A 57444-nucleotide genomic window follows, 5' to 3' on the forward strand; every position below is an offset into this window, starting at 1 on the left:
GACGGTGGGCTCAACGGTTCGGAGAACGGTTCCAAGGACGTTGCTGTGGTGACTATGTGATGACCGTGGCGATGACAAGCCTCGTGCATCCTCGGCGCAGTAATGATTTATGCCTACGAATTTGCAAGAAGCACAATCTCTCTCAATCCCGCTCGACCTTCTGGTTGATATGAAGGTAATCGGGAGTGTATTGAGCCTGCCGCTGAAGGCCCTCCAAGTCGTTGATGATCAGGGTCTTGCCACTTGAGGTGATCAGGTCATCGGCTCGGAGTTCTTGGAGAACCCTATTGACGTGGACGGTACTCATGCCGAAGGCATCGCCCAACTGCTCCTGCGTGATCGGCATGTCGTAACTGTCGTCCCTCATCAGACCCACTGATTGAAGACGGTCGCGTAACTCGCAGAGAAAATGCGCGAGGCGCTCGCGAGCCTCCATTCGCCCGAGAGTGGTCATCCAGACCCGATGCACGGCACCGTCGATGAGGGTGCTCAGCCAGAGCACACGTGTGAGGTACGGATAGTTCTTCGTAATCTCTTTCAAGTCGCTATGGGGAACGTTGGCTACCTTGCAAGTTGTGAGCGCAGCAACCCCGTCGTCCAACGGCTTGAGCAGGAAGCTGTGTAGGTCCGCAAAGTCTCCCGGCACGTGGAAGGCCGTAATCTGGCGCTTACCATCAGGCGAATGGTTGTGGCGGATGGCAAAGCCCGACAGGATCAGGCTGCTGTGGGTCGGGGAACTGCCTTCAGGCACAATTTCCTCGCGCGGCTGGTAAATCACCGTCCGAAAGGTGATCTGCTCAAGCACATGCCTTTCCTCCTCTGAAAGAGGGCCATGCTGTTCCAGCTTGCGGATGAGCGGATTCGCCATTGATTTTCCCTGCCAAGTTCAAGGAACATTATCGGGTGAGGATACCGAAGCCAGAACCCTTCTCAAGCGCAGCGGTAAGGCTTCAGCAAACGGAATGATCGCCAACTCCCGGCCAGCCTCGTCCATGATGACAATGGCATCATCCAGTGGGGCATCCATTCCACGTCTGATTGCGTCGGCCAGAATATCTCGGATGCCCTCAAGAGCCTCACCCCGAGCAGCGTCAAGGTCGGGAAGCTCAATCCCATCAGGGTCTTGGATAAGCTGGTCGCCTTGTCGAATATGGCGGTAATACCGGGGCATTCGGTTTAACTTCCTGAAGGCATTGAGCGTTCCTTCTCTTCCTGAGCCGTGCTCATGCTTTCGATGCTTTGGGTCACAAGCTCTGATGTTGGGCACAAAGGAAAACATATATCAGTGACAGACGTTAACATCCGTGAGATAGTTGTTTCATCATCAGCAACCGAACATAGGCGCTGATGGCTGAGAGATACGAGCGCTCCCGCCTACAACACAGGGGAGCATCATCTTGGCTGCAACTCCAAATCCCCAAGATAATCCTCTGATCCGAAAGCTAGAGAGCATCTTCACGCTCACGGATGACGAGAGGCAGGCCCTCTCAAATCTGCCGATGCAAGTCATGATCCTCAAGGGCGATCAGGACATCGTGCGCGAGGGCGACCGCCCTTCCCGGTCCTGCCTGCTTCTGGAAGGCTTCGCTTGCACCTACAAGATCACCGGACATGGCAAGCGCCAGATCGTCTCCTTCAACATTCCGGGTGATATTCCCGACCTACAAAGTCTGCACCTGAAGGCACTTGACGCCAGCGTGGGGACAATTGAGCCGTGCAAGGTCGGGTTCATCCCGCACGATGCCTTGCGGGACCTCTGCAACCGCAACCCTCGCATTACGGCGGCGTTCTGGCGCGAGACCCTGATTGATGCGGCCATTTTCCGAGAATGGGTGACGAATGTCGGACGCCGCGAAGCTTACAACCGCATGGCCCACGTCCTATGCGAGATGCTGGTGCGCCTGAGAGCGGTTGGCCTTGCGGAGGACCACACCTGTGATTTGCCTATTACCCAAGTCGAGTTGGGTGACGCCCTCGGTATTTCCAATATCCATGTCAATCGGGTTCTTCAGCAGTTGAGGGCTGATGGGCTGATCGAGACAAAGGGGACACGGCTCACCATTAGGGATTGGGAGAAGCTGAAGCAAGTCGGTGACTTCGACCCGACCTACCTTCACCTTGAGCAGGAGCAGGCAGCGGCATGAACCTCACCTAGTCGGTCCTGTCTTGTTGAGGGCGGCTATATCCGGCAATGACCTCTGCGACTCTGCGGGTGATCTCGCATTTCAAGTCGGTCGTTGGATGCCAGTAGTGAAGGTTATTGACTTTCGCTGAGTTTCCTATGACCTTCCCCATGAACTCAGGGCCATAACCAAGGTTCGCCCCCACGCTATTCCAGCTTCGCCGTAGGTCGTGAAGTGTGACCCGCTTCTCCCCCTTGTGGAGATTTGCTTCACGCCTGATCAACCGCCATGCACTGTCCACGCATCTTATATGTCCAGAGCTAGAGTCAGGTGCAGGGAACAGCCATTCACAGCAACGTGGAATGCGCAGTAGCAGTGCTCCTAATGGTGGACTGATATAAACTTCTAGCGGTCCATCTCGACGGTCAGTCTTATGCTGAATGAGACGAATAATTTGGGCCGTGAGGTCAATGTGCTCCCATTTCAGTTGAAACGCTTCAGATTTTCTCATTGGGCATAGAAGCAGGAACTCAATTGCCCAAAGTGAGACGTTCCGTATCGCTCCTCGATAACGATGACGCTCGATAGCCTCCCACAGACAGCGGTACTCGTCGGTTGATAATACTCGGTCCCGCCGTGGTCTTGAGACCCGCATCTCTATCGCAAATGGGTTTCGTCCCTCCCCAACAAGCTCTCGCTTTTCGCCCCACGCCCAAATTGTTCGAGACCATGTGATAATTTTTGCCCTGAAATGGGGAGCTTGCCTCAGCTTGTCGTAAGTCTGCTGAACGCGGCCCCTCGTCAGGTCAGCTACGAGGAACCCGCCGAACTGCGGTCTAATATGAAGACGGCAGAAGCGGCCTACCTCTTGGAACGAACTACTTTTGTGGTGGTCCGACGCCCATGATAGGTATCTGTCGATTACATCATTGAATAGCCGTGCTTCGGTCAGTTGAAGCTTGCGCTCCCAAGCTGGATCACGTCCTTCACTAATCTTGCCGAGAAGTACCCTCGCCTTTCGCCGTGCCTCATCGACCTCAATGACACCAACTTGACCAATACGAAACTCTCGCTGCCTCTTGTCCCGAGAGCGATACCGCAGAATGAACTGCGCCTTACCGCTTGGGTAAACCTTCACACCGAAGCCACCGATCTCTGTATCCCAACTCCGACCTGTGGATAGCCTTTTTACCGAAGCATCGCTGAGCCGCAGTTTGCGCAGAATAGGTGGTGCCATCACGAAAATCCTGCAAAAGTAAACACCAAGTCGTTGAATTTGCTAAACAAATTGGCGACAGGCACCTAATTCTGCGATGGTGGTCAAAAACTATCGCAAAATCATAGGCCTAGAGCGATTTCGAGGATAAATCATTACTGCGCCGAGGATGCACGAGGCTTGTCATCGCCACGGTCATCACATAGTCACCACAGCAACGTCCTTGGAACCGTTCTCCGAACCGTTGAGCCCACCGTCAAAAAGGCGGAAAAGGCAGCGGTTTCCAACGGTTTCGTTGAGCTTCGCGCCTTGTCCGCAGGAGAAGAGTAATGATCCCCCGTTACAGCCGTCCCGAGATGGTGGCCATCTGGTCGCCCGAAACCAAGTTCCGCATCTGGTTCGAGATCGAGGCCCATGCCACCACGGCCCTCGCCAATCTCGGGGTCGTGCCCCGGGAGGCCGCGGAGAAGATCTGGGAGAAGGGCTCCAAGGCCACCTTCGACGTGGAGCGCATCGACGCCATCGAGCGCGAGGTGAAGCACGACGTCATCGCGTTCCTGACGCATCTCGCCGAGATCGTGGGCCCCGAGGCCCGCTTCGTCCACCAGGGCATGACGTCCTCGGACGTGCTGGACACCACCTTCAACGTGCAGCTCGCCCGGGCCACCGACATCCTGCTGCGCGACATGGACGAGCTGCTCGCCGCCATCAAGCGCCGAGCCTTCGAGCACAAGATGACGCCGACCATCGGGCGCTCCCACGGCATCCATGCGGAGCCCACGACCTTCGGCCTCAAGCTCGCCCAGGCCTACGCGGAATTCGAGCGCTGCAAGCTGCGCCTCATCGAGGCCCAGCGGGAGATTTCCACCTGCGCCATCTCCGGCGCGGTCGGCACCTTCGCCAATATCGACCCGAGCGTGGAGGAATACGTGGCGGAGCAGATGGGTCTCCAGGTGGAGCCCGTCTCGACGCAGGTGATCCCGCGCGACCGTCACGCCATGTATTTCGCGACGCTGGGGGTGATCGCCTCCTCCATCGAGCGGCTGGCGACGGAAGTCCGCCACCTGCAGCGCAGCGAGGTTCTCGAGGCGGAAGAGTATTTCTCGGCCGGCCAGAAGGGCTCCTCCGCCATGCCCCACAAGCGCAACCCGGTGCTGACGGAAAACCTCACCGGCCTCGCCCGCATGGTGCGCGCCTTCGCGCTGCCCGCCATGGAGAACGTGGCGCTCTGGCACGAGCGGGACATCTCGCACTCGTCCGTCGAGCGCATGATCGGCCCCGACGCCACCGTGACCCTCGACTTCGCCCTGGCCCGCCTGACCGGGGTGATCGACAAGCTCGTGGTCTATCCGGAGAACATGCAGAAGAACCTGGACCGCCTCGGCGGCCTCGTTCACTCCCAGCGGGTCCTGCTGGCCCTTACCCAGAAGGGCGCTTCCCGCGAGGACGCCTACCGCCTGGTCCAGCGCAACGCCATGCCGGTCTGGCGCGGCGAAGGCGAGTTCCTGACCCTCCTCAAGAACGACGCCGACGTGACCAAGTACCTGGAGCCGAAGGAAATCGAGGCCTGTTTCGACCTGGGCTACCACTTCAAGCACGTGGATACGATCTTCACGCGGGTCTTCGGTTCCGCTGGGGCATAGCTCGGGCTCTGGACATTTTTGCCTAAAGTGCAACAATCCCCGTGCAGGAGATCATCGGCACGGGGATTGTGTCCATGCTGTCAGAGAAGATCCTCGTCGCCGCTTTCACGCGTGCCGTGAAGCGGGGCACTCTGAAGATGACCACCGCCAAGGGACAGGAGTTCACCTTCGGTGACGGCGGCCTCCCGGACGTTGCGATCCGGTTCACGGACAATGCGGCTCAGACGGCTCTTTGCCTTCATCCAGAACTGAAGCTCGGCGAGCTCTACACGGACGGCAGGCTCGTGATCGAGAAAGGCGATATCTTAAGCCTTCTCCAGCTCCTGCTCCAGGATACCCACGGCGCGTTCGACGAGCTTCCGCTCCATCGGCTCCGCAAGATCCGGCACTGGCTGACCCTGCGCGGCGAGAACGACGCGCACCGCTCCAAGCGGAACGTCGCCCACCATTACGATCTCGATGGACGGCTCTACTCCCTGTTTCTCGACAGCGACAAGCAGTATTCCTGCGCTTATTTCGACCGTCCTGATGCGAGCCTCGAGGAGGCCCAGGGCGCCAAGAAGCGGCATATCGCGGCAAAGCTCCTGGTCGAGCCGGGCCATAGCGTGCTCGATATCGGCTCCGGCTGGGGCGGCATGGGTCTTTACCTGGCCCGGGCGGCCGGGGCGGGCTCGGTGAAGGGCGTGACCCTGTCGGAAGAGCAGCTGGAGGTCTCCCGCAAGCGTGCGTCGGCTGCGGGCCTCGGCGAGCGGGTCAGGTTCGAGCTGGAGGATTACCGCGCGACCGCCGGCAGCTTCGACCGGATCGTCTCCGTCGGCATGTTCGAGCATGTGGGCCTGGCGTCCTACGACGAGTATTTCCGGACCTGCCGCAAGCTCCTGAGGGACGACGGCGTGATGCTTCTGCACACCATCGGCCGAACCGGAGCGCCCTACCCGACCAATCCCTGGATCACCCGCTACATCTTCCCCGGCGGGCACCTTCCGACTCTGTCTGAGATGATGCCCGCCATCGAGCGGGCGGGGCTGATGGTCACCGACATCGAGATCCTGCGCCTGCATTACGCGTACACGCTCCAGGCCTGGCGCGAGCGTTTCAGGGCCCATCGGGAGGAGGTTCTGAAGCTCTACGACGAGCGCTTCTGCCGGATGTGGGAATGCTATCTCGCCATGTCCGAATCCGCCTTCCGCTGGCAGGACGCGGTGGTGTTCCAGGTGCAGCTGGCCAAGCGCAACGACGTGGTGCCCATGACCCGCGATTACATCGCCGAACGGGAGGCCGCCTTGAGGGAAGCCGAGAGCAGGTCCAAGCCTGTGGAGTTGAAGCGCAGCGCTTGAACGGGCGGCACAGGGCCTTTATCTGCGGATTATGAAAACCTCCGATTGCGACATCCTCATCGTCCCAGGCTATTCGAATTCGGGCGCCGACCATTGGCAGAGCCGATGGGAGCGGCAGCTCTCGACCGCGTGGCGGGTCGAGCAGGAGAACTGGGACGCCCCCAACAAGGACAAATGGGTCGAGCGGATCGTCCAGGACGTGAAGCGCGCCGAAAAGCCCGTTGTCCTGGTCGGCCACAGCCTCGGCGTCCTGGCAATCGTCCACGCCGCACCGCTTCTCGCCGCCAGCAGGGTGCAGGGCGCCTTTCTGGTGAGCATGCCGGATGTGGAGAGACCCGGTTTCATCCCCGCCATCGATCGCGCCTTCGCGCCGATCCCGCGCGATCCCCTGCCCTTCCCGTCCGTGCTGGTGGCCAGCCGCACGGACCCCCATTGTGATTACGACAAGGCGGAGGACATCGCCTATTCCTGGGGCTCGTCCATCGTCGATGCGGGCGATGCCGGGCACCTGAACACGGAGAGCGGGCACGGCCCCTGGCCGGAAGGCCTCATGCGGTTCGCAGGCTTCCTGAAGCGGCTGGCGTGAAAAAGCCTGGCACCCGGGAGGGTGTCAGGCTGCGTTTCGGAGCGATTTGGCCCGTGCTTACTGAGTGGCGATGATCGGGTCCGGAACCTTGTTCTTCACCGGCGGGATCTGGCGCAGATAGGCGAAGATCGCCTTCAGGTCCTGGTCGGTCATCTTGCCGATCATGGGCCAGGGCATGGGCGGGAGGATCTGGCGGCCCTGGCCCTGGTGCTTGCCGGTCCGCATCGTCTGGATGAACTGCTGCTCCGTGAAGTCACGGAGAACCCCGGTCTCCGGGTCGGGCGTGAGGTTCGCCGTGTAGGACACTCCCCACGGGCCGGCCCATGCGGTCAGAGTGGCCGCCACATGGGCATTCCAAGGCCCGGTCGGACCGGGAGCAGGCGGCAGCTGCATATCCTGGGGATGCCCGGAGAGCATCCGCGACATATCCGGCTCGGGTCCGTTAGCTCCCATCTTCAGGGGCGTGTGGCAGTCATGGCAGCCGCTGACCATCGTCATGTATTCTCCGCGCTTGACCTGGGCGCTCTTGGCGGATGTCTTGCTTTGCGCGAGCGCGATCGCGGGCACCGACATGGCGACGGCGGCTGCGATGAGAAGAATTCGACTTGCTTTCATGGGTCCTCTCCCTTCGTTTGAGCGGTTTTTCCGGTCGCCTCGGTTGATCGAACCGGTGCCTCCAGATCTCGAATCCATTGAGTGACAAGGCGGATCGCCTCGTCGTCGATCATGACGGTGCCCACGGGCGGCATCTGCACGAGCGGATTGCGGGAGCCCATGCGCTGCAGCAGCACGCTGCGCTCGGGCTGCCCAGGCTCGACGCGAAGCTTCGCATCGGGCGCCTGTCCCGGAAAACGCCCCTTGACCGGCTGCCCGACAGCCGTCGCGACGGTTCGCTCGGCGTCCCTTCGAGCGGGGCCCTGCACATGCCGCAGCGAGAAGCCGAGATTCCTCAGGGACCCCGCATCGTTGTGGCAATGGCCGCAATTGCCGTGAAGATATCCCAGCGCCGTCCGCTCCGCGGGCGTGGCGGCATGGATGACAGGCGGGTTCTCGAGAACGGCCCGGGGGAGGCGCTTCAGCAATTTGTTGTCGACGAGGTATTGCAGGTCGACTCCGGGCGCGGGCATCGGCTCGCCGTGGATGGCATTCGGGTCCCGGGCAGACGACAGTTGCAATGCGCCGAAGCCCAGCACCTGCGCGGGATGGCCCTGGTGGCAGGACTTGCAGTCATTGACGCTCGGGATGAAATGCGAGCGTCCTCCGCCGAGATCGAACGCCTTGGGCTTTCCCCTCTCCGACACGAGACGAGCCTCGCTCTGATCCTCGTTCCATTCGTAGGCAGCATAGAGCCAGGTCCCGTCCTCCTGCCGCTCCATGAACCGCGTCTCGATGCGGCGGCCGCCGAAGGAGAACTCCTTCCAGAACCGTGTTCCGGCCGGGAAAGCCCACACATCCGGGTTGGAGCCGTCGATCGCCGCGCGGGCGGGCAGCGAGATCCAGCGCTTCTTGGCGGCGCCGTCGGACCAGAGCGGGTATTGCGGCGCGAATTCCAGATGCCGCGGATCCACCTGATGCCGGCCGAAATCCGCATAGAGGCCCGTCTCCTGCAGCAACTCGGGAGCGCTCCTGGAAAGGGGCCGCCGCGCGGCGGCGGCACTGCCCAGGAGAGCGATCGCCGCCAGCGCAACGCCGATGATCGACGTCCAACGCCCGATGCGCCTTGTGCGCATCTCCGACAGCACTGGCATGACGGCTCCGTCCACGACCCAGCCTCTTGGCTTCCATGCGATTGAGGTCACTGGTTGCGGTGGAGGCTCTAGAGCTCTTCCGGCACCTTGATTCCGCAACATCGATTCCTTCCTTTATAACATTCAAGGTAAGGCAATAACAACTCGAAACAGCGGGGTCTTCGCGTCGCAGCCCGGCTGTCGCATCGATGGCACCGGAAATCTGGCCCTCGCCTCGAAGGCGCGCAGTGCGGGACCACACCTCTTGGAAATCCCGGACGGCGGGACGCTCTGCCAGGAAGATGACGAAAAGTTCATGCGGCAGTCATTCTGACGAGAGCAGGAAGGGAGCATTCTCGCCTCATCGGTGTTCAAGGAGGATAACCGTATGAAAAAGATTGCCACCCTCGCGACGGCTGCCGTGATGCTCGCCGGTGTCGGAACCTATGCCTTCGCACAGGCGCCCACGACGCCTCCGGCGGCGCAGGATCAGGCCCAGCAGGCTCGTCCCCGCCTGTCGCAGGACGATTTCAACCGCCTGGTCGATGCCCGCGTGGCGGCGATCAAGGCCGGGCTGAAGCTCACCGGCGACCAGGAAAAGCTCTGGGGTCCCGTGGAGAGCGCCATCCGCAACGCCGCCAATCAGCGCTACACCCGAATGACGCAGTTCCGCGAGACCCGCGAGCAGCGCCGCTCGGCGGACTTCATGCAGCGCCTCGAGCAGCGGACCACCATGCGGACCGAGCGCGCCCAAGCCTCGACGGCGGTCGCGACGGCTCTGCGCCCACTCTGGGATACCTTCAGCGACGACCAGAAGCGCGTCGCTCCGCGCCTCCTGCGCGAAGCCGTCAATGACGGCATCGGCATGCACGAGCGCCGTGGGCGCGGCGGCCGCGACGGTCATCGGGGCCGCCACGCCGAGATGCGGCACCACGGCCCGCAGCAGTAAAGGACCACGAAAAACAAAAAGGCCGCCCCCAGGGGCGGCCTTTTCAGTTCGGGATCGGCTTCGCGGATTAGCGCGAATAGAACTCGATCACGAGATTCGGTTCCATCTGCACCGGATACGGAACCTCGGAGAGGGTCGGGATGCGGGTGAAGCGAGCCGTCATCTTGGAGTGATCGACTTCGATGTAGTCCGGAACGTCGCGCTCGGCGAGCTGGCTTGCCACGACCACGACTTCGAGCTGCTTGGACTTGTCCTTCACCTCGATCACATCGCCGGCCTTCACGAGATAGCTCGGGATGTTCACGCGACGGCCGTTGACCTTCACGTGACCGTGGTTGACGAACTGACGAGCCGCGAAGGGAGTCGCAACGAACTTGGCGCGATACACGATCGCGTCGAGACGGCGCTCGAGCAGGCCGACCAGGTTCTCACCGGAGTCGCCCTTCTGACGGATGGCTTCCGCATAGTAGCGGCGGAACTGCTTCTCGGTGATGTTGGCGTAGTAGCCCTTCAGCTTCTGCTTGGCGCGCAGCTGAGTGCCGAAATCGGACATCTTGCCCTTGCGGCGCTGGCCGTGCTGGCCGGGGCCGTATTCGCGGCGGTTCACGGGGCTCTTCGGGCGGCCCCAGATATTCTGACCCATGCGGCGGTCAAGCTTGTGCTTGGCCTGAATGCGCTTCGACATCGCTGTTCCTCTTGTGTTGTCGAATTTGCGAGGAACGCGCCCTCCTCTTCCCCGAAGGGACGACAGGCCGACCGGAGCCGGGCCACGGGAGCGTAAAAAGTTACGCGGCCCCGTTAAGGACCGCGTGAACGGGAGCGATGTAAGAGAAAACGGGCGAGAAGTCAATCAAGAGAACGCGTGAGCGGCCTCATGCGTCGATGAGCGGCATGTCCTCGATCATCACCTGGGGCAGACCCTTGCTCCGCAAGGCCTCCCGGAAGGCCGGGGTCATGCCGGCCCCACCGGTGAACACCGCCAGGGCTTCGTTTTCGTCGGCCTCGTGGCCCGGAACGGGCGGGCCGATGAGCTGAGTGACCCGACGGGCAATCGCCGGCGCGGGATCGATCCAGGTGACGCTCCACGGCGCGAGCTTCTGGAAGCGGGGCAGCAGGAGCGGATAATGGGTGCAGCCGAGAGCCACCACATCCGTCCGGCCGTCTTCTCCTTCCACGAAGCAGGGCTGAAGCTCGGCCATCAGCTCCTCGTCGGGAACGGGGGCACCGGCCAGCTCCGCCTCGGCGAAGCCCGCCAGACGGTGCGAACCCACGAGATTGACCTTGCAGCCGCCCGCATAGGTCTCGACGAGGTCGCGGGTGTAGTCGCGCGCCACGGTGCCGGGCGTGGCGAGCACGGTCACATAGCCCGTGCGGGTTGCGAGCGCCGCGGGCTTGATGGCCGGAACGGTGCCGACGAAGGGCACCGAGAAGCGCTCGCGCAGAGGCGGAAGCACGACCGTGGAAGCCGTGTTGCAGGCCACCACCACGAGCCGAGGATCGTAGAGACCGATCAGCCGCTCCATGACCGCGAGGACGCGGGCCGTCAGCGCCCCGGCGCTCAGCCGTCCATAGGGGAAGGCGGCATCGTCTCCCGCATAGACGAAGCGGGCGTCGGGACGGGACTTCAGGACCTCGGAGAAGACCGTCAGGCCGCCGAGACCGGAATCGAACACAAGGATGGTGGGAACGGGGGAAGGCATGACAGCCGGGTTATAGGACGCGCCGGCCAGAAGATCGATACGCATGGGGGTGCTCCATCCCTAGAATGGGAGCGATCCGTGAAGATTTTCTGAAGGCTGCCAGAGGAAAAGGGTTGTGGACGCGACAGCTCGTTCTTGCTGCGAAGTAACACAACCGTCGGTATAGGCGCGCCAGTTGCAACTACAGGTTAAGAAGCCTGCAACCAGGAGAAAAGGCAATGGCGTTATCAGCACTCGAGCAGGCGTACCTGGACTACACCATGTCCTCTGGGGCCGGGAGCTCGAACGTCTATTGGGGCACCGCTCTGACCGGCGGCAGCTATGGATCGGTCGCGGGCGGCAAGAAAGGGGACGGCAAGAAGGAAAACGCCGGTCAGGGGGCAGCGGGGAATCGGCCTCGTTCACGCGTGGCGGCATCCCGGTCAAGGACGGGAAGCTTCCCTTCGATCCGAAGAGCGACCAGTATCAGTATTCGGTGAATCGGGATGGCGGCCCCCATGTCTACTACAACGACTTCTATTTCAAGGACGGCCGAAAGGTCCCCTGCAATGGTTGGATGGGGTGGGAATATCCGGAGCCGGGCGAAGTGGTCAAACTGCCAGCCTGCCCCACGGATCAGCCTGCCAACAAGAATCCGCCGCTGGTGAGTTATTACGACTTTCCCTGAGAGCCTCCGGCCCTGGCCTCGGCCGGGGCCCTTGCCGCCAAGGGTCCCCCGCCGCAAAGGTGGCTTCCGCCCTCAATGGGTGGCCTACGAGCGTCCGCCGAGAAGTTGGATCAGGCTTTCCCTTGATTCCGCCGGCGCCTGATTGAGCCGACGACGCGGCCCACGCTCCGGCTTTTCCTCCTCCTGTCCTTCCACCTTCGGCATCTGGGCGGAGAGGCGCCGCACCGGCCAGCCGTCGCTCCAAGTGCCCATATCGATGAATTTCGGGTCGCGCACGAGGGCCGTCGCATCCTTTCCGGCGAAGGCCGCATCGGCGGCGATCTCGAAGGTTCTCCAGACGGCGAGATAGTCCAAAGTATCGGTCACGTTGTTGCCGAGCTGCTGGGTCAGGATGGTCTGAGGACCGGAGAGCGCCATGTCGGCGCTCCACTTCCAGGTATTCCTCTCTTTCGGATCGCGCGGCGGATCCGGCGGCAGCTTGATGGCGGCGGCATCGTATCCGGCCTTCGGAGAGCCGGGAAAGGCCAGGGTCGCGGTCAAAGCCGGATAGCCGTGATCGTCCGAGCTTGCCCGCATGAACAGCTTGCGCGTGGCGGGGATCCCGCTGGTCGCCTCGAAGAGGCCTCGGGAGGCCCGGTCGCTCGGCAGATGCTCCCGGTCACCGTTCATGGTGATCAGGAGGGTCGCCTTGTCCACCGTCGAGAGGTCGCGCAGCATGATCCCGCGCTCCTTCTCGTTGGACGCAATGCCACCCGGCACGAGACCGAAGATGAGTTTTGGGGCGGGGAGCTTGGTCACCTGGATACCCGCCGCCACGTTCAGCGCGAGAGGCACGCCCGCCGAATGCCCGATGAACGCGACGCGGGTGAGATCCGGCCGCGCCTGCGGATCGTCGGCGAGAGCCGTCAGCGCCTGGAAGATCAGATCCTCGGCCCGGGCTGTCGCATCCGCGGGACGCGAACGGTTCACCTCCTGGAAGCGCGGGAAGATGACGAGATAGCCCCGGCGGGCGAGATGATCGATGAGCCCCCCATAGAGGCCAGGATTCACGGCTCCCCAGGAATGGAAGAACACCACGACGGGGCGCGAGGCCGGCGTGTCGCCGCCATGGAAAACATAAGACCCCGAGCTGGCGGTGCCGGTCCCGCGCTTGACTACGTCGGTGATCTTGTAATCCCTGCCGCCCGGCCCCTTCTCCGGCTGCTGCGGCGGCGTCGCCGCCAGACTTGCCGGAGCGGCAAGGCTTGATCCGAAAAACACGAGGGCGATCAGCGAGCGGCGCATGGAGGTCCCAGATCAGAATGGGCGGCGCGGACTGCGCCGAGTAATACTAGAGCACAACATCTTTAACGTTTTCTCAAGCGGCGACCTTCCGCAAGGGCACGAATCGCCCCACGCAGGGTACGCACATCCTGCTCCGTCATCGCGAGGCGATGAAAGATGTCCCGCATGTTGCGGGTCATCGTCGGCTTCTTGTCCTCAGGGTAGAAGTTCACCGCTTCGAGCTCGGCCTCGAGGTAGTCGAAGAAGGACGTCACCATCTCGCGGGGCGCGGGCGGCGACAGGATCTCGCCCGAGAACGGCAGCGCGCCGCCGGTCGCGAGCTTGTACCATTCATAGGCGACGAGCAGCACGGCCTGCGCCAGGTTCAGGGAGGAGAACTGCCGGTCGACCGGGAAGGTGATGATGGCGTCCGCCAGCGACACCTCGTCGTTCTCCAGGCCCGTCCGCTCGCGCCCGAACAGGATGCCGACGCGCTGCCCGTCCGCGCCGCGCCGATGCGTCTCGGCCATCGCCTCGTCGGGCCCGAACACGCGCTTCATCTGACCACGCTCCCGGGCCGTGGTGGCAAAGACGAAGTGCAGGTCGGCGATGGCCTCGCGCGCCGTGTCGTAGAGCTTCGCGCTGTCCAGCACATGCACCGCGCCCGAGGCCGCCGAATGCGCGCCCTTCCGTGGCCAGCCGTCCCGCGGGGCGACGATGCGCAGTTCCGAGAGACTGAAATTGGCCATGGCCCGGGCCACCATGCCGATATTCTCGGCTAGCTGCGGCTCGACGAGGATGATGATGGGCTTCGAGGTCATGGTGCGCAGTATCGTATCGTTGACGGGGTCGATGTGAGAGGCGCCGGCTCGACGGGATCCGGTTCGCATGCGGTCAGGCGGCACATGATCTTGCTAACTCAGCTCCCGCTCATGAGCAAAGTCGATCTGAGGACAAGCTCTCACCGATCACCGTCGTTGATCCCGACCCGCTCCGGGCCTCGGCACACATCCGGCCGCCTAGGACCTGTCACCTCCATGCAGGATAGAACGGACAGGACAATCAACCGTGAATAGGTGTGCCATTCCATCGACGCGTGTTCGTCAGGCTCACCTTCTTATCTCCGGAACTAAAACCTATGCCGGTCCATTCTTCCAGCCATTGCATCCTGTCGCCAGTTTGCAGCCCTGGAGAACCGAACTGTCCCAGCTCCGTTTGACCGTTTTTCTCGCCTGTCTCGCCATTCTCCCCTCGCGCCCAGCCCTGCCCACGCCCTCCGTGGTGCAGCCGCCCCCTCCCCTCTTCCACGGCAATTGGTGCGGGCTCGGCGACCTCGGCCGCGGCAGGCCCGTCGACGCCCTCGATGCGGCCTGCCGCGCTCACGACCTCTGCTACGAGCGAGTGGGCCGGGGTGCCTGTGCCTGCGACCGGGCTTTCCTGCGGGCGACTGCGGCCCTCGCCCAACGCCGACAGGTCGATGACGGCACTCACGCGAAGGCGGCACTCGCCAACACGCTTTTCGCCCTCACGCCCTGCGTCGAGACCGGGAAAAGCCGCAGACGTTTCAGAAAGCACTGAATTCCCCGCCCGCCCCCACCTTCCCCGCCGGGCCTAACCGCGCTATAGGCGCGGGTAACTGCCTGCCGCCGGCAGGCCTGTTCCAGCTCCTCAAGAAGCGCAAGGTGAGATCATGGCGAAGATCAAGGTAGCCAATCCGGTCGTCGAGCTCGACGGCGACGAGATGACCCGCATCATTTGGCAGTTCATCAAAGACAAGCTGATCCACCCCTATCTGGACATCGATCTGAAGTACTACGACCTGGGCGTCGAGCACCGGGACGCTACCAACGACAAGGTGACGGTGGAGGCCGCCGAGGCGATCAAGAAGTACGGGGTCGGGGTGAAGTGCGCCACCATCACGCCGGACGAGGGGCGCGTGAAGGAGTTCAATCTCAAGGAGATGTGGAAGTCGCCCAACGGCACCATCCGCAACATCCTGGGCGGGGTGATCTTCCGCGAGCCGATCATCTGCAAGAACGTGCCGCGCCTGGTGCCGGGCTGGACCCAGCCGATCATCGTGGGCCGCCACGCCTTCGGCGACCAGTACCGCGCCACCGACTTCAAGGTGCCGGGCAAGGGCCGCCTGAGCATCAAGTTCGAGGGCGAGGACGGCACCGTGATCGAAAAGGAGGTGTTCAAGTTCCCGGACGCGGGCGTGGCCATGGCCATGTACAACCTGGACGAGTCGATCCGGGAATTCGCCCGCGCGTCGATGAACTACGGACTGATGCGCAAGTACCCGGTGTATCTGTCGACCAAGAACACCATTCTGAAGGCCTATGACGGACGCTTCAAGGACATCTTCGAGGAAGTCTACCAGAACGAGTTCAAGCAGAAGTTCGATGCGGCCGGCATCACCTACGAGCACCGGCTGATCGACGACATGGTGGCCTCGGCGCTCAAGTGGTCGGGCGGCTATGTGTGGGCGTGCAAGAACTACGACGGCGACGTGCAATCGGACACGGTGGCGCAGGGCTTCGGCTCGCTCGGCCTGATGACCTCGGTGCTGATGACCCCGGACGGCCAGACCGTGGAGGCCGAGGCAGCCCACGGCACGGTGACGCGCCACTACCGCGAGCACCAGAAGGGCAAGGAGACCTCGACCAACTCGATCGCGTCGATCTTCGCCTGGACGCGCGGCCTGGCCCATCGCGCCAAGCTCGACGACAACGCGGAGCTGGCCCGCTTCGCCCAGACCCTGGAGAAGGTGTGCGTGGACACGGTCGAGTCAGGCTACATGACCAAGGACCTGGCGCTCCTGGTCGGTGCCGAGCAGAAGTGGCTCTCCACCACAGGCTTCCTCGACAAAATCGACGAAAACCTCAAGAAGGCGATGGCGGCAGCGTAAGCCAGTCCCGTTCCGAGGCAATCGAAAATGGCCGGGTTCACCCCGGCCATTTTTGTTACCGGGTCACCTCATCTGATCGAGACCCGCCACGCACCATTGTCACCTGCCGCGTATGACGGACGCACGTCGCCGCGTCCTGAGCAATGCAGGGAATACCGCAAGGTCTATGTCTTCTCGGCTTGCACGCTTGTGCTGCCACGCGTTGAGCGCCTCCTCTGACGCCGGATGCGTTTCATGAGAGCAATCGACGCCTGCATTGTCCGCTCCAGTTGGCTCAACACGAGAAACATGTCGGGCGAGGGCGATGAATGCTTGGTGTCTCGCATGCTTCTGACCTCTTTGCCTTTCTGTCTGGATTGAAATGAGCAGTTCAGATTGAAAGCCTGGCTTGGCAGTAGGGCCAGAATGTGGCTCGGTTTGATTGCGAATTCAGTCTTCCCGCGTTCTGGTGCTGCACCGGCCACGAGGCTGCTTTTGCTGCCGCTTTGACACGCCAGCCAAGCGCACCGATCCTTCGTAAGCCATCACACCGGCGACCACGGACGAGGCGACAGCCGCTGAGCCTATGACTTGAAGTATGAAATCTGCCATGGCTATCTCTGGGGTTGCCAGAGCTTCAGTGTACGCCCGGAGCTGCAGAATATCGCCCGCGCGGAAGGACTACCGATTTCTGGCGAGCACCGGCTCACTCTCCCATGAACCGTCCAGGCTGAGCCCTATGATCAAGCGTGTGTTGGAGATCGAAAATGGCTGCATCAGAATCCAAACCCGTGATGACCGGCGGCTGCCAGTGCGGCGCCGTGCGCTATGCGCTCATGTCCGAGCCGACGCAGCCCAGCATCTGCCATTGCCGCATGTGCCAGAAGGCCTTCGGCAACTATTTCGCGCCGCTGACCGGCGTGCCGCGCAAGGATCTGGCCTGGACGAAGGATCGGCCCGGCATCTTCAGGAGTTCGGAGGCCGTGGAGCGCGGATTCTGCCGGGATTGCGGCACGCCGCTGACCTATTCCTATCTGGAGAACGATCGCATCAGCGTCTCCATCGGGAGCCTCGACGAGCCGGCGCGGGTGACGCCGGAGATTCAATACGGCACCGAGAGCAAGATCCCGGCCTTCGAGATTCTGCATACCCTGCCCGGCCAGCGCACGGACGATTACGCCACGCCGGAGGAACTCGCGAGGATGGCGTCCCGGCAGCATCCCGACCACGATTGAGGTCTTGAAGCACTGCCGCCATCCTTGGGCCGCGCAGCGAAGCCCGGGCTCCATAAGCATCGCGGATCGTCGGGCTCACAAGCCCTCCGACGTCATCACCGGCCTTGTGCCGGTGATCCACGTATTGAAACCGCAAGGCATAAAGACGTGGATGGCCGTGACAAGCACGGCCATGACGGGAAAAGCCCATGACAGTGGGATGTCATCCCCGGCGGGGGGGCAGCCGCCGGCCCGGGTNCATCTCCGGCCGGGAATGACAATCGTCGGTGTGGTCCCAAAGCGCCAGAATGAGCCGCCGCCGGAATCATGGCGCCTCACCAAAGCGACAAGGCCGTCCCCGGATCGGGTCCGGGGACGGCCATGATGTCAATCCGTGCCGCACCCTCACCTGACTCGACCTGTACCGTCCGGGATGCTGTGCCTTCCTAGGCGGCCGCGAGCGCCGCCTCGATGGCCGAGAGCGCGGCTTCGGCCTGCGCCCCGTCGGGACCGCCGGCCTGGGCCATGTCGCGGCGTCCGCCGCCGCCCTTGCCGCCGAGCTTCTCGGAACCGATGCGCACGAGCGAGACCGCGTCGTACTTGCCCGTCAGGTCTTCGGTCACGGCGACCACGATGCCCGCCTTGCCGTCCTCGGCGACGCCCACGATGGCGACGATTCCGGAGCCGAGGCGCTTCTTGCCCTCGTCGGCGAGGCTCTTGAGGTCCTTCATCTCGACACCCGTGACGGAGCGAGCCATGAGCTTGGTGCCCGCCACGTCCTTGATCGGATCGCCGCCAGCGCCACCACCGCCCATAGCGAGCTTGCGGCGGGCTTCCGCCAGATCCCGCTCCAACCTGCGGCGCTCTTCGAGAAGAGCGGAAAGGCGAGAAGACACCTCGTCCACCGGCGTCTTCAGGAGGCTCGCCACCTCGCGCAGCTTGCGGCTCTCGTCCGCGAGGTAGCGGCGGGCCGCGTCGCCCGTCATCGCCTCGAGACGGCGCACGCCCGCCGCGACCGCACCCTCGGCCACGATGGTGACGAGACCAATATCGCCCGTGCGGTTCACATGGGTGCCGCCGCAGAGCTCGACTGAGAAGGTCCTGTTGCCCTCCGCCTTGCCCATGGAGACGACGCGCACCTCATCGCCGTACTTCTCGCCGAAGAGCGCGCGCGCGCCGGACTCGATGGCCTCGTCCACGGCCATGAGCTTGGTGACGACCGGCTCGTTCTGGAGCAGCACCCGGTTGGCGATTTCCTCGACCTGTTTCAGTTCCGCTTCCTCGATGGGCTTCGGATGGCTGAAGTCGAAGCGCAGCCGGTCAGGGGCCACCAGGGAGCCCTTCTGGGCCACGTGATCGCCGAGCACCTGGCGCAGCGCCTCGTGCAGGAGATGGGTCGCGGAGTGGTTCGCCCGCACCGCCGAGCGGCGCTCGTGGTCGACGATCAGCTCGAGGGACTGGTTCGGCTTCAGCGAGCCGTGCTCCACCGTGACATGATGCACGAAGAGGTCGCCGAGCTTCTTCTCCGTGTTGGTCACGAAGACCCGAGCGCCCTCGCCCTGCATCACGCCGGTGTCGCCGACCTGGCCGCCGGACTCGCCGTAGAACGGCGTCTGGTTGAGAACCAGGAGGCCGGACTCGCCCGCCTTCAGCTCCTGCACTTCCCTGCCGTCCTTGAGCAGGGCCACGACGACGCCCTCGGCGTTCTCGGTGTCGTAGCCGAGGAACTCCGTGGCGCCGGTGCGCTCCTTCACGGCGAACCAGACGGTCTCCGTCGCCGCCTCGCCCGAGCCGGACCAGGCCGCGCGGGCCTTCTCGCGCTGGCGCTCCATGGCGACGTTGAAGGCCTCCGTGTCGACGCCGATGCCGCGGGGCTTGAGCGCGTCCTGTGTCAGGTCGAGCGGGAACCCGTAGGTGTCGTAGAGCGTGAAGGCGGTCTCGCCGGAGAGGTTCTGGCCCTTGGCGAGATTGCGGCTCTCCTCGTCGAGGATCGACAGGCCGCGCTCCAGGGTCTTGCGGAAGCGGGTCTCCTCCAGCTTCAGCGTCTCGGTGATGAGTGCCTCGGCGCGGATCAGCTCGGGATAGGCCTGCCCCATCTCGCGCACCAGAACGGGCACGAGACGGTACATGAGCGGTTCCTTGGCGCCGAGCAGCTGCGCATGGCGCATGGCGCGGCGCATGATGCGGCGGAGCACGTAGCCGCGGCCTTCGTTCGACGGCAGGACGCCGTCCGCCACGAGGAAGCAGGCGGTGCGCAGGTGGTCGGCGATCACGCGATGGGAGGCCTTGCGATCACCTTCGGGCGCGACACTGGTGGCATGGGCCACCGCGTCGATCAGGGTGCGGAACAGGTCCGTGTCGTAGTTCGAGTGCACGCCCTGCAGGATCGCCGAGATGCGCTCCAGGCCCATGCCGGTATCGATGGAGGGCCGGGGCAGTCCGATGCGGTTGCCGGGCTCGATCTGCTCGTATTGCATGAACACGAGGTTCCAGAACTCGAGGAAGCGGTCGCCGTCCTCCTCAGGGCTGCCGGGAGGGCCGCCCCAGAGCTTGTCGCCCTGGTCGATGAAGATCTCCGAACACGGGCCGCAGGGGCCGGTATCGCCCATCTGCCAGAAATTGTCCGAGGTCGGGATGCGGATGATCTTGGAATCCGAGAAGCCCGCGATCTTCTTCCAGAGGTTCGCCGCCTCGTCGTCGTCGTGATAGACGGTGACCAGGAGCCTGTCCTTGGGCAGGTTGAACTCCTTGGTGATCAGGCCCCATGCGAGCTCGATGGCGCGCTCCTTGAAGTAGTCGCCGAACGAGAAATTGCCGAGCATCTCGAAGAAGGTGTGGTGGCGCGCCGTGTAGCCCACATTGTCGAGATCATTGTGCTTTCCGCCCGCGCGCACGCATTTCTGCGCGGTCGCCGCGGTGCTGTAGGGACGCTTCTCGGCACCCGTGAAGACGTTCTTGAACTGCACCATGCCGGCATTGGTGAACATCAGGGTCGGGTCGTTGCGCGGCACGAGGGGGCTCGAGGCCACGACCTCATGGCCGTTCTTGGCGAAGTAATCGAGGAAGGCCGACCGGATTTCGTTGACGCCGCTCATGGGTTCTCAAACTCGGATGCAGGGGCCGTTCGGGCCCGGAGAAGTATTCGTTCGTCGGGGTTTTTAGACGGACGCGTCGTTGCTGTCGAGGCGGCGTTTGGGCGGGCGGGGCGAATAGGCCTGCGGGCGATGCTCCGACGCGCCTTCCGACCGGACAGCCAGCGGATTGCGCCGGCGACGAGGATCCGACCACGGGACCGAGCCCGGCCGCGAAGGCCCACAGGGAGCAGTGGCAGCCCGCTCCGATCAGGCTGCCCTGCCTCGGTAGTGGCACCCCGAAGGGGTGAGTTGTGCCGGGACTCCCCGGTGCTAACCTCGCTTTGGCCGTTGGGCCTCGGATTACTCCGGTTTCCTCGTATGTTTTTGCACTTTGCAACCCTTGCGCCGCAAGCGCGGACCAAACCCCATCCTGGAGGGTCGGGCAGGTCGCTCTGCGGAATTGCGGGTGCAGGCTGTCTTGCTCTTTCGGTTCTCGGCGGCCCTGCCCTGGCGCAGCCTGCCGAGCGGAGCTGGCATCTCACGGCCTATGGCGGCCAATGGGTCGATGCCGATCTGGTGGAAATTCCGGAGCGCGCCTTCACCGGCAGCCTGAGCACGGAAAGAGCCTATCTTGTCGGAGCAGGTCTTTCGAGGGTCATTCTCCCGTCCTTCACCATCCCCCTGCCCGGCACCGACTTCGCGTTTCGCGGCAACCGGATCGAACTCGAAGGACAGGTCCTGCGGCATTTCGGCGACCAGAGCCATTGGGAGGGGACGCTCGCGCTCGTGTTCCGGACCGGGCCAATTCCGCTCTTCGGGGGCTTGAGCGTCAACCTGGCCTTCGGCGAAGGCCTTTCCTATGCCTCCGAACGACCACGGCTGGAAGGCAACCCTGAGCTCGAGCCGACCCAGCTTCTCAACTACCTCGCCTTCGAAGCCGAGTTCTCCCATTCCTCATGGCCGGGCGTGTCCTTCGTCCCCCGGATCCACCACCGTTCCGGAGTTTTCGGGCTCTTCGCCGACAAGGGATCCGGCTCGAACTTCATCGGTGCCGGCATCAGGGTGGATCTTCGCTAAGCCTCACCCTGGACCGGCATCCGCTTGCCAGCAAAAAGACCGCCGCGATCTCTCGCGACGGCCTGTTGTTTGCCCTTGAAGGAGAGCAAAACCTTAGTCCGCGGAGCCCTCGTCCAGATCGTCGGCGGTCGGGGTCGCCTGCTCCAGGATGCGGTCGGCGAGCAAGCCGGCATTCTGGCGGATGAGGGCCTCGATCTTGCCGGCGATCTCGGGGTTGTCGCGCAGGAACTGCTTGGCGTTCTCGCGGCCCTGGCCGAGGCGCTGGCTGTCATAGGAGAACCAAGCGCCGGACTTGTCGACGATACCGGCCTTGACGCCGAGATCGATGAGCTCGCCCACCTTGGACACGCCCTCGCCGAACATGATGTCGAACTCGACCTGCTTGAAGGGCGGAGCGACCTTGTTCTTGACCACCTTCACGCGCACCGAGTTGCCGATCGGATCGTCACGATCCTTCAGGGTCGAGACGCGGCGGATGTCGAGGCGCACGGACGCATAGAACTTCAGGGCGTTGCCGCCCGTGGTCGTCTCAGGCGAGCCGTACATGACGCCGATCTTCATGCGGATCTGGTTGATGAAGATCACCATCGTGTTCGACCGGGAGATCGAACCGGTGAGCTTGCGCAGCGCCTGGCTCATGAGGCGGGCCTGGAGGCCCGGCTGAACCTCGCCCATCTCGCCGTCGAGCTCGGCCTTCGGCGTCAGCGCCGCCACCGAGTCGATGACGAGCACGTCCACCGCGCCGGAGCGCACCAGCGTGTCGGCGATTTCGAGGGCCTGCTCGCCGGTGTCGGGCTGGGAGATCAGGAGATCGTCCAGGTTGACGCCGAGCTTGCGGGCATAAACGGGATCGAGCGCGTGTTCCGCGTCCACGAAGGCGCAGACGCCGCCCTTCTTCTGGGCCTCGGCGATGGTGTGCAGCGCCAGCGTGGTCTTACCGGACGATTCCGGTCCGTAGATCTCGATGATGCGGCCGCGGGGCAGACCACCCACGCCGAGCGCGATATCGAGGCCGAGGGAACCCGTCGAGACGGTTTCGATTTCAACCGGCTGCTGGCCCTTGCCGAGCCGCATGATCGAGCCCTTGCCGAAGGCGCGCTCGATCTGAGAGAGCGCCGCGTCGAGAGCTTTCGACTTGTCTTTATCCATTGATGAGCTTTCCACCAGTCTCAGAGAAGACTGCGACATGACCAGACATCCTTATGGCAGGAGGAGGAGTGAATCTCAACGCGGTGTTGAGGGAATATATGTACTCACTTTGTTCTCATGCACAAGTTCTTTTTTCGTTCCTTTCCGAGAATTCACAGCCGTTTGGAAGGCCAGGTTGCCGCAGGTAAATATACCAGCTTACTCAATAACTTACTGCCCGATCACCTGCTTCACGGTCTCGACCAGCTGACGCAGGCTGAAGGGCTTGGGCAGGAAGTTGAAATCCTCCCCTTCCGGCAGGTTCTTGCGGAAGGCTTCCTCCGCGTAGCCGGAAACGAAGATCACCTTGAGATCGGGGTAGAGCTTGCGCAATTCGCCCAGGAGCGTCGGGCCGTCCATCTCGGGCATGACCACGTCGGAGACCACGAGATCCACAGGGGAGCCCCGCTCCTGGATGATCTCCAGGGCCTCGATGCCGGAGGCCGCCTCCAGAACCGTGTAGCCGCGCGCGGAGAGCGCCCGGGCGTTCACCGCGCGAACCGGATCCTCATCCTCCACGAGCAGGATGGTACCCTGCCCCGTCATGTCGGCGGCGGGCTTCTTGGGGGCGTCCGCCTTGACCTCCTCGGGCACCTCCTGCGCCTCCGCCACGTGACGCGGCAGATAGATGCGGAAGGTCGTGCCCTGCCCGGGCTTCGAATCCACGTCGATGTACCCGCCCGACTGCTTGACGATGCCGAACACCGTCGAAAGGCCGAGGCCCGTGCCCTTGCCCACCTCCTTGGTGGTGAAGAAGGGCTCGAAGATCTTGTCGACCACCTCCGGCGTCATGCCGATGCCCGTGTCCGAGACCTCGACCACGACGTAATCGGCGGGCGGCATCCCGCTCACGTTCAGGCGCGCGGCTTCCTGGGCCGAGACATTGGCCGTGCGGATCGCGAGCTTGCCCCCGTCCGGCATGGCGTCGCGGGCATTCACCGCCAGGTTCACCACCACCTGCTCGAACTGGTTCACGTCCGCCTTCACGAACCACAGGTCGCGGCCGTGGCTGAGGTCCAGTTCCACCCGCTCGCCGAGAAGGCGCTTGAGGAGCATCGAGAGGTCATAGAGGCGGTCGTTGAGGTTGAGCACCTCGGGACGCAGGGTCTGGCGGCGCGAGAAGGCGAGCAGCTGACGCACCAGGCTCGCGGCCCGGTTCGCGTTCTGCTTGATCTGCATGATGTCCTGGAAGGACGGGTCGGTGGGCCGGTGGTTGGCGAGCAGCAGGTCGCTGTAGCCGATGATCGCCTGGAGCACGTTGTTGAAATCGTGCGCCACGCCGCCGGCGAGCTGGCCGACCGCGTTCATCTTCTGGGACTGGGCGAGCTGCTCCTCGACCTTGCGGAAATCCGTGGTGTCGAGGGCGTAGAGGATGGCCACCTCGCCATCCGCACCGGTATCGCCTGTCGGCGTGACCCAGACCCGGACGGAGCTGCCGTTCTCGCCCGCCGTCTGGAGCTCCAGGGGAGCGATGTCGCCCCGGTTCTCCGCCACGGCCTTCAGCGCGGCGTCCATCGGACCGCTTTCCCGGAAGCTCTCGAAGATGGAAGGACCTTCCCCGACCTGGTCGCCTGTGCGCGGCAGGATGCCGAACAGCTTGGAGAACGGCGCGTTGGCATGGACGATCCGACCGGCACGGTTCACGGTTGCGATCGCGATCGGCGTATTGTTGAAGAAGCGGACGAAACGCACCTCGGCGGCGCGCTGGCCCTCGTCCACCTCGATGCCCGGCGAGCGGTTGAGAACGAGGGTGCGGGAAGCTCCCATTCGGCCGTCGAGCCCGAAGGCGATGCGGTGATAGAGGCGCACGGGCAGGAACTGGCCGCTGCGGCGGCGAAGATCCAGATCGAGGGTTTCCGTGCGCACGCTGCCCGGCTCCCCCGTCAGAGACGTCAGCATCGCCACCACGTTGCGCGGCACGATATCGCCAAGGCTGAGACCACCGGAGCCGACCTGGGCGAGATCGTAATCGAGCCACGTCGCGAGTGTGGCATTGAGATAGATGATGGACCCATTCGGATCGACGGAGAGGAAGCCAGCCGGAGCGTGATCGAGATAGTCGATGGCGTGCTGAAGCTCCTGGAAGACGTTCTCCTGACGCTCCCGCTCATGGGTGATGTCAGCGATGCTCCATAGGGAAGCCTCGCGCCCGCCGGAGCGGGGCACGGGGCGCACGCGGACGCGGTACCATCCGAATTCGTGCTTCCCGTCGAGGGACGGGGACAGGCGGATCTCCTCCGTTCCGGTCCGGCGCTCGCGCCCTGCCTGGGCCAAGCGATAGATGGCCTCGGAAACCTCCGGAGCCCCCATGAACAGGCGTTCGACGGCACGCACCTCGGCCCGATCGGAGCCCGCGAGCGAAAGGTAGGCTTCGTTGGCATAGAGGATACGACCGTCGTCGTCGACCACGGCCAGCCCCTCGCCCGCCGTATCCGCCATGAGCTTGGTGATATCGTTGCGGGTAGTCTGCCCGGCGAACTGGACGACTCCGATGGCCCAGGCGAACAGGAAGAACACGCCCGCCATCGCGAAGAAAGCCAGAAGCCCCAGGATCAGGGGCTGCGCCTGCTCGCTGCCGAGGAAACGGAGGCTCAGCACCGCACCGGCCAGGACGGCTGCCAGCAGCAGAACCCATCCGAAATGGCCGGGACGGTCGGAACGGTCGATGGTCGCGCTCTTCGGCATGTCGCCCCGTTGAACCATAGATGTCTCAATCCTTCAGGAAGGCGGATGCGCCCACGGATACCAGGTGAGAGCGACGCCGGATGAGGGACCTCGATCCGACCGCTCGATCTTTGAAGCGTCCTACACGGAATTCATTGATTGTCCTCTAAAGCATCGGACGCAAAAGTGGACCTGCACTTTTCGCGTCGATCCGATGTTATCTTCTTAAGTTAAGAGCATTGTTTGTTGCGGACCCAGAGGGCTGCACGGTGCTCAAGGCGGCATCAAGCGGTGACGCAAGGGGGAGAAAATTCTCCGGGGAATGCTTGAGGATCGCCCCGTGCAGGCCACATTTTGGGTGCTTGAGAGCCTTTCCCCCCTTCCGCGCGGATTGCAGAGCCTCCCGTGAACCCCATATGCCGCCAAGCAGAATTCCTGCCGTTAACCATCCGTTAACCTTGCGGCTGGCTTTGACGATCAATGTGGTACAACCAACACAGAACCGGCCTGCCAAAGGCCCCCACAAGGCTTGAGATTACATCGTGTCATCACTTTTTGGTATTGAAGCGTCGCGGGCTGTTCTCTTCGTGATCGCATTTGCCATCATCCTGGCCCTGGTCGCCTTGTTCGGCCTGGTGCTGCGCAAGCTTACCGGCGCCCGCCTCATGATGCCGGGCAATGACAGGTCCCGCAGTCGCCAACCCCGCCTCGGCATCGTCGATGTCTACGATCTCGACCGTCAGCGGCAGCTTCTCCTGCTGCGCCGGGACAATGTCGAGCATCTCCTTCTGATCGGCGGACCGAACGACGTGGTGATCGAGACCAACATCGTCCGCGCGGCCGGCGCGCGCGTTCCGGTTACCGCCAGCGAGCCGGGACCGGAGCGGCTCGAACCTGCCCTCGACCAGGCGGCCCCGCGGCCCGCACAGGTCGAAACCAACGGACGCCCGTCCATCGAGACGCAGCTCGCGGCCCAGCTCGACGCCTTCGTTCGCCGCCCCTCGGAGCACTCGGACGTCGATCAGGAGCTTACGGCCGTCGCCTCCATCAGCGCGCCTGTTCCGGCTCGTCCGGAGCCTGTCATGAAGCCGGACAACGTTTCGGTTTCGGCGGCCCCGGCCGTGACGCCCCTCCGGGCCGAGGCGCGTACGCCTCCCGCCCCGAGCGCGCCCGCCGCGCCTCCGGTCGAGCGCGCCGAGCCGCGTGCGACCGTCACGCCGCCATCTTTCCAGTCCCGGGCCACGCCGACCGCCCCGACTCCGCCCGCACGTCCCGCCCAGGACGACTCCGTCCGGGTGTTCCCCGTTCCGCCTGTTGAGAAGCCCGCTGCGCCTGCCGTCAAGGCCGGCCCCGACGCAGCGGTTCTATCCAACATGGCCAAGCAGCTCGAGGAGGCTTTGAAGCGTCCTGCGGCGGCGATGACCCCTCCTCCGGTCCCGGCCTACGAGCAACGGGAAGAAGCCGTTGCGGATGAGGACGACCTGCTCGAAACCGCTCAGCCGGAGGACGCTCGCACGGATTACCGGAACGAGGACCTTGAGGATCTCGTGGAGGCGCCTGCGGCTGCTCCGCAGCCCGAGCCGCCGCGCCCGGCCAGCGCACCCGCACGCCCTGCTCCAGCTCCTGCTCCAGCTCCTGCCCCTGCTCCAGCTCCTGCCTCGGCCCCTGCTCCTCTCCCTCCGCAGCAGCCGGAGCCTGCCGTAGCCTCCGCCCCGCGAAAGGAACCCGATCCCTTCTCCGTGGAGGACATCGAGGCCGAGTTCGCCCGTCTGCTCGGGCGTCCGCTCGATCCCTCCAAGAAGGGTTAGCCGGGCACCGGCAGGGACCATGCGCTGAAAATGAAAAGGGCTCCGTCACCGGAGCCCTTTTTGTTTTTGTTGGAATGACGGGAGAGATCAGTCGTCCCGGTAGACCCGCTCGTTGCGCTCGTGACGCTCCTGAGCCTCCAGCGAGAGGGTCGCGATGGGGCGAGCCTCAAGGCGCTTGAGGGAGATCGGGTCGCCCGTTTCCTCGCAATATCCGTAGGAGCCATCGTCGATGCGGGCCAGGGCCGCGTCGATCTTGGCAATCAGCTTGCGCTGCCGGTCGCGCGCGCGAAGCTCGATCGCACGATCCGTTTCAGAAGAGGCGCGGTCTGCCAGGTCAGGATGGTTCTCGTTCTCGCTCTGCAAGGTTGCGAGGGTTTCCTGAGCCTCCTTGAGGATGTCGCTCTTCCAGCGGATCAGCTTGCGCCGGAAATACTCCCTCTGCCGTTCATTCATGAAGGGCTCGTCTTCTGTCGGTCGATAACCCTCATCAATAACGATGTCTGTCATGTTCGGCCGTTGTTCCCCGATGAACTGTGGCGCCCCTATATAGGGAAGTGGATGTCCCGACAACGCTCTTTCATATCATCGATTTGTCTAAATGGCCGGACGCCGGTCTCGGAAATCCTTGAATTGTAAGGGAAAGCAAAGCTCCGTACGATTTGCCGCACCATGAGCCGGATACCTCTTAGGAGGTAGCAGCCTCGGCGCGGCTGATCAGCTCGCCGGCGACATCGCCGATTTTCGGCGTTTCCTCCCGAATGAAGGGCAAGGGCCGGCAGACGGAAAGCGCAGCCAAGCCGAATCGGGCGGTCATGAGCCCGTTCAACACCCCCTCGCCCAGCTTTGCCGAGATCCGGGCCGCCAGGCCAAGCCCCAGAACCTGCTGCATCAGGCTGTCGCCCACGGCCACTCCGCCCGTGACGGCAAGGTGGTTCAGCGCCGCCTTGGCCAGCCTCAGGAAGCCGAACAGGCCGGGCCGGCCGCCATAGATCCGCGCCAGGGTGCGCAGCAGCCGGACGGCCGCGAAGATCACGAAGGCGACGTCCACGATGGCCCGGGGGCTCACCGCCGTGACCAGGGACACCTGCTTGGCCGCCGCCGCGATCGCCCGCTTGGCCTGGACGTCGAGGGGCGCGAGCAGCTCGCGCTCGGCGATGGCGAGCCTGTCGTCCGCATCGATGATCTCGTCCCTCAGCTCCTTAAGCCTGGCGCGCCCGGTGGCGGAGCCGCTCCTGGTCCCGTAGAGGGCCACGAGATCGGCCACGATGCCTTTGGCCGCCCTGTGATCCTTCACCGCCAGGGCATCGACGGCCGCTTCCCGCAGCTTCTCGATCTTCTGCTCCCGCAGGATCCCCGAAATTTCGCGTCCCACCAGAGCCAGGAAGGCGAAGGCGGCGAGCACCGCAAGCGCAAGAGCCACCCAGCCGAGCCAGGGAGCGACGGCATAGAGCTCGACGATCAGGTTCTCCAGCGCGAGCCCGAGCCCCAGGACGAGAAGGCCCGCTAGGGCCGACAGCAGAATGCCCATCCAGGGTGCGCGCCGACGCTCACCCATGGGCACGACGACGCCGTCTGCCGCCTCGATGGCGTCGAAGGGCTCCTCCGTGACCTGGATCGAGCCGCCGGTCACGTTGGGATCGTCGAGGCGGAAGGCGCGAGGTTGGCGGCTCATGCGAAACGGTCCCCCAGGAGAAATTCAAGAGCACGGTCGAGGCGAATATGGGGCATTTTCGCCATGCGGCCCGCCGCATCGACAGGCAGCCGCGGCGGCCGGAAGCGCGGAAAGCGGAAGGAGCCGGGCTCGATGGCCCCCTGAAAGATGGCCTCCGCGGTTTCGGGCAGTTCACCCGGAAAGATCGCGGCCTCGGTCTCGCCGTCAAAGATCTCGCTTCCCACACGTTCGCCCGCCTCCGGAATACCCGCCACCGCCCGAAGGGTCTCCCGGCCCTCGCGCACGCTCGTCTCGCGCGTCGCCCGCATCGAGGCGAGGGCCACCGTGCCGACCCGTGCGCCCGCGGCTTCCGTGCGGCGCGAGGCACGGTTCACGAGAAGGCGCAATACTGCATCGAGGCGGTCATGATCGGTGTGATGGATGTGGTCGGCCTTCGTGGCGGCGAACAGCACCCGGTCGGCCCGAGGCGAGAACAGCCGGGAGAGCAGCGTGTTGCGTCCCGTCCGGAACGCCATGAGCACCTGATCGAGCGCCTCCTCCAGCTCCGCCAGGGCGGCTGGCCCGGCGTCGATGGCGGCCAGCACGTCGACCAGCACGATCTGGCGGTCGATGCGCTGGAAATGATCGCGGAAGAAGGGCCTCACCACATGCGTCTTGTAGGCTTCGAAGCGGCGCTCCATGAGGGCCGCGAAGCTGCCCGGCGGGATGGGCTGGCGGTTGGGCAGGTCGAGAGGCGCGAAGGTCAGCGCCGGAGAGCCCGCGAGATCGCCCGGCATGAGGAACCGGCCCGGCGGCGTGGTCGCCACGGCCTCCGCGCCCGAGCGGAGCGCGAGCAGGTAATCCTTGAAAGTGTCGCTCGCCCGCGAGGCCAGCACCTCGTCGGGAGCCCCGGCCGGGTCGAGGGTCTTCAGAATCTCGTGCCAGCGCCCAGCAATGGCCGCCCGGGCGGGCTTGCGGCTGGCATCGATCGTCTGGCGGGACCATTCGGCGTAGCCCGCGTCGAGAAGCGCCAGGTCGAGCAGCCACTCGCCCGGATAATCCACGATGTCGAGAGCCAGCGCGGCCGGTCCAGGGCGCCAGCCCGCTTTACGCTCATATTCGATATCGACCCGCAACTCGCTGATACGGCTCGTGGATTGTGGCCAGCGCCTGTCCTGCGTGAGCGCCGCCATGTGCTCCTCGAAGGGAAAGCGCGGCACGGCGTCGTCGGGCTGATGCGCCAGATAGGCGCGCCGGATGCGGCCCTCGGCGGAGGCGCGGAAGGCCGGGAGATTGGTGCCTCGCGTCAGGTGATGAACCAAAGCCGTGGTGAACACGGTCTTGCCGGAGCGGGCGAGCCCCGTGACGCCGAGACGGAGCGAAGGCTGGATCAGTTGGCCGGAAGCCTCCCAGAGCGATTGCGCGGCAGAGCCGGCGCGGGAGGCAAGATCGGTGAAGAGAGGCACGCGGAACCTGAACTTTGCTGTGGCTCGAGATCACATGGGATTCGAAAGGTCAAAGATAAAGCCCAGGCTCCGCTTTTCTTTCTCCTCCGGCAAAGCCCGCCGGAAGAGCATCGCGATAAATTTCGCCTTGTCGGCAATGCCGTTCTAGATCACGTAGAAGTCCGAAGCCGTCATCTTCAGGCCGGTGTTGATCTTTGCGAAGATGATCGCGGCCCCCTTGCCCGAACCATCCGCATCATAGGACAGATAACCCGTCTTTTTGTCGTAGACGATCCGGTCGGATGAATCCGCCGCCTTGCTGCCGATGGCAAAGGCGCTCGAGGCCAGTTTCCGCGGGCTTGATAGAGAACCCGAGCCCAGTTTCGTGAAGATGGCGTTGTCCAGCCAGATCGTATCGTCGGCGACCGAGAAGTCCTTGATCGTATCGCGGTTGCTCGATTTGTTCGGCCTGGTGTCGAAGACGAACACGTCCTTGTTCCTGCCACCATAGAGCGTGTCGTTGCCGAGCCCGCCCCCCAGGGTGTCATTGCCGTTGAGCCCGCTGAGAGTGTTGCTCTTCGCGTTGCCGATCAGCTTGTTGGAGAGGCTGTTGCCGGTGCCCCGGAGAGCATTGCCTGCCAGCGTGAGGTGATCCGCCTGGGATGACAAGACGTGACTGGCGCTGGAGGAGATCGTCACGACATCGGCGGCCGAAAGCCCGATGGTATGGAGCACGGCGTATTGAGCGTTGGTCAGGGTGAGCCTGTTGTCCTGGGCGTCGAAGACATTGACGCCCCTGGTGGCCAGGGCGGAGATCTGCTCGACCGTCAGGGCGCCGAGAGCCTGGCCCGTAGCCTTGAGCGTCAGGACATCGACGCCGTTGGCTCGCATATCGGCGATCTGTTCGTCGTCGAGGATCGTCATGTCGTCGTAGCTTGCCGACAGGGTGACGTTGTCCGCCACCGTCAGCTTCATCCCGCCAACGGGGCTGATGGCGTTGTATTGGGCGAGCGTGAGGCCCAGCACATTGTCGCTGGCATCGATGATGGTCACCCCTCGGTCGGCGAGGGAGAACAACGCAGAGGGACTGAGCGTGCCCAGGATCTGCCCGGACGCATTCAGGGATACGTCATCGACATTGTTGGTTGCGAATTCCGCGATCTCGCTGTCTCGGAGGATTGCCAGGTCGGTGAGGCTGAGAGCAATGGTGACTTGGTCATCGGCTGTCAGCGTAATCTCCTGGAGAGGGTTCGTGATCGCGTCGTATTGCTCGAGGGAGAGAGTGAGCTTGCCGTCGGCTGCATCGATGCTGTCGAGCCCCTTGATGCCGAGACTTGTCAGATGGGCAATCGAGAGGCGGGATAGCTCCTGGCTGTTAAGGGACAGGGAAACGTCGTCCCCTTCCGCGAGGACAATGTTCGATTGCGCCATGGCAATGGCCCGGTCGGCGCCAGCAAGGGAAAAGGTATTGGTGGTCGAGTCAAAAACATCGATGCCCTTATTGGAGAGGGCCGTAATCTGTTGAGCTGAAAAGAAGGAAAGCTTTATATCGCTGTCACTGATCGTGACGAGATCGGCGGCATCAAAAGTCAGATTGGTCTGCCCTACCCATGCGGCGACATTTGCATTGACCTGAAGCGATCCGCCGTCCGCGTCGATGACATCGACGCCCTTGGCATTGAGGGCATTGACCTGGGCTTGGCTCAGCCCTCTGATGGCCGCCTCGGTATCGGCGAGCTCGATCACGTCGTCGGCGCTGAGGGCCACGGTGCCCAGGGCTTGAAATTCGGCCCAAGTGAGCGACACCCGGACGGCATCGTTCGGGTTGGCATTGAGCGAGACGACGCCGTTGCCGGCCAAGGCCGCGATCTGTTCGAACGTCAGGGTGTTGATCGCCTCGGCCGTATCGACGATCGCGATGCTTCCCGGCGGAAAAGGCGCTCCTGCCAAATATTCGGCGACAGTCTTCGTTGTGATGGCCACGATCCTGAATCTCCCCGAGCATAGGAATGCAGGCTTCGCAATTACGGCGAAGCCTGAAAGGTAGAGAATAAAGTTGCTAATATCCGGCCATGGGAGGATTTGCAATAAAATCACACCGGGAATGCAGATCCGAGAGATGGTTACTCTCGGAACCAGCTTCCGCAGGAGCTTTCGAGGCCTTTGTTCCTGAACGGTTTGCAGCTTGCTCAAGCGCGGTCAGGATGTTTTACCACAATCCCCATCCGGCCCCGCCGGACGGGCCTTTCCGCTCTCGCGGGTCGAAGCGCCATATAGGCGTGCCCTGTGTAGCGCTTCCGAATATAGGCGTGGAGGCGATATATGGCGCTGCGATCTTCCGCGATGACCACCATGACGACCAGCACGTCGCCCTGGCTGCATTGTTCGAATGTCGGTGCCTCGTTGTTCTCGAGCCATTTCCTGGCGATCGCGGGCGTGCATAGGGCCCAGCCGATATAGCCGACGACCACGCCGTCACGTACGGCGAAGGCGTAGTGGCGGCGGCGGATCTGCCCGGCGATGGAGCCCACGAGCTTGTCGGCCCGATAGGCGCTGAAAGGGGCATGCGCGGCGACATAGGTGACGGCGAGTCCCGTCGCCGCATCGACATCGGGGACCTGCTGAATGGAAACCACGGTCAATCCTGCACTCTGCCCCGAGAAGACCCCCTCCGAGCCGCCGACGGCTTCATCCGACGATTGATCGGCTGCCGCTAACCCGTTGCGGAGCGGGGAAAACACGCCGCGTCGGCCCGACTCCCGGCCATTCCAGGCATGGCCCGGTTAATTGTCAAGGCGCGGCACGACGGGTGGGCGCTCCCTGGCGCTCGCCTCGACTTTCTCGGTGGCCCGCTCGATGGCGGCCTGCACGAGATCGGGACTGGCCCGGACCGCCCCCAGTTCGAAGGCCGACATCGCCAGCATCACCCGGGCCAGGTTCGGCAGGGGCCTGCCTTCCGCCGTGAACAGCTTGAGGTCGTCGGTAGGACCCACGCCCAGCCCTTCGACCATGCGGCTCGCATAGTTGCGCAGACGCTGCTCGTCGGACCCGCAGGCGGAGGCAGCCTGCGGCTTAGGCGTGGCGGAGGCCGTCGTGGCGGGCTCGCGCTTGGGCTTGGGCTCGGGCCTGGGCTTTTGGACGACGAGGGGCCTCGGGTCGGGAGCCTTGGGCCTCTCGCCCATTCCTGCGGCGATGCTCGGCACCCTGTATTGCGGCGTCTTCTGGGTCATGGGAATGACCATCGAGACCCGGCCCGGCCTGCCGCCGGAGCCACTTTTGGCGGTGTACTGCACCACCCTGCCCTTCCGGCGCGAGGCGAGATACCGGGCCCGGACCGTGCCCCCGATTCCCCGGACGGCCAGGACCGCCATCCCGCCGATCCCGGTGGCGATTCCGCATTCGGGCGGAGCCCAGCGGCGCACGATGTCGAGGGCGGATTTGCGGTTGAAATCCAGATAATAGCGCTTCAGCAGCAGGGCTGCGGCATCGGCCCCGTGATGGGCGGAGGCGAAGCCCACATGCCCTTCGCTGTCGGTGGCGAGTTCACCGTTCCAGCGGGCGCTCTTGATGCACCAGTAGTTGTTCAGCTTCACGCAGCGGGTGACGAAGGGGCGCTCGGCCTTGAAGAGCGCCGCGAGGGTAATCACGGTCTTCGGCTCGAGAGCGTCGATGGCCTCGGAGCGCCAGTTGCTCACCTCGCGGCTTTGGGGCTCATAGCGCGCCTGGAGCGCCTTCCCGGGAACCAGGAGTTCCGCCATGTCGGGAAGCAGGGCGCGTCCGGCAAGCCCGAGCGCAAGAAGCGTCTGAAGCAGCATGGTGAGATTTCGATCCCGCGAACGACTGAAGATGGCTAAGGTGGTTTTCAGGAGAAACGATGGCGGGGCCGATATGTTCAGGCCGGCGGGCCGAAGCATCCCCGATCGTGACCGTTGTCACCTGGCGCTCCACCAGCGACCGACTTCCTTCAGCGAGACCTTTCATGACAGACGTTATGATCCGTCGCCTCGAACCCTCGGACGCCCAGGCCTACCGGGACCTCAGGCTGGAGGCCCTCGCCGCCAGCCCGGAGGCCTTCGGCTCCAGCCATGAGGAGGAAGCGCCGCTCCCTCTGGAGACGATCCGGGCGCGCATCTCCGCCACAAGTCCCAATGCGATCTTCGGAGCCTTCACAGGAGACCGCCTCGTCGGCATGGCAGGCTTTGCTGTCCATGAGCGCGCCAAGGCTTCGCACAAGGGCCTGATGTGGGGCGTCTATGTCCAGGCGGACCGGCGAGGTCTGGGATTGGGAAAGAGGCTGGTCGAGCAGGTGATCGACCACGCCTCCCGGCACGTGATCATGCTCGAAGCGGCCGTCGGCACGACCAACGAAAGCGCCCGGCGCACCTATCACGCCCTCGGCTTCAGGCCCTATGGAATCGAACGGAAGGCTCTGCGCGTCGGCGATGTCTTCTACGACGAGGAGTTGCTGTTCATCGAGTTCGGCGCCCCCGATCCCTGAGCGTTCAGCCGATTTCCTTGGTTCGCCGGACCTGTTCTAATCGTCCTCGCCGGCCCCGATCGATTTGGGCGTGACGAAGCGGTCCAGCCGTCCGGACTTGCGCGTGACGCGGGACCAGCTCTCCTGCGGGAAATCGATGACGGCGAGACCCGCGGTCGGGTACTTGCGGCCGAGCCGCAGAATCCCGTCCATGTCGCCTTCGCCGATCAGGAAGCCCGCCAGATCCTCGAAGCCCGGGTTGTGGCCGATCATCAGAACCGTGCGCGCTTCCGGCTCCACCTCCTGCAGGACGGTGAGCAGCCGCGCGACGGGAGCCTCGTAGATGCGCCCGTCGTGCCGGCTCGGCACCTCGCCGATGATGGGCCGCACGAGTTCCCAGGTTTCCTGTGTCCGGCGCGCCGAGGACACCAGCGCGAGGTCCGGCACAAGGAATTCGCGCTTGATGTACTTACCCATCGCGACGGCGGCCTCCTGCCCCCGGGCGGCGAGCGGCCGGTCCACATCGAGAGCACCGGGAGGCCAGGCGGCCTTGGCATGGCGGAGGAGCAGCAGGCGCAGCATCAGCGCCCTTCCCGCCTTGCGATGAAAGCCAACTTCTCAAATAGGCTCACGTCCTGCTCGTTCTTCAGGAGCGCCCCATGGAGCGGAGGAATGAGCTTGCGGGTATCGCGCTCGCGCAATTGCTCCGGGCCGATATCCTCTGACAGCAGGAGCTTGAGCCAGTCGAGGAGCTCCGAGGTGGACGGCTTCTTGCGCAGTCCCGGAACCTCGCGCACCTCGAAGAAAACTTTAAGCGCCTCCTCCACGAGCCGGTGCTTGATGCCGGGATAATGGACCTCGACGATGCGAGCCATGGTCTCGGCATCGGGGAACTTGATGTAATGGAAGAAGCAGCGGCGTAGAAACGCGTCCGGCAGCTCCTTCTCGTTGTTCGAGGTGATGACCACGATGGGGCGCTGCCGGGCCTTCACCGTCTCGCCGGTCTCGTAGACGAAGAACTCCATGCGGTCGAGTTCGAGCAGGAGGTCGTTCGGGAACTCGATGTCAGCCTTGTCGATCTCGTCGATCAGCAGGACAGGCCTGGTCTCCGATTGAAAAGCCTCCCACAGCTTGCCGCGCCTTATGTAGTTGCGGATGTCCGAAACTCTGCTGTCGCCGAGCTGGCTGTCGCGCAGGCGCGACACCGCGTCGTACTCATAAAGGCCTTGCTGGGCCTTGGTGGTGGACTTGATGTGCCAGGTGAGGAGCGGCGCGTTCAGGGAGCGGGCGATCTCCTCCGCCAGCACGGACTTGCCTGTGCCGGGCTCGCCCTTCACGAGAAGGGGGCGCTCCAGGGTGATCGCCGCGTTGACGGCCACGGTCAGATCCTCCGTCGCCACATAGCTTTCAGTTCCGGTAAAACGCGCCATCCCGCCCTTCCTTGGTCATTGAGCGGAGCCTAAGTCGCACTCCCGGCTTTCGGCAACCGCTCTCATCCTGTAAGCCCATAACAAACGTGGGAGGACAAGTACCTATGGCTTACAACCGTTATCACAAGGATCGCATCGGCAATCACAAGCTGAAGCCCGAGACCCTCATGCTGGGCTACGGCTACGATCCGACCCTGTCGGAAGGCGCGGTGAAGCCGCCGGTCTTCCTCACCTCGACCTTCGTGTTCAACAGCGCTGAGCACGGCAAGGAATTCTTCGACTACGTCGCCGGTCGCAAGGAGCCGCCGAAAGGCGAGACCGCGGGCCTCGTCTATTCCCGCTTCAACCATCCCAACGCGGAGATCGTCGAGGATCGCCTCGCCATCTTCGAGGAGGCCGAATCGGGGCTCCTCTTCTCTTCCGGCATGTCGGCCATCGCAACCACGATCCTGGCCTATGCCCGCCCCGGTGACGTGGTTCTCCACTCGCAGCCGCTTTACGGCGGCACGGAAACCCTGATCGCCAAGACGCTCGCCAATTTCGGCATCGCGGCCGTGGGCTTCGGCGATGGCGTCGACGAGGCCGGCATCCGCGCGGCGGCGAAGGCGGCTCAGGCCAAGGGCCGGGTGACGATCATCATGATCGAGACGCCGTCGAACCCGCTCAACACTCTCGTGGACGTGGCCCTCATCCGCACCGTCGCGGAGGAGATCGGGCAGGCTCAAGGCGCCCGTCCGATCATCGTGTGCGACAACACCCTGCTCGGGCCGCTCTTCCAGAAGCCGCTGAAGCACGGCGCGGACATCTCGGTCTATTCGCTCACCAAGTATGTGGGCGGGCACTCGGATCTGATCGCCGGCGCCGCTTTGGGCTCCAAGGAGCACATGAAGGCCGTGCGCCTGCTGCGCTCGGCCATCGGCACCCAGCTCGATCCGCATTCCTGCTGGATGATCGGCCGCTCCCTCGAAACCCTGGCGCTTCGCATGTCGGCCGCGAACCGCAATGCGGAGATCGTGGCCGGGTTCCTGCACGAGCACCCGAGCATCGCAAAGGTTCACCACCTCGCCTACCTGCCGGAAGGCTCGCGCGCCCGCCAGGTCTACGAGGCGCAGAGCGACGCTGCCGGCTCCACCTTCTCCTTCGACGTGAAGGGCGGCGAAGCGGAAGCCTTCAGGGTGCTCAACGCCCTTCAGGTGTTCAAGCTGGCGGTCAGCCTGGGGGGCACGGAATCCCTGATCTCGCATCCGGCCTCCACCACCCATTCCGGCGTCCCGAAGGAAACCCGCGACCGGCTCGGCGTGACGGACGCCACGATCCGCGTCTCCATCGGCATCGAGCACCCGGACGATCTGGTGGCGGACCTCGCCCAGGCCCTCGCGACGCTCGGGTGATCCGTCTTCCCCGGCCTTGAGCCGGGGTCCACGCCCGAGGAACCACGGCATCGAGGACGACGTGGATGGCCGGGATAAGCCCGGCCATGACGGGTATCGGCGGTACCCGGCACATGTGGTCGCGCAGGGGCAGATTGCAGCAGATTGCCCTTGCGCTCCCGTTCTGCGTAGAACCACAATGCGCCCGAACGGAAGGATCACATGAGTACCGCGATCGACCTGCATGCCTATCAGGAGCCCATCCTTTTTCTGGCTACGGCAGGCATCGTCGTTCCGGTGTTCCACAGGCTGAAGATCAGCCCCGTTCTGGGGTTCCTCGCAGCCGGCGCCCTGCTCGGCCCCTATGGTCTCGGACGGCTCATTCCCGACTATCCTTGGGTCGACTGGCTCACCTTCACCAACCCTGAGGGCACGTCGAGGCTCGCCGAGTTCGGCGTGGTGTTCCTGCTCTTCACCATCGGCATCGAGCTGTCCTGGCAGCGCCTGCGCATCCTGCGCCGCCAGGTCTTCGGGTTCGGCACGCTTCAGGTTCTGCTCTGTGCCTTGGCGCTGGGCCTCTTCGCGTTCAAGGTCGTGGACTCCATCGCGGCGGCGGCGCTGATCGGCATTGCGCTGGCCCTCTCCTCCACCGCCATCGTACTGCCGGTCCTGGCCGAGCAGAAGCGCCTCGGCTCGGCGGCGGGACGGGCGAGCTTTTCCGCCCTTTTGTTCCAGGATCTGGCCGTGGCGCCGATCCTGTTCGCGATCGCGGCTCTCGACACGCGCCAGCCCGAAGTCACCATGCTGTCCTTCGGGACGGCTCTGTTCCAGGCGGCCCTGGCGCTCGCGATCATCGTCGGTCTCGGGCGCCTGGTGCTCCGCCCCTTCTTCCAGATGGTGTCTGCCACCAAGAGTCCGGAACTGTTCATGGCGGCCTGCCTGCTCGTCGTGATGGTGACGAGCCTGATCGCGGCGGTGAGCGGATTGTCCATGGCGCTCGGCGCCTTCATCGCGGGCATTCTCCTGTCCGAGACGGAATATCGCCGCGCCGTCGACACGACGATCCAACCGTTCAAGGGATTGCTGCTTGGCGTGTTCTTCGTGTCGGTCGGCATGAGCCTCGACGTCGTGCGCTTCCTGGGAGCGCCCATGACGATCCTGGCGGTCGCCACCTTCCTGATCGCGATCAAGAGCGTGATCATCTTCTGGCTCAGCCGGCCCTTCGGCCTGAACGCTCCGGAGGCGGCGGAAACCAGCCTGCTGCTCGGGCCGGGCGGCGAGTTCGCCCTTGTCATCCTGGGAGCTTCCATGGCGGCGGGGCTCGTTCCAGGGGAAGTCGGGCAAAACCTGCTGCTCGTCACGACGATCACGATGGTGGCGATCCCCTTCCTGGCCCGTCTCGGGCGCCGCCTGAGCCGCCGCCTCGAGCGCAAACGCCCCCTGAACCCCGAGGCCGCCGAGCCCCCGCCGCCCGAGGAGCCGGGCCGCGTCATCGTTGCCGGGTACGGCCGCGTCGGCCAGCTCGTGGGCGACATGCTCCAGCGCCACAAGGTGCCTTATCTTGCCATCGACATGGACCCCTTGCGCGTGGCCGAGGAGCGCAAGGCCGGAAAGCCGGTGTTCTTCGGTGACGGAGCTCACGCCGGGTTCCTGCACGCCTGCGGCATCGAGCAGGCCCGCGCCCTAGTCATCACCCTCGACACGCCGAGCGCCATCGAGGCGGTGGTGACGGCGGCCCGCCAGGAGCGCTCAGACATCACCATCGTGTCCCGTGCCCGCGACGCCAGGCACGCCGCCCAGCTCTACGAGCTCGGCGTCGACGATGCGGTACCGGAGACCATCGAGGCGTCCCTTCAGCTCAGCGAGGCGGTGCTGGCCGATATCGGCGTACCGATGGGCCTGGTGATCGCCTCCATTCACGAGCGGCGCGACGAGTTCCGCTCGTTGCTGAGAAAGAGCAACAAGAAGCCGGAGCGCATCGAGTTCCGGGCGCGGCGCACCGTGGGCAAGTAGGGGATTGCGCCTTTCCCGCTTGACCTTCCCGAATCCCGCCCGACACTGATGCGATGTTCCTCACCTTCTTCACAGAGCTGCGCGCGGCCAAGGTGCCCGTTTCGCTGAGGGAGTATCTCTCCCTCCTGGAGGCGCTCGACCAGGATCTGGCCGACAAGAGCGTGGAGGAATTCTATTATCTCTCCCGCGCCTGCCTGGTGAAGGACGAGCGTCATTTCGACCGCTTCGACCAGGTCTTCGCCCATGCGTTCAAAGGCCTCGAGCGGATGGGGCAGGCCTTCGGACAGACGGAGATCCCCGAGGAATGGCTGCGCAAACTCGCCGAGCGCTACCTCACCGAGGAGGAGAAGAGGCAGCTCGAAGCCATGGGCTGGGACAGACTCTGGGAGAACTTGAAGAAGCGCCTGGAGGAGCAGAAGGGCCGGCATCAGGGCGGCAATAAGTGGATCGGCACCGCCGGCACCTCCCCCTACGGCGCCTATGGTTACAACCCGGAAGGCATCCGCATCGGCCAGGACAAGAACCGCAACTTCCGGGCCGTGAAGGTGTGGGGCAGGCGCGAGTTCAAGGATTTCGACGACAGCGTGGAGCTTGGCGTGCGCAACATGCGCATCGCGCTGCGGCGGCTGCGCCGCTTCGCCCGCGCCGGCGCGCCGGAGGAGCTCGATCTCGACGGGACCATTCACGAGACCGCCCACAAGGGCTATCTCGACGTGCGCCTGCGCCCGGAGCGCCGCAACGCCGTGAAGGTTCTGCTCTTCCTCGACGTGGGCGGTTCCATGGACTGGCATGTCCAGGTAGCCGAAGAGCTGTTCTCGGCGGCGCGGCTCGAGTTCAAGCATTTCGAGCACTTCTACTTCCACAACTGCGTCTACGAGCACCTGTGGAAGGAGAACCGGCGCCGCTTCGACGAAAAGATCCCGACCCTCGACGTGATCCGCACCTATCCGTCCGATTATCGCGTGGTCTTCGTCGGCGACGCTTCGATGAGCCCCTACGAGATCACCCATCCCGGAGGCTCCGTGGAACATTGGAACGAGGAAGCGGGCGGAGTCTGGATCCGGCGCATTCTCGACCACTTCCCGAAGGCCGTCTGGCTGAACCCCGTGCCGCAGAGCCACTGGACCTACACCCAGTCCATCGCCCTCATGCGGCAGCTCTTTTCCGAGCGCATGCACCCTCTTACGGTCGAGGGCATAGACCACGCCATGCGCGAACTGGTACGCTAAGGCCCATGACGCAGACTTATACCCATAGCCCCCGCCCCGTGGGCGGCCCGATAAGCTTCGCCATCCAGGGCGACCGGCTGATCGTGGATTCCGGCCGCAAGGTGCACGAAGTGCGCCTCGGCGCGGTCGAGACCGTGCGCATGACCTACGAGCCTGGACGAGTCGGCCAGAGATCCTTCCGCACGAAGGTGACGATGAAGGACGGCAAGGCCTTCAGCTTCAGCTCCCTCACCTGGAGAAGCCTCATCGAGGCGCAGGAGATGACGGCCGAGTACCGGGCTTTTGCCCGAAGCCTGTGCGAGGCCATCGTGAAGGCCAATCCGCAGGCCCGCTTCATCGCCGGCAAGCCCTGGTGGCTCTGGTTCTCGACGGCGGCGGTCGCCGTCCTGTCCCTGCTCCTCATGGCCTATCTGATCTGGCAGGCTGCTCGGATGGGCTCGACCGGCGTCGCCCTGATCGGAGCCCTGCTCGCCGCCGTGGGCGTCTGGCAGATCGAGCCGATGGTGCGCCTCAACAAGCCGCGCCCCTTCAGCTCCGGCGCACTGCCGGACGAGCTGATGCCGAAGGCGGGCTGACTCTTCATGACGAGCAGCCTCGAAGACGCGAACGAGCGGCAGCCCGACATCGCAACGGTCGGCAGCAGGATCGTTTACGAGAACAAGTGGATGACGGTCCGCGAGGATCAGATCCGCCGCAGAGATGGCTCGCTCGGAATCTACGGCGTCGTCGACAAGCCTGACTTCGTGATCATCGTCCCCGTCGAGGACGGCATCGTCCATTTGGTCCAGCAATACCGGTATCCCATCGGCCGCCGCCAATGGGAGTTCCCCCAAGGCTCATGGGAAGGCCAGCCCGGTGCCGATCCGCGCAGTCTCGCCAGAGGCGAGCTGGAGGAAGAGACCGGACTGCTGGCCGGCGATATCCAGGAAGTGGGACAGCTCTATCCCCTTTATGGAACCGTGACGCAGAGCTACCGGATTTTCCTGGCGACGGATCTCAAGCCAGGCCGCCGCCGGTTGGAGCAGGAGGAACAGGACCTCGTGACCGGAGCCTTTCCGCTGGCCGAGGTGGAGACGATGATCCTGAACGGCACCATTCAGGATGCCGGAACCGTGGCCTCCTTCGGAATCCTCAGGCTCAAGCGTTTGATTTGAATGCTTGCCCGCCCCTCTTGGCCGGACTTAACCCGGCCATCCACGCTTCTGCGCAGCTGAAGACGTGACCCCCGGAACAAGTCCGGGGAGGCGATGTCCCGTCAAGCCCGCACCACGAGCACCGAGCACCTGGCGTGCCGCACAATGGTGGCGGCGTTCGAGCCCAGAAGATAGGTCGCCATGCTCGGGCGGTGCGAGCCGATGACGACGAGGTCCGCGCCGATCTTCTCGGCTTCGTCCAGCACCTCATTGTAAACGGAGCCGAGGCGCACCACAGCCGAGACGCGCTCGGCCGGGAGGCTCACCTGGGCGGCCAGCTCGGCGAGCTTCTTCTCGGCCTCGTCCTGCTGCTCCTGGTCGAAGGCCGGGGGCATGAATTCCATGTAGGTGACGGGCACGATGGCCCGCACATAGATGAGGCGGATGCTGCCCTCGCCGCTTTCGGCGAGTTCCACCGCCTTGTCGAGGGCGGGTTGCGCCGCTCCGATTTCACCGAGATCGACGGGAACCAGGATCGTCCTGAACATGACAAAGCCTCCGGATCAGCCCTGACGGGTCGGGGTATGAACGACGAGCCCGTCCATTTCCGGGCGGACCCTGATCTGGCAGGACAGGCGCGAGTTGGGACGGACGTCGAAGGCGAAATCCAGCATATCCTCCTCCATCGGCTGCGGCTGGCCGGTCACGGCCTCCCATTCCTCGTCCACATAAACATGGCAGGTCGCGCAGGAGCAGGCGCCGCCGCATTCCGCCTCGATGCCGGGAACGCCGTTGCGCACGGCCGTCTCCATGACGGTCGAGCCTTCTTCGGCCTCCACTGTCCGGGCGGTGCCCTCGGCATCGATGAATGTTATCTTGATCATTGCGGACCTCTTTGTGACGGCGCATATTTAAGACACGGGGCACCGAATGACGAGAGACGGGAGTGAGGCTTGCCGTCTTTTCGCCGTATTTTCCCCGGTAGTGCAGGTTACTGAGCCGTTAACGACGTTCACAAGTGGCAGGGGACTTCGGGTTTCCTTGAGCATCGCCGGCCGCTAAACTCGCTTGGTAAACAGTAGATTACCGTACGGAAGGACTGTCAGAAGTTTTTCCGTACCGGCTGGAGTCGCGCATCGCCGCTCGACCGTTAAAGGGATGCGGCGGCTTCAACCAAAATCAGTTGCGTCACGAGGGCGGATCATGGCGACCGAAAAGAAGAAGATGAAAGACCCGGCGGAGGCGGCCCTTTCGGCTGTTGAGCACGCGCTCAACCTCGAAGAGACGTTCGAGATCTCCTCCCCCGACCAGGCGCAGAGCAGGTCTTCTTCCGAGGAGCCACGGCTTCCGGACATCGACGCGCACGACTTCACGAAGGGTCCCTTCTCCCTGAATCCCGACATTCCCGGCGAGCAGGGCCGCGACCGCCCGGACGAGCGCGAGATCAGGCTGGAGGATGCTCCCCGCCCCGGCTTCCTTGCTCCCGATCGCGCCGCCGTTGCCAACGATGACCGTCAGAATGTCGGCGTGATGCTCCAGGCCCTCCAGGTTCGCCCCTCGGGTCGCGCTTATGTCTACGCGACGCTTGCTTCCCTCCTCTGGGTCGGCGCCATCGGCTACTTCCTGTATTCCCAGAGCATCACGACCCCCGAGCAATTGCTCGCCACCTTCTCCATCTCGCAGCTTGCGCTCGCTGCCGTGGCTGTCGTCGCGCCGATCTTCCTGTTCTTCATCGCCGCGATGCTCACCATCCGTTCGCAGGAAATGAAGATGGTGGCCCGCGCCGTGGGCGAAGTGGCCGTGCGCCTCGCCCAGCCTGAGAACTTCTCCACCGATGCCGTTCTCTCGGTATCCCAGGCCGTGCGGCGCGAAGTGGCCGCCGTGGGCGACGGCGTGGAGCGTGCCCTCGCCCGTGCCGGCGAGCTTGAGACCCTGGTCCGCAGCGAGATCTCCACGCTCGAGCGCGCCTATTCCGACAACGAAATCCGCATCCGTTCCCTCATCGACGAGCTCGTGGCCCAGCGCGAGGCCATCGTCTCCAATGCGGAACGCGTGCGCGGCGCCATCACGGGCGCTCATCAGAACCTGATTCAGGACCTCGACGTGGCCAGCGAGCGCGTCGTCGCGGCGGTCGGCGGCGCCGGCGACAAGATCACCGGTTCTCTCGAACAACAGGGCGATCAGATCACCCAGGCTCTCGGCCGCGCCGGCGAGCGCGTCGTCGAAGAAATGTCGAGCCGGGGCGTCGAGCTCGTGGAGCGCCTCTCGGGCGCCAGCGAGGACATCAAGACCGGTATCGCGGAGGTCGGCACCACCATCACCGGCGCTCTCGAAAGCAAGGCGCAGGACATCACCGGCGCCTTCGAGCGCACCGGCGACGTTCTCACCCGTCACCTGCAGGAAGGCGCCAGCCAGGTCACCCGGACGCTGGCCGAGACGGGCCGCGGCGTGATCGACGCCCTCGCCCAGCAGGGCAACGACGTGCGCGAGGCCTTCGAGCAGACCGCCAGGAACCTGGAGGAGAGCTTCACCCAGCGCGGCAGCGAGATTACCGAGAAGCTGGCGGCGACCGGCGGCGTGATCGCCGACGACCTCACCGCCCGCACCGCAGAAATGCGCGATCAGATCGCGGCTGCCGGCCTCTCCGTCAGTGAGGAGCTCACGACCCGCGGCACGGCCCTGCGCGAGCTGTTCGCCGCCACTGGCGCGGACGTGGTCAACGACATCATCGCTCGCGGCAGCGAGTTCCGCGAGCAACTGGCCAGCACGGCTTCCGAGGTGGGCAGCCAGATCACCCTTCGCAGCACCGAGGTGCGCGAGCATCTCGAGAGCGCTGTGCGCTTGGCCGACGAATCCTTTGGCAGCCGTGTCGAGGATCTCGCGGTGCGTCTCGAAACCGCCAGTCAGCGCGTCAGCGAATCGGTCACCGTCCAGGGCCAGGCGCTCGAGAGCAACCTCGCCGAGGTCGGCGAGCGCATCTCCTCCCTTCTGGGCTCCAAGGTCGAGGAGTTCCACTCGACCTTCGAAACCCGTGGCCAGGAATTCTCCGAAACCCTCTCCCACCATGCGGACCAGGTGCAGGCCCGCCTTGCGAGCACCAGCAAGGAGATCGTTCTCGCCATTGCCACGCAGGGCGGGCGCGTCAACGATGTTCTCAACCGGACGGCAGAGAACCTCACCACCACGGTCGAGACCTGCACCCGTGAGGTCGAGGGGACTCTCGGCTCTCGCCTCGAAGCCTTCGAGAGTGTCATGGGCCGCGGCAGCGAGCTCGCCGACCGCATCTCCCACGAGGTTGGCAGCCTGACCGAGACCATCAGCGGCCGCTTCGAGGAAGTCGATCGCCTCATCACCGTGCAGGGCCGCACCGTGGCCGAAACCTTCGCCGAGCGCGCTCGCGAAGCGACCACCGCCATCGAGACCCAGCTCACGGCTCTCGAGGAGCACGCCTCCCGCCGCGCGACGGATATCACCACCAGCTTCAACAGCATCGCCGAGCGCGTCGATACCATTCTCAGCGCCCGCTCCACGGCCCTCAACGAAGCGCTCGTCGTGCGTACCGGCGAGATGGCCCGCGTCATGGCCGAAGGCGGCCGCGACGTGGCACAGGCCCTTCAGGCTCGGGTCGACGAGATCAGCCAGGCGATCACCGCCAAGACCAGCACCATCGCCGACACGCTGAGCGCCAGGGCCGAAGAGATCGGCGAGACGCTGGATGCCCGCGCCACCAGCATCAACGCGATCCTCGGCACCCGCGTCGGCGAGATCTCGGAGACGCTGGAGAACCGCGTCGCCACCATCAACCAGATCCTCGGAGACCGGGCCGACGAAGTGGCGGAGACCCTCGGCGCCCGCGCGTTCGAGATCAACCAGACACTCGGCACGCGTGCCGAAGAGATCGCCTCGACCCTCGACGAGCGCGTCTCGAAGTTCGAGGAGCGCGTGGTCAACCGCCTCGGCGGTGTGGCTGAGGCCATTGACGAGCGCGGCCAGAGCGTCGTTTCCTCGCTCAACAGCCGTATCGGCGAGATGCGCTCGATCTTCGACACGCAGGGCAATGCCCTCATCCAGTCGCTCGGCACCCACAGCGAGCAGATCGGCCGCGAAGTGGAGACCATCACCGAGGCGACCCTGCGGGCTCTCGACGAGCGCAGCCAGACCATGCTGTCGTCGCTCCAGGAGCGCACGACGGAGCTCACCTCCTCCTACATGCAGTCGACGGAGGCCATGCGGCTCGCCATCGACGACGGTACGAAGCGTACGATCGAGTCTCTGCTCGGCACCAGCGAGGGTCTGCGCGGCAATCTAACCGAGGTGCTGGACCGCCTGCAGACCGCAAGCAGCAACCTTCAGCAGGTCGCGGCATCGGCGAGCGGCAACCTCGAGGCTGTCGAGGACGGTCTGGGCGGCCGCGTGCAGCAGATCGAGGCGCTTCTGTCCGAAATCGCTTCGCAGGCGAACCGGGCGTCCGATCAGGTTGCCGATCAGGTCGAAGTCCTGCGCAACGTGTCTTCCGGAGTCATTCAGCAGGCGATGGACCTCGCCCAATCCCTGGAGGAGCGCGGCCGCACGCTCACCGACACGACCTACGAGCAGATCAACACCCTCACCCAGGCCGCCTCCGCCCTGGAGCGGGTCGAGAATCGCATGACAGAGGCGCTGTCCAGCCGCCACGGGGCCCTGGAGGAGCTGCTCGGCCGAATCGAGGAGCGCTCGCACGAGCTCGAATCCGTCACCCGCGCCTTCACGACCCTTGTGGAGGGCTCCCTCACGAATGCCGAGGACAAGGCGCGCCAGATCGGCTCCGTTCTCGCCGAGGCGGCTCAGACGACGACGCAGGCGATCGGCGAAGAGTTCGAGCGGGTTCGCCTCACGACCGGCGTGGAGAGCGAGCGCACGGTTGCAACCCTGCGGACCGCTTACGAAACAGCCGCCGCCGAGATGGCGGAGGCGCTCGGCAGCGCGACGACGAAGCTGCGCGACACGATGGGCGAATTGCGCGGCATGACGGGCCAGATCCAGCGCGAGCTGGAAGCCACCCGCGCCGAGCTGCGTCGTGGCGTGGTGGAACTCCCGCAGGAGACCCAGGAAACCACGGCCAACATGCGCCGCGTGGTCGCCGACCAGATCAAGGCTCTCAACGAGCTTTCCTCCCTCGTCTCGCGGTCCAACCGCCTCGTCGATGCGGCTCCCGCCGCGCAACCTCGCAGAGCCGCGGCAAACGAGGTGCCGGTAGCCGCGACCATGGCCGCGGTCGCCGCCGCCGTCGAGCAGCGCATCGCCCCCCCTGCCCCGGCTCCCGCTCCTGCACCGGCGGTCGCGCGCCAGCCCGAGTCACGCCCTGCACCGGCTCCCGCACCGGCCCCGGCTCCCGCACCGACTCGTCAGGCTCCCGTGGAGCGTCCCGCCGCCCGTCGTGAGGAGGCGCCCACCGCCCGCGACGCCGGCTCCGCCCGCAGCGGCTGGCTCTCGGACCTTTTGACCCGCGCGTCCCGCGATGACGAACCCGCTCGCGGCCAGGCCCGCGGACGGAGCAATGGTCTCGAGTCCTTGGACTCGATCTCGGTCGATATCGCCCGCATGATCGATCACGACGCGGCCGTCCAGGTGTGGGATCGCTACCGTCGCGGCGAGCCCAACGTGTTCAGCCGTCGCCTTTACACGGCACAGGGCCAGCAGACCTTCGACGAGATCCGTCGCAAGTACCGTCAGGAAGACGAGTTCCGTCAGACCGTCGACCGCTATGTGGACGAGTTCGAGCGCCTGCTCGCCGAAGTCGCCCGCGATGACCGCGACTCCACGCTGACGAGAACCTATCTCACGTCGGAAACCGGCAAGGTCTATACGATGTTGGCCCACGCGAGCGGCCGGTTCGACTAGAACGGTCGCCCCGAAACGACATCCGAAAGCGCGGCTTCGAAAGCCGCGTTTTTTCTTTTGGGGCCGACACCCGCCTTCACCATGGCTGTCTGCGTTGTGGTTTGAAGACATGGATGCCCGGCACGAGGCCGGGCATGACGGCGGGGAGTGTCAGGGCCATGTCTCTTCCCGTCATGGCCGTGCTTGTCACGGCCATCCACGTCTTGAGGAACCGCGACAGGTAAAGACGCGGATCCTCGGCCCACGCCCAGGAATGACAGAGAGGATGCCTGCGATAAATCAAAGGGCTCCGATGTCTCCGAGCCCGAAAAATTTTCGGAGCGGAGCGAAAGCGCTCAGGTCGGAGCCTGCTCCTTGGCCGGCGCCTGGCTGACGTCGCCCGGCTCCTCGCGCCGCGGCAGCGAGCTGCCGCTGACCCATCGGACGATGTCGAGCATGACGGTCGACAGCGTTTCGTCGAGCCCCCGGGCGGCATTGGGAGCGTCGAGGGCGGCCACAGGCGTGCGGGCGCGGAAAATCCGGCCGTTCACGATGCGCCCGTTCTGGTCGCTGACGATCTTCACCGAGATCTCGACCACGGCCTCGTTGGACGGCGTGGCGATCTCGAAGCTGCGCAGTTCCGAGACGAGCTGGACATCGGCTACGGCGCCGCTGCTGGGTCGGGAGACCCCGCGCAGCTGGGAGGAGTTCTCGAACGTGTTGATCAGGCGGGTCTGGATCAGGCGCGGCAGGTTGTCGGCCCATTGTGCGCCTCCCAGGAAGGAGACGGTGCCGCTCGCATCCTTTACCAGGATCTGCTGGGAGGACAGCGTCTGCAGCGCTGCCGGCTCGTTCACGAGCACCTGGACGCCGGCCGCCCCCCTGATCCGCGACGTCGGCGCGGAGAGGTCATACGACGTCGGGGCCGAACCGGACGAGCAGGCTCCGGCGAGGGCCGCCAACAGCACGACGGGCACCAGGCGACGAAAAGGCCGGAGCGGCTCGAACGAGAGGAGAAACACGGATGATCCACGCATACAGGTTACTTACCGGCGTCCATTGTATTCCGGGAGATTGGGGCGGCTACCGAAAAGAAACTGCTGTGGATTACGTTCGATGCTCCGCACGGCGCGGCTGATGTCGCCGAGCGTTCTGCGCCCCTCGACGGCCAGCGCCTCGTATTCCCTCAGGCCCGAATTCGTGAAGCGGCCCACCCCGGACAGGACGCCCTCGATGCCGCTGGTGCGCCGGTTCAGGTCCTCGGCCAGCTCGCGCACCGACACGGCGGCCGCCCGGATCTCGTCGAAAGCGCCCTTGCCCGCCTCGCCCGATGCCGAGCCGAGGAATTTCTCGGCACCGGCCAGGACATTGTCGATCCGATCGGCGGATTTGTTGAGCTTCTCGGTGATCGAGCGCGCCTCCTGGATGGCCTTGTCGATATCCGGGCTGCGCCGGTTCAGGGTGTCGGTGAAGGCTTGCACGTTGTCGACCGTGCGGCTCACCTTGCTCGGGTCGATCGCCTTCACGACGAGCGAAATCTCGCCCACCGCCGCGTCGAGCTTCGGGGCCGTCTCGTTGAGGCGGCCCACGAGACTTGCCGCATCGCGCAGGGCGTCGCTCACAACCTGACGGTTTTCGCCCAGGGCCTGGGTGAAGCTGTCCACGTTCTCGACGATGCGCGAGACGCGCTGAGGCTCGACCGCCCGGACCACCTGGTCGACATTGGTCGCGAGCGTCTCGAGTTTCTCGGCCAGCGGCCCGACCTTCTCGGCGGCCTGCCCGATCTGGGCCAGGAAGCGGTCGATGCCTTCCGCGTTCTCGCCCAGGGCCTGGGAGAAGCGCTCCACGTTCTGGACCGTGCGGCTGATGGATCCCTCGTTGTCGGCCACCACCCGGCCCACGCGCTCCAGCACGTCATCGGCCCGGCGGGCGATGTTGCGGGCGGTCTCGATGAGGTCCTGGAAGTCGGAGCGGTCGGCGAAGATGGTCGGCATCGGCTGGCCGGGTCCCGCCACCAAGGGAGGAGCCCCGGGCTCGCCGCCGGAGAGGCCGATATTCGCAACACCCGTCAGGCCCTGGTATTCGAGGCGGGCGCGGGTGTCCGCACGGACGGGCGTGCTTTCGTCCACTTGGACGATGGCCACGACCCGGCGGGGATCCTCGGGCAGAAGGCTGATCTGCGTCACCTCACCGACGCGAAGGCCGTTGAAGGACACGATGGAACCCTGGGAGAGACCCGACACGGAACCCGAGAACACGATGCGGACGGACTGGCGTTCCTGGCCGCGGCCGCCGCCGGAGAACCAGTAGACGAAACCGAACGCCGCCGCGATCACCGCCAGGGTGAAGATGCCGATCAAAGCATAATTCGCACGCGTTTCCATCGTCGATCCTTACGCGCCGCCGGCCAATGCCGCACGGGCCCGTTTTCCGTGAAAATAGGAGCGGAGCCATGGGTGATCTGAAGCCAGCATCGCCTCGATGGGGCCTTCCGCCAGGATTTTGCCCTCACCCAGCGCGGCGATCCGGTCGCACACCGTGTAAAGGCTATCCAGATCATGCGTTACCATGAATACCGTGAGGCCTAAAGTCCGCTGTAACGTCGCAATCAGCTCGTCGAACTCGCCCGCGCCGATCGGATCGAGGCCCGAGGTCGGTTCGTCGAGGAAGACAATGTCCGGGTCGAGCGCAAGTGCGCGGGCGAGCGCCGCGCGCTTGATCATGCCGCCGGAGAGTTCCGAGGGCAGCTTGTCCGCCGCATCGGGCTTCAAACCGACCATCTCGATCTTGAGCATGGCGAGCTCGTCGAGAAGCCGGTCGGAGAGATCGAGATGCTCGCGCATCGGGACCTGGACGTTCTGCTTGACCGTGAGCGCCGAGAAGAGCGCGCCCTGCTGGAACAGCACGCCCCAGTGCCGCTCCATGAGGCGGCGCTCCGACGAAGACAGCTCGTCCAGGTTCTGGCCGAGAACTTCGATGGTGCCCGCGCGCTTGGGAACGAGCCCCAGGATGGCGCGGGTCAGCACCGACTTGCCCTGTCCCGAAGCGCCGACGAAGCCGAGGATCTCGCCCCGGTAAACATCGAGGTCGAGATCCTTGAGAATGGTCTTTTCCCCGAAGCCGACTTCGATGCCGCGCACGCGGATGATCACCTCGCGGTTCTCAAGGGGAGCGGGATGGTGGCGTTCGAGCATCGTTGTCAGTACCTGATGGCCGCGAAGAACATGGCGAAGACACCATCGAGCACGATCACCATGAAGATCGCCTTCACCACCGAGGAGGTGACGTGCCGGCCGAGCGATTCGGCCGACCCGGCCACCGCCAGGCCTTCCAACGTGGCGATGATGCCGATGATCATGGCCATGAACGGCGCCTTGATGAGGCCGACCATGAAGGTGTTGAGCGCGATCGACGCCTTCAGGCGGGTCAGGAACACGTCCGGGCTGATGTCGCCGTAGACCCATGCCGTGACGCCGCCTCCGAGAAGCGCCGCGATGGAGGCCAGGAAGGTGAGCAGAGGCAGGCCGATGATCAGGGCCAGGATCCGGGGCAGGATCAGCACCTCGATCGGATCGAGCCCCATCACCCGCAGGGCATCGATCTCCTCGCGCATCTTCATCGAGCCGATCTCGGCCGTGAAGGCGGAGCCCGAGCGTCCCGCCACCATGATCGAGGTCAGGAGCACGCCCAGTTCACGCATCACCAGGATGCCGATGAGGTCCACCACGAAGGGCGTGGCGCCGAACTTGACCAGCTGGAAGATGCCCTGCTGGGCGACGATCGCGCCGACGAGAAACGAGATGAGGACGATGATCGGCACACCGCGATAGGCGATCTGCTCGAGTTGGTTCACCACGGCACTGCCCCGGAACCGCCGGGGGTTGAGGAGCACCCTGACGAAGGCGGAGACGAGCTGGCCCAGGAAGGCGACGCCGCGCACGAGATCGTTCCCGGCCTCGGCGACGGTTCGGCCCACATCGACCAGGAAGTCGACGAAGCGCGAGGGCTTCGGCTTCGGCAGCTCCTGGAAGCCCCGATAGGCGACCTCGTTCAGGAGGATACCCTGCTCCGGGGTGGCATTCACGAAATCCGACACAAGGCCGCTCCCGCCGAGTTCGTGACGGGTGCGGTCGAGAACCCAGGCCCCCAGGGTATCCAGCCGCTGGACGCCCGCGAGATCGATGATGAGGTGGTGCCGGTCGGCCTGCGCCGCGATCTCGCCTGCCAGGGTCTCGACGACGCGCGCGTGCTCGGCGGTCCAGGGACCGGCCAGCACCGCCGTGACCTTGTTTCCGGCACGTTCGATTTTCAGTTGCGGCTCGTGAGCCAGGGTGCCCTGCGCCACCGTGATCCTTCCGGCATTGATTCCGTGTCGTGATAGCGTGTAGCAGCGTCACAAGTCGAGATGAAGTTCTAGCCAGAAGCTGAGAGAATGCGTCAACTCACCGTATCCATCGACCGCTTTCCGATTGCGGGCACGTTCACCATCTCCCGCGGCTCGCGCACCGAGGCGGCCGTGGTCACAGCCACGATCACGGAGAGCGGGGTCGTCGGGCGCGGGGAATGCGTGCCCTACCCGCGCTACGGCGAGACGGTGGAAGGGGTGGCGGGCGCCATCGAGGCGCTCCGGTCGCGGATCGAGGGCGGGCTCACCCGCGAGGCGCTTCAGTCCGTCATGCCGGCGGGAGCCGCCCGGAACGCGGTGGATTGCGCCCTCTGGGACCTGGACGCGAAACGCTCCGGCATCCGCGCCCACGTGACCGCGGGCCTGACCCGCTGGCAGCCCGTGACCACCGCCTACACGATCAGCCTCGGCACGCCGGAGGCCATGGCGGAGGCTGCTGCCAAGGCGGCGGACCGCCCGATCCTGAAGGTGAAGTTCGGCGGCCCCGAGGGCGACATCGGGCGCATCCGCGCCGTCCGCCGGGCCGCGCCCGATGCGACCCTCATCGCGGACGCCAACGAAGGCTGGACCGAGGCGAACATCGAGGCGCATCTCGCGGCCTGCGCCGAGGAGGGCTACGCCCTGGTCGAGCAGCCCCTCCCGGCGAAGGCCGACGGGATTCTCGCCGGGATCGCACGACCAGTGCCCATCATGGCCGACGAGAGCGTCCATGACCGTCCGAGCCTGCAGAGGCTGGTGGGGCTCTATGATGTGGTGAACATCAAGCTCGACAAGACCGGCGGCCTCACGGAGGCGCTGGCTCTCGCCGATGCGGCGGAGGCCCTCGGCTTCTCCCTGATGATCGGCTGCATGGTCGGCACCTCGCTCGCCATGGCTCCCGCCCTCGTGATTGCGCCCCGCTGCCGGTTCGTGGACCTCGACGGCCCCCTCCTTCTCGCCAGGGACCGGGAGCCGGGCCTGAGATACGAGGGCAGCCTCGTCTATCCGCCCGAGCCCGCTCTCTGGGGCTGAGCCTTCAGCATCCGGATCACGATCAGCATGAGAACCAATCCGGTGGCTCCCAGAGGAGCCATCGCGGCGAAGACCAGCGAGCCGGCGCGCTCGTAGATCATGCCGCTGCCGATCGTGGAAACCGCCGTCGCCAGGGCGGCGAGCGACCCGTAGATGCCTTGCGCGCGCCCCCTCGCCTGCATCGGCGCGAGCGCCGTCAGGGCCGCCATGGTTCCGATATGGGTGGCCGCGAAGGTCAGGGCGTGCATGGTCTGCAGGACGAAGGCCGCGGCGAGCCCCGGTAGAAGGGACATGACCGAGAACCGCACGACCGCGGCGGCCGCCCCGATCACGATCAGCCCGACGCCGGAACCCCGCCCCACGGCGCGTCCGAGAAACAGGAACACCATGATCTCGGCGATCACTCCAGCCGCCCAAATATACCCGATGGCGGAATCCGAGAAGCCGAGGGAGCGCCAGTGAATGCTGGCGAAGGCGTTCAGCGCTCCGTGGCTGCCCTGCGTGATCGCGCCCGCGATCAGGAGCAGCCAAAGAACCTTCGGCAAGGCGGGAGGGGCGCTCGCCTCCCTGGTCCGGTCCCTCGACGAGTGATCGGGCACCTCGTCGGGCACGGCGGCCAGGGTGGCCGTGATGCCGAGGACCGGGATGAGCGTGAGAGCGAGGACCACCACATTCGGCCCGAAGGCGCCCACCAGATACCCGGCCAGGATGTTGGTGATGAAGAACGCCACGGAGCCGCTGCCCCGGATGCGTCCGTAATTGAGCCCGGGATAGCGCTGCACGGCGTTCGTGGACACGAGATCGTTGCCGGGAATGATCGACGCCTGGGCGAAGGCGACCAGGGCCACGAGCGCAATGATCGTAAGGCTGTGGTCCGACAGCAGCAGCAGGGGAAAGCCCAGCATCTGGCCCAAATGGCTCGCCAGCAGCAGCCGCCTGGCGCCGAAGGAGCGGTCGGCAAGGCTGAGCAGCGGAGCCGTGGCGAGGATGCGCACGACGATCGGGATGGCGACCACGAAGCCGATGAGCGTGGGCGACAAGGCCTTGCTCTCGAGCCAGAGCGGGAAGAACGGCAGGTAGACGCCGTGGCTTACGAAACTCGCTGCCTGCAGGGCACCCAGCCGAATTTCGAGGGCTCTGGTCGAGGAGATCAAGGACGGCGCTTTCGGGAATCGGCGTGAGCGGCGGAGACCCTCTCATTAGAGACATGTGGCCGCAACAGCCAAGAGCCCAGGCGCATGGATGTGTTGCCGAGGAGGAATGCGCTCAGGCCGCCGCGCGAGCGGCCGCGATATGGGAGAAGAACTGGCGCGCGCTCTCGTTCCAGGTGAAGGTCTCGCCGTAGGCCCGGCACCGGCTCTTCGGGATCTCCAGCGCCGCGAGAGCGGCCTTGCGCAGGTCGGGATCGACGATTCCGCATCCCGACGCGCCAATGACATCCACCGGTCCCGTCACCGGGAAGGCCGCGACGGGAAGGCCCGAGGCCAGCGCTTCGAGCAGGACGATCCCGAACGTATCGGTGAGGCTCGGGAACACGAATACGTCGGCCGATGCATAGACCTGCGCCAGGTCTTCCCCCGTGAGAGCGCCGAGGAAGCGGGCATCGCCGTAGTGCCGCTCCAGGTCCTGGCGCGCAGGTCCGTCGCCCACCACCACCTTGGTGCCCGGAAGATCGAGGGAGAGGAAGGCCGGCAGGTTCTTCTCCACCGCCACACGGCCCACATAGAGGAAGACCGGCCCCGGGCAGTCGAGGACACGCTCGTGGCGGGGGCGGAAAAGCGTGGTGTCGACGCCCCTCGTCCAGCGCACCATGTTCCTGAAGCCGCGGGCCTTGAGCTCCCGCTCCAGCGAGGGCGTGCTGACCATCACGGCCTTCGCCTCGCGATGGAACCGGCGCAGGAGAGCGTAGGAGCATGCCTCCGGAATCGGCAGGCGGGCCGCCAGATATTCGGGAAAGCGCGTGTGATAGCTCGTGGTGAAGCCTCGGCCTTGCCCCTTGCACGCGGACCGTGCGGACCAGCCGAGGGGGCCCTCCGTCGCGATGTGCACGTGATCGGGAGCCGCCTCGGCGATGATCCGGGCGACCTGTTCCGGCCCGGCGAGGGACAGGCGGATCTCCGGATAGGTCGGCATCGGGAACGAGCGGAAGCGCTCGGGAGTCAGGAACGCCACCTCCGCGCCGAAGGCCGGCCCGTGCTCCGCCATGTATTCGAGCGAGCGCACGACGCCGTTGACCTGGGGCCGCCAGGCATCCGTGACGATGAGCACGCGCATCACGCTTTCCTCATACCGAGAACAATCAAATGTTCCGATGCAACGTCGACGTCTGGAGCCGGTAGGCCGCACCCGGGCGTATCGGTCCAGCGGATCAGCTCGAGGGTGCCATCCCAGTGCTCGACCACCACAGTGCAGGATTCCACCCAATCGCCCGTGTTCACGTAGGAAACGCCGAAATCCTCGTGCATCGCGGCATGGTGGATATGGCCGCAGATCACGCCGTCCACCTCCTGCCGCCGTGCTTCCGTGGCCAGAAGCTCCTCGAAGCGGCTGATGAAGTTCACCGCGTTCTTCACCCTCAGCTTCGCCCAGGCGGACAATGACCAATAGGTGAGACCGAGCTTGCGCCGAACGATGTTGAGGTACGTATTCACGAAGAGGGCCGCCGTGTAGGCCCCGTCCCCCAGAAGCGCGAGCCAGCGGGCATGGCGGACGACCAGATCGAACTGGTCCCCATGGATGACGAGATAGCGCTTGCCGTTGGCCGTCTCGTGGATCGCGGATTCGGCGAGTTCGATCCCTCCCAGGCTGACGCCCACGTAATCCCGCAGGAACTCGTCATGATTGCCGGGCACGTAGACGAGCGACGAGCCTTTGCGCACCTTGCGCAGGAGCTTCTGCACCACATCGTTGTGGCTCTGCGGCCAGTACCAGCCCGATTTCAACCGCCACCCGTCGACGATGTCTCCGACGAGGTAGATCGTCTCGGCATCATAGCGCCGGAGAAAATCCAGGAGCGCCTCCGCCTGGCACCCCTTGGTGCCCAGGTGGAGATCCGACAGGAACAGCGTACGTACACGGATCGTCTCCAGGTCCCTTAACATGGGGCGTCCTCTCTCGACGTGATCTCCCTCTAGGCCAACCGGATTCGCATCTCGTCCCCATGACGATTGGCTTGCAGATTTGTGACAGCTTTCGGGACTGCCATGCGCATGGCGCAGGCAGATCAGGCGAATAGGGACTTCACCCGGAGGGTCTGCCGTGGTTCTTGTGCAGCTCGCTCGTTCAATGGCTGATGACCGTGAAACCTCTCCTGGGGATCTCCCTCAAAGTTCTGTCGGCCCTCGTCTTCACGATGATGTCGGCGACCCTCAAGACGCTGATGGACCGGTATCCGACCGGTGAAGTCGTGTTCTTCCGATCCGCTTTCGCGATCCTGCCGCTGCTGGCATGGCTCGCCTGGCGGGGAGACCTGCCCGAGGGCCTGAAAACGAAGAACGCGATCGGGCATTTCAAGCGGGGCTTCCTGGGCACGGGCGGCATGGCTTTTGGATTTGCCGCTCTCTCCTACCTGCCGCTCCACGATGCGATCGCCATCGGCTATGCCTCCCCCCTGATCGTGGTGGTTCTGGCCGCCCTGCTTCTCCAGGAGAGGATCCGCGCCTATCGCTGGACGGCCGTCGGCGTGGGTTTCGTCGGCGTGATGATCATGCTCTCCCCTTACTTGACGCCGGGGACGTTCGCGGGCGGCATGATGGCCGGTCCGGCCCTCGGCGCCGCCTGCGCCTTCCTGGGCGCCTTCGCGTCCGCGGGCGCCATGATCCAGGTGCGGCGGCTGACCGGGACCGAGAAGACGGGGGCCATCGTGTTCTACTTCTTCGTCCTGGCCTCCGGCTTGTCCTTCTGCACCATCGTCTTCGGGTGGAACATGCCCGACGCCACCGACCTCGCCCTCTTCGTCCTGGCCGGAATCCTGGGCGGAGTGGGCCAAATCCTCCTCACCGAATGCTACCGTTACGCGGATACCTCGGTGATTGCACCGTTCGAATACACCACGATGATCTGGGCGCTTCTGCTGGGCTGGTTCATGTTCGGTGATCTGCCGACGCCGACGATCCTGGCCGGCGCCATGATCGTGGCCGCCACCGGGCTCTTCATCGTCTGGCGCGAGCGCCGGCTGGGCCTCGAACGGGCCAAGGAGCTCAAGGTGGCAGCGCAGAAGCCCGGCACCTGAGCCGGGAAAATCCTCTCTGCGGCGTCTCCGGCCTTGACCCGCCTCGCCTCTTATCTCACAACCGTTT

The 57444-nt window shown here is 64.6% G+C and carries 49 protein-coding genes; 20 read left to right on the forward strand and 29 right to left on the reverse strand.

Features of this window, described 5'->3' with window-relative positions; all coding sequences use genetic code 11:
* Window positions 1-142: 142 nt before the first annotated feature.
* Together E4K09_RS17400 and E4K09_RS17405 are read right to left on the reverse strand one after the other, a co-directional pair.
* On the reverse strand, window positions 143-868 hold the full coding sequence (locus E4K09_RS17400) for a Crp/Fnr family transcriptional regulator (RefSeq protein ID WP_134499056.1): 726 nt from the start codon (window positions 866-868) through the stop codon (window positions 143-145).
* An 18-nt stretch (window positions 869-886) separates the two neighbouring features.
* Window positions 887-1171: a DUF6894 family protein gene (locus tag E4K09_RS17405; RefSeq protein ID WP_134499057.1), complete on the reverse strand. Its 285-nt coding sequence runs from the start codon at window positions 1169-1171 to the stop codon at window positions 887-889.
* 226 nt (window positions 1172-1397) lie between these two features.
* Here E4K09_RS17405 and E4K09_RS17410 point away from each other — a divergent pair, with 226 nt between their 5' ends.
* Complete coding sequence (locus E4K09_RS17410; RefSeq protein ID WP_244610562.1) at window positions 1398-2144, forward strand: Crp/Fnr family transcriptional regulator; 747 nt, start codon at window positions 1398-1400, stop codon at window positions 2142-2144.
* A 7-nt stretch (window positions 2145-2151) separates the two neighbouring features.
* Here the strand turns inward: E4K09_RS17410 and E4K09_RS31110 are convergent, their stop codons facing one another.
* Window positions 2152-3360 (reverse strand): tyrosine-type recombinase/integrase, encoded by a 1209-nt coding sequence (locus E4K09_RS31110; protein ID WP_134499058.1) that lies wholly within the window; start codon window positions 3358-3360, stop codon window positions 2152-2154.
* 308 nt (window positions 3361-3668) lie between these two features.
* Here E4K09_RS31110 and purB point away from each other — a divergent pair, with 308 nt between their 5' ends.
* From purB to E4K09_RS17430, 3 genes are all read left to right on the forward strand, one after another.
* Window positions 3669-4982 carry an adenylosuccinate lyase gene (gene purB / locus E4K09_RS17420; protein ID WP_134499059.1) on the forward strand — a complete coding sequence of 438 codons (1314 nt, stop codon included), beginning with the start codon at window positions 3669-3671 and terminating at the stop codon, window positions 4980-4982.
* Between the two features lie 74 nt (window positions 4983-5056).
* Window positions 5057-6319 (forward strand): cyclopropane fatty acid synthase, encoded by a 1263-nt coding sequence (locus E4K09_RS17425; RefSeq protein ID WP_134499060.1) that lies wholly within the window; start codon window positions 5057-5059, stop codon window positions 6317-6319.
* A 31-nt stretch (window positions 6320-6350) separates the two neighbouring features.
* On the forward strand, window positions 6351-6905 hold the full coding sequence (locus E4K09_RS17430) for an RBBP9/YdeN family alpha/beta hydrolase (protein WP_134499061.1): 555 nt from the start codon (window positions 6351-6353) through the stop codon (window positions 6903-6905).
* 57 nt (window positions 6906-6962) lie between these two features.
* Here the strand turns inward: E4K09_RS17430 and E4K09_RS17435 are convergent, their stop codons facing one another.
* Both E4K09_RS17435 and E4K09_RS17440 read right to left on the reverse strand, forming a co-directional pair.
* Window positions 6963-7520 carry a c-type cytochrome gene (locus tag E4K09_RS17435; RefSeq protein WP_134499062.1) on the reverse strand — a complete coding sequence of 186 codons (558 nt, stop codon included), beginning with the start codon at window positions 7518-7520 and terminating at the stop codon, window positions 6963-6965.
* Window positions 7517-8653, reverse strand: coding sequence for a hypothetical protein (locus tag E4K09_RS17440; protein ID WP_134499063.1), 1137 nt, complete (start codon window positions 8651-8653; stop codon window positions 7517-7519). Before E4K09_RS17440 ends, E4K09_RS17435 begins: the two co-directional genes overlap by 4 nt.
* Window positions 8654-9020: 367 nt before the next feature.
* Here E4K09_RS17440 and E4K09_RS17445 point away from each other — a divergent pair, with 367 nt between their 5' ends.
* Window positions 9021-9581, forward strand: coding sequence for a Spy/CpxP family protein refolding chaperone (locus tag E4K09_RS17445; RefSeq protein WP_134499064.1), 561 nt, complete (start codon window positions 9021-9023; stop codon window positions 9579-9581).
* 67 nt (window positions 9582-9648) lie between these two features.
* Here E4K09_RS17445 and rpsD read toward each other — a convergent pair whose 3' ends face one another.
* Both rpsD and murI read right to left on the reverse strand, forming a co-directional pair.
* The gene (gene rpsD, locus E4K09_RS17450) at window positions 9649-10266 is read right to left on the reverse strand and encodes a 30S ribosomal protein S4 (protein ID WP_134499065.1); all 618 of its coding nucleotides are present in this window, start codon (window positions 10264-10266) and stop codon (window positions 9649-9651) included.
* Window positions 10267-10453: 187 nt separating this feature from the next.
* Window positions 10454-11326 carry a glutamate racemase gene (murI, locus tag E4K09_RS17455; RefSeq protein ID WP_134499066.1) on the reverse strand — a complete coding sequence of 291 codons (873 nt, stop codon included), beginning with the start codon at window positions 11324-11326 and terminating at the stop codon, window positions 10454-10456.
* A 130-nt stretch (window positions 11327-11456) separates the two neighbouring features.
* Between murI and E4K09_RS17460 the strand changes: the two genes are divergently transcribed.
* Entirely contained in the window at window positions 11457-11948 is a 492-nt protein-coding gene (locus E4K09_RS17460) for a hypothetical protein (protein WP_134499067.1), read from the forward strand.
* Between the two features lie 84 nt (window positions 11949-12032).
* Here E4K09_RS17460 and E4K09_RS17465 read toward each other — a convergent pair whose 3' ends face one another.
* Together E4K09_RS17465 and E4K09_RS17470 are read right to left on the reverse strand one after the other, a co-directional pair.
* Window positions 12033-13232, reverse strand: a complete 1200-nt coding sequence (locus E4K09_RS17465) for an alpha/beta hydrolase (protein WP_134499068.1) — start codon at window positions 13230-13232, stop codon at window positions 12033-12035.
* Window positions 13233-13294: 62 nt separating this feature from the next.
* A complete protein-coding gene (locus E4K09_RS17470) occupies window positions 13295-14032 on the reverse strand; it encodes an RNA methyltransferase (protein WP_134499069.1) in 738 nt (245 codons plus the stop codon).
* 394 nt (window positions 14033-14426) lie between these two features.
* Between E4K09_RS17470 and E4K09_RS17475 the strand changes: the two genes are divergently transcribed.
* The 3 genes from E4K09_RS17475 to E4K09_RS17485 all read left to right on the forward strand — a co-directional run bounded on the left by E4K09_RS17475 (window position 14427) and on the right by E4K09_RS17485 (window position 17333).
* The gene (locus tag E4K09_RS17475) at window positions 14427-14789 is read left to right on the forward strand and encodes a phospholipase A2 family protein (protein ID WP_244610563.1); all 363 of its coding nucleotides are present in this window, start codon (window positions 14427-14429) and stop codon (window positions 14787-14789) included.
* A gap of 112 nt (window positions 14790-14901) precedes the next feature.
* The gene (locus E4K09_RS17480; RefSeq protein ID WP_134499070.1) at window positions 14902-16119 is read left to right on the forward strand and encodes an NADP-dependent isocitrate dehydrogenase; all 1218 of its coding nucleotides are present in this window, start codon (window positions 14902-14904) and stop codon (window positions 16117-16119) included.
* 746 nt (window positions 16120-16865) lie between these two features.
* Entirely contained in the window at window positions 16866-17333 is a 468-nt protein-coding gene (locus tag E4K09_RS17485; protein ID WP_134499071.1) for a GFA family protein, read from the forward strand.
* 425 nt (window positions 17334-17758) lie between these two features.
* Here E4K09_RS17485 and alaS read toward each other — a convergent pair whose 3' ends face one another.
* Entirely contained in the window at window positions 17759-20407 is a 2649-nt protein-coding gene (gene alaS / locus E4K09_RS17490; protein WP_134499072.1) for an alanine--tRNA ligase, read from the reverse strand.
* A 357-nt stretch (window positions 20408-20764) separates the two neighbouring features.
* Here alaS and E4K09_RS17495 point away from each other — a divergent pair, with 357 nt between their 5' ends.
* Entirely contained in the window at window positions 20765-21463 is a 699-nt protein-coding gene (locus tag E4K09_RS17495; RefSeq protein WP_134499073.1) for a hypothetical protein, read from the forward strand.
* 93 nt (window positions 21464-21556) lie between these two features.
* Here E4K09_RS17495 and recA read toward each other — a convergent pair whose 3' ends face one another.
* Together recA and cckA are read right to left on the reverse strand one after the other, a co-directional pair.
* On the reverse strand, window positions 21557-22651 hold the full coding sequence (gene recA / locus E4K09_RS17500; protein ID WP_134499074.1) for a recombinase RecA: 1095 nt from the start codon (window positions 22649-22651) through the stop codon (window positions 21557-21559).
* 171 nt (window positions 22652-22822) lie between these two features.
* Entirely contained in the window at window positions 22823-25354 is a 2532-nt protein-coding gene (cckA, locus tag E4K09_RS17505) for a cell cycle histidine kinase CckA (RefSeq protein WP_134499075.1), read from the reverse strand.
* A 503-nt stretch (window positions 25355-25857) separates the two neighbouring features.
* On the opposite strand from cckA, the gene E4K09_RS30690 reads away from it, so the two are divergent.
* A complete protein-coding gene (locus E4K09_RS30690; protein ID WP_166802379.1) occupies window positions 25858-27123 on the forward strand; it encodes a hypothetical protein in 1266 nt (421 codons plus the stop codon).
* An 87-nt stretch (window positions 27124-27210) separates the two neighbouring features.
* On the opposite strand, the gene dksA is transcribed toward E4K09_RS30690, so the two are convergent.
* The 6 genes from dksA to E4K09_RS17550 all read right to left on the reverse strand — a co-directional run bounded on the left by dksA (window position 27211) and on the right by E4K09_RS17550 (window position 34034).
* Window positions 27211-27630, reverse strand: a complete 420-nt coding sequence (dksA, locus tag E4K09_RS17525; protein WP_134499078.1) for an RNA polymerase-binding protein DksA — start codon at window positions 27628-27630, stop codon at window positions 27211-27213.
* A 178-nt stretch (window positions 27631-27808) separates the two neighbouring features.
* Window positions 27809-28795 (reverse strand): YcjF family protein, encoded by a 987-nt coding sequence (locus tag E4K09_RS17530; RefSeq protein WP_134499079.1) that lies wholly within the window; start codon window positions 28793-28795, stop codon window positions 27809-27811.
* On the reverse strand, window positions 28792-30240 hold the full coding sequence (locus E4K09_RS17535) for a YcjX family GTP-binding protein (RefSeq protein ID WP_134499080.1): 1449 nt from the start codon (window positions 30238-30240) through the stop codon (window positions 28792-28794). The genes E4K09_RS17530 and E4K09_RS17535 overlap by 4 nt, the downstream gene beginning before the upstream one ends.
* Before the next feature lie 144 nt (window positions 30241-30384).
* Window positions 30385-32202, reverse strand: a complete 1818-nt coding sequence (locus tag E4K09_RS29230; RefSeq protein WP_166802380.1) for a calcium-binding protein — start codon at window positions 32200-32202, stop codon at window positions 30385-30387.
* 206 nt (window positions 32203-32408) lie between these two features.
* Window positions 32409-32960 (reverse strand): hypothetical protein, encoded by a 552-nt coding sequence (locus E4K09_RS17545; protein WP_134499081.1) that lies wholly within the window; start codon window positions 32958-32960, stop codon window positions 32409-32411.
* 42 nt (window positions 32961-33002) lie between these two features.
* Window positions 33003-34034 carry a hypothetical protein gene (locus tag E4K09_RS17550; RefSeq protein WP_134499082.1) on the reverse strand — a complete coding sequence of 344 codons (1032 nt, stop codon included), beginning with the start codon at window positions 34032-34034 and terminating at the stop codon, window positions 33003-33005.
* Window positions 34035-34198: 164 nt separating this feature from the next.
* Between E4K09_RS17550 and E4K09_RS17555 the strand changes: the two genes are divergently transcribed.
* A complete protein-coding gene (locus E4K09_RS17555) occupies window positions 34199-34717 on the forward strand; it encodes a GNAT family N-acetyltransferase (RefSeq protein WP_166802381.1) in 519 nt (172 codons plus the stop codon).
* 36 nt (window positions 34718-34753) lie between these two features.
* Here E4K09_RS17555 and E4K09_RS17560 read toward each other — a convergent pair whose 3' ends face one another.
* Together E4K09_RS17560 and E4K09_RS17565 are read right to left on the reverse strand one after the other, a co-directional pair.
* Window positions 34754-35278, reverse strand: a complete 525-nt coding sequence (locus E4K09_RS17560; protein WP_134499084.1) for a SixA phosphatase family protein — start codon at window positions 35276-35278, stop codon at window positions 34754-34756.
* The gene (locus E4K09_RS17565) at window positions 35278-36126 is read right to left on the reverse strand and encodes an AAA family ATPase (RefSeq protein WP_134499085.1); all 849 of its coding nucleotides are present in this window, start codon (window positions 36124-36126) and stop codon (window positions 35278-35280) included. Before E4K09_RS17565 ends, E4K09_RS17560 begins: the two co-directional genes overlap by 1 nt.
* A 104-nt stretch (window positions 36127-36230) precedes the next feature.
* Here E4K09_RS17565 and E4K09_RS17570 point away from each other — a divergent pair, with 104 nt between their 5' ends.
* From E4K09_RS17570 to E4K09_RS17590, 5 genes are all read left to right on the forward strand, one after another.
* Window positions 36231-37517 (forward strand): cystathionine gamma-synthase family protein, encoded by a 1287-nt coding sequence (locus tag E4K09_RS17570; RefSeq protein ID WP_134499086.1) that lies wholly within the window; start codon window positions 36231-36233, stop codon window positions 37515-37517.
* Between the two features lie 201 nt (window positions 37518-37718).
* Complete coding sequence (locus E4K09_RS17575) at window positions 37719-39509, forward strand: cation:proton antiporter domain-containing protein (RefSeq protein ID WP_134499087.1); 1791 nt, start codon at window positions 37719-37721, stop codon at window positions 39507-39509.
* A gap of 53 nt (window positions 39510-39562) precedes the next feature.
* Window positions 39563-40738 carry a vWA domain-containing protein gene (locus E4K09_RS17580; RefSeq protein WP_134499088.1) on the forward strand — a complete coding sequence of 392 codons (1176 nt, stop codon included), beginning with the start codon at window positions 39563-39565 and terminating at the stop codon, window positions 40736-40738.
* Between the two features lie 5 nt (window positions 40739-40743).
* Entirely contained in the window at window positions 40744-41313 is a 570-nt protein-coding gene (locus E4K09_RS17585) for a hypothetical protein (RefSeq protein WP_134499089.1), read from the forward strand.
* Between the two features lie 6 nt (window positions 41314-41319).
* Window positions 41320-41892, forward strand: coding sequence for an NUDIX domain-containing protein (locus tag E4K09_RS17590; RefSeq protein ID WP_244610565.1), 573 nt, complete (start codon window positions 41320-41322; stop codon window positions 41890-41892).
* A gap of 101 nt (window positions 41893-41993) precedes the next feature.
* Here the strand turns inward: E4K09_RS17590 and E4K09_RS17595 are convergent, their stop codons facing one another.
* Together E4K09_RS17595 and E4K09_RS17600 are read right to left on the reverse strand one after the other, a co-directional pair.
* Entirely contained in the window at window positions 41994-42419 is a 426-nt protein-coding gene (locus tag E4K09_RS17595) for a universal stress protein (protein ID WP_134499090.1), read from the reverse strand.
* Window positions 42420-42434: 15 nt separating this feature from the next.
* Window positions 42435-42755 (reverse strand): 2Fe-2S iron-sulfur cluster-binding protein, encoded by a 321-nt coding sequence (locus E4K09_RS17600; protein WP_134499091.1) that lies wholly within the window; start codon window positions 42753-42755, stop codon window positions 42435-42437.
* A 319-nt stretch (window positions 42756-43074) separates the two neighbouring features.
* On the opposite strand from E4K09_RS17600, the gene E4K09_RS17605 reads away from it, so the two are divergent.
* Window positions 43075-47751 carry an apolipoprotein A1/A4/E family protein gene (locus tag E4K09_RS17605; RefSeq protein WP_166802382.1) on the forward strand — a complete coding sequence of 1559 codons (4677 nt, stop codon included), beginning with the start codon at window positions 43075-43077 and terminating at the stop codon, window positions 47749-47751.
* A gap of 335 nt (window positions 47752-48086) precedes the next feature.
* Here E4K09_RS17605 and E4K09_RS17610 read toward each other — a convergent pair whose 3' ends face one another.
* Genes E4K09_RS17610 through E4K09_RS17625 form a run of 4 tightly spaced genes read right to left on the reverse strand, consistent with a single transcriptional unit; the run spans window position 48087 to window position 52081 of the window.
* Window positions 48087-48752, reverse strand: a complete 666-nt coding sequence (locus tag E4K09_RS17610) for an ABC-type transport auxiliary lipoprotein family protein (protein WP_244610566.1) — start codon at window positions 48750-48752, stop codon at window positions 48087-48089.
* Window positions 48753-48776: 24 nt separating this feature from the next.
* Entirely contained in the window at window positions 48777-50114 is a 1338-nt protein-coding gene (locus tag E4K09_RS17615) for an MlaD family protein (protein ID WP_134499094.1), read from the reverse strand.
* Between the two features lie 9 nt (window positions 50115-50123).
* Entirely contained in the window at window positions 50124-50924 is an 801-nt protein-coding gene (locus tag E4K09_RS17620; RefSeq protein ID WP_193557307.1) for an ABC transporter ATP-binding protein, read from the reverse strand.
* A 5-nt stretch (window positions 50925-50929) separates the two neighbouring features.
* Window positions 50930-52081, reverse strand: coding sequence for an MlaE family ABC transporter permease (locus E4K09_RS17625; RefSeq protein ID WP_134499095.1), 1152 nt, complete (start codon window positions 52079-52081; stop codon window positions 50930-50932).
* An 81-nt stretch (window positions 52082-52162) separates the two neighbouring features.
* Here E4K09_RS17625 and dgcA point away from each other — a divergent pair, with 81 nt between their 5' ends.
* A complete protein-coding gene (gene dgcA / locus E4K09_RS17630) occupies window positions 52163-53146 on the forward strand; it encodes an N-acetyl-D-Glu racemase DgcA (protein WP_134499096.1) in 984 nt (327 codons plus the stop codon).
* Here dgcA and E4K09_RS17635 read toward each other — a convergent pair.
* The 3 genes from E4K09_RS17635 to E4K09_RS17645 form a co-directional block, all read right to left on the reverse strand.
* Entirely contained in the window at window positions 53116-54300 is a 1185-nt protein-coding gene (locus E4K09_RS17635) for an MFS transporter (RefSeq protein ID WP_134499097.1), read from the reverse strand. The two genes, dgcA and E4K09_RS17635, sit on opposite strands and share 31 nt — an antisense overlap.
* A 112-nt stretch (window positions 54301-54412) precedes the next feature.
* Complete coding sequence (locus E4K09_RS17640; RefSeq protein WP_134499098.1) at window positions 54413-55420, reverse strand: glycosyltransferase family 4 protein; 1008 nt, start codon at window positions 55418-55420, stop codon at window positions 54413-54415.
* The gene (locus E4K09_RS17645; protein WP_134499099.1) at window positions 55420-56247 is read right to left on the reverse strand and encodes a UDP-2,3-diacylglucosamine diphosphatase; all 828 of its coding nucleotides are present in this window, start codon (window positions 56245-56247) and stop codon (window positions 55420-55422) included. The genes E4K09_RS17640 and E4K09_RS17645 overlap by 1 nt, the downstream gene beginning before the upstream one ends.
* Window positions 56248-56438: 191 nt before the next feature.
* Between E4K09_RS17645 and E4K09_RS17650 the strand changes: the two genes are divergently transcribed.
* Window positions 56439-57377: an EamA family transporter gene (locus tag E4K09_RS17650; RefSeq protein WP_134499100.1), complete on the forward strand. Its 939-nt coding sequence runs from the start codon at window positions 56439-56441 to the stop codon at window positions 57375-57377.
* The last annotated feature ends 67 nt before the right edge of the window (window positions 57378-57444 follow it).

This window comes from Microvirga pakistanensis (assembly GCF_004458765.1).
GTDB classification, from domain to species: Bacteria; Pseudomonadota; Alphaproteobacteria; order Rhizobiales; family Beijerinckiaceae; genus Microvirga; species Microvirga pakistanensis.

Excerpts from the sequence above, each read along its gene's own strand:
- E4K09_RS17400 (WP_134499056.1), bottom strand. The coding sequence starts at position 868 with ATGGCGAATCCGCTCATCCGCAAGCTGGAACAGCATGGCCCTCTTTCA.
- E4K09_RS17405 (WP_134499057.1), bottom strand. The coding sequence starts at position 1,171 with ATGCCCCGGTATTACCGCCATATTCGACAAGGCGACCAGCTTATCCAA.
- E4K09_RS31110 (WP_134499058.1), bottom strand. The coding sequence starts at position 3,360 with ATGGCACCACCTATTCTGCGCAAACTGCGGCTCAGCGATGCTTCGGTA.
- purB (WP_134499059.1), top strand. The coding sequence starts at position 3,669 with ATGATCCCCCGTTACAGCCGTCCCGAGATGGTGGCCATCTGGTCGCCC.
- E4K09_RS17425 (WP_134499060.1), top strand. The coding sequence starts at position 5,057 with ATGCTGTCAGAGAAGATCCTCGTCGCCGCTTTCACGCGTGCCGTGAAG.
- E4K09_RS17430 (WP_134499061.1), top strand. The coding sequence starts at position 6,351 with ATGAAAACCTCCGATTGCGACATCCTCATCGTCCCAGGCTATTCGAAT.
- E4K09_RS17435 (WP_134499062.1), bottom strand. The coding sequence starts at position 7,520 with ATGAAAGCAAGTCGAATTCTTCTCATCGCAGCCGCCGTCGCCATGTCG.
- E4K09_RS17440 (WP_134499063.1), bottom strand. The coding sequence starts at position 8,653 with ATGCCAGTGCTGTCGGAGATGCGCACAAGGCGCATCGGGCGTTGGACG.
- E4K09_RS17445 (WP_134499064.1), top strand. The coding sequence starts at position 9,021 with ATGAAAAAGATTGCCACCCTCGCGACGGCTGCCGTGATGCTCGCCGGT.
- rpsD (WP_134499065.1), bottom strand. The coding sequence starts at position 10,266 with ATGTCGAAGCGCATTCAGGCCAAGCACAAGCTTGACCGCCGCATGGGT.
- murI (WP_134499066.1), bottom strand. The coding sequence starts at position 11,326 with ATGCGTATCGATCTTCTGGCCGGCGCGTCCTATAACCCGGCTGTCATG.
- E4K09_RS17465 (WP_134499068.1), bottom strand. The coding sequence starts at position 13,232 with ATGCGCCGCTCGCTGATCGCCCTCGTGTTTTTCGGATCAAGCCTTGCC.
- E4K09_RS17470 (WP_134499069.1), bottom strand. The coding sequence starts at position 14,032 with ATGACCTCGAAGCCCATCATCATCCTCGTCGAGCCGCAGCTAGCCGAG.
- E4K09_RS17480 (WP_134499070.1), top strand. The coding sequence starts at position 14,902 with ATGGCGAAGATCAAGGTAGCCAATCCGGTCGTCGAGCTCGACGGCGAC.
- E4K09_RS17485 (WP_134499071.1), top strand. The coding sequence starts at position 16,866 with ATGGCTGCATCAGAATCCAAACCCGTGATGACCGGCGGCTGCCAGTGC.
- alaS (WP_134499072.1), bottom strand. The coding sequence starts at position 20,407 with ATGAGCGGCGTCAACGAAATCCGGTCGGCCTTCCTCGATTACTTCGCC.
- E4K09_RS17495 (WP_134499073.1), top strand. The coding sequence starts at position 20,765 with ATGTTTTTGCACTTTGCAACCCTTGCGCCGCAAGCGCGGACCAAACCC.
- recA (WP_134499074.1), bottom strand. The coding sequence starts at position 22,651 with ATGTCGCAGTCTTCTCTGAGACTGGTGGAAAGCTCATCAATGGATAAA.
- cckA (WP_134499075.1), bottom strand. The coding sequence starts at position 25,354 with ATGGTTCAACGGGGCGACATGCCGAAGAGCGCGACCATCGACCGTTCC.
- dksA (WP_134499078.1), bottom strand. The coding sequence starts at position 27,630 with ATGACAGACATCGTTATTGATGAGGGTTATCGACCGACAGAAGACGAG.
- E4K09_RS17530 (WP_134499079.1), bottom strand. The coding sequence starts at position 28,795 with ATGAGCCGCCAACCTCGCGCCTTCCGCCTCGACGATCCCAACGTGACC.
- E4K09_RS17550 (WP_134499082.1), bottom strand. The coding sequence starts at position 34,034 with ATGCTGCTTCAGACGCTTCTTGCGCTCGGGCTTGCCGGACGCGCCCTG.
- E4K09_RS17555 (WP_166802381.1), top strand. The coding sequence starts at position 34,199 with ATGACAGACGTTATGATCCGTCGCCTCGAACCCTCGGACGCCCAGGCC.
- E4K09_RS17560 (WP_134499084.1), bottom strand. The coding sequence starts at position 35,278 with ATGCTGCGCCTGCTGCTCCTCCGCCATGCCAAGGCCGCCTGGCCTCCC.
- E4K09_RS17565 (WP_134499085.1), bottom strand. The coding sequence starts at position 36,126 with ATGGCGCGTTTTACCGGAACTGAAAGCTATGTGGCGACGGAGGATCTG.
- E4K09_RS17570 (WP_134499086.1), top strand. The coding sequence starts at position 36,231 with ATGGCTTACAACCGTTATCACAAGGATCGCATCGGCAATCACAAGCTG.
- E4K09_RS17575 (WP_134499087.1), top strand. The coding sequence starts at position 37,719 with ATGAGTACCGCGATCGACCTGCATGCCTATCAGGAGCCCATCCTTTTT.
- E4K09_RS17580 (WP_134499088.1), top strand. The coding sequence starts at position 39,563 with ATGTTCCTCACCTTCTTCACAGAGCTGCGCGCGGCCAAGGTGCCCGTT.
- E4K09_RS17585 (WP_134499089.1), top strand. The coding sequence starts at position 40,744 with ATGACGCAGACTTATACCCATAGCCCCCGCCCCGTGGGCGGCCCGATA.
- E4K09_RS17590 (WP_244610565.1), top strand. The coding sequence starts at position 41,320 with ATGACGAGCAGCCTCGAAGACGCGAACGAGCGGCAGCCCGACATCGCA.
- E4K09_RS17595 (WP_134499090.1), bottom strand. The coding sequence starts at position 42,419 with ATGTTCAGGACGATCCTGGTTCCCGTCGATCTCGGTGAAATCGGAGCG.
- E4K09_RS17600 (WP_134499091.1), bottom strand. The coding sequence starts at position 42,755 with ATGATCAAGATAACATTCATCGATGCCGAGGGCACCGCCCGGACAGTG.
- E4K09_RS17605 (WP_166802382.1), top strand. The coding sequence starts at position 43,075 with ATGGCGACCGAAAAGAAGAAGATGAAAGACCCGGCGGAGGCGGCCCTT.
- E4K09_RS17615 (WP_134499094.1), bottom strand. The coding sequence starts at position 50,114 with ATGGAAACGCGTGCGAATTATGCTTTGATCGGCATCTTCACCCTGGCG.
- E4K09_RS17620 (WP_193557307.1), bottom strand. The coding sequence starts at position 50,924 with ATGCTCGAACGCCACCATCCCGCTCCCCTTGAGAACCGCGAGGTGATC.
- dgcA (WP_134499096.1), top strand. The coding sequence starts at position 52,163 with ATGCGTCAACTCACCGTATCCATCGACCGCTTTCCGATTGCGGGCACG.
- E4K09_RS17640 (WP_134499098.1), bottom strand. The coding sequence starts at position 55,420 with ATGCGCGTGCTCATCGTCACGGATGCCTGGCGGCCCCAGGTCAACGGC.
- E4K09_RS17645 (WP_134499099.1), bottom strand. The coding sequence starts at position 56,247 with ATGTTAAGGGACCTGGAGACGATCCGTGTACGTACGCTGTTCCTGTCG.
- E4K09_RS17650 (WP_134499100.1), top strand. The coding sequence starts at position 56,439 with ATGACCGTGAAACCTCTCCTGGGGATCTCCCTCAAAGTTCTGTCGGCC.